The sequence below is a fragment of the Paraburkholderia sp. RL17-347-BIC-D genome (assembly GCF_046027915.1).
Taxonomy (GTDB): domain Bacteria; phylum Pseudomonadota; class Gammaproteobacteria; order Burkholderiales; family Burkholderiaceae; genus Paraburkholderia.
On sequence record NZ_JARESS010000001.1, the window covers coordinates 168,543 to 226,213 of the forward strand.

The following is a 57,671-nucleotide window of genomic DNA, read 5'->3' on the forward strand; positions in this document are numbered from 1 at the left end:
TACTCAGAGAATACTTACAAAGTCACTTCATTGACAGCCTGGTCGAGAAACGGTCTTTCAGCTGCCGATCGTCAGTTGCCACAACAATGCGCCGTTGAGCATGATGATGAACGCGGCGGACAGCCACGCGAGCACGAGCGGCGCGCCGCGCACGCGCCAGCCGCGCATTAGCTCCGCGTCCGACGTGAAGCGGATCAACGGCACGACCGCGAGCGGCAATTGCAGGCTCAGCACCACCTGGCTTGCCACCAGCAACTGATTGGAACCGTGCTGGCCGAATAGCGCGACCGCGAAGAGCGCCGGTCCGATCGCCAGCCCGCGGGTCAGCAGGGCGCGCTTCCAGCGCGGCAGCCGGATGCGCAGAAAGCCTTCCATGACTGCCTGGCCGGCCAGCGTGCCGGTGACGGTCGCGCTCAGTCCGCAGGCGAGCAGCGCCGCCGCGAACAGGATGCCGGCCCAATGCGTGCCGACGAGCGGCGCGATCAGGCGATGGGCATCCGCGAGATCGGTCACGTCACGATGGCCGCTCACATAGAACACGGCGGCGGCCACGATCAGCAGCGCCGCGTTGATCACGAAAGCAAACGAAAGCGAGCCGAAGGTATCCAGATTGACGACGTGCAGCGCGACCTTGATCTGCGCGTCGCTGCCGTCCGGCGCGTGATGCTTGACGAGCGCCGAGTGCAGATAGAGGTTGTGCGGCATCACCGTCGCGCCGACGATGCCCGCCGCGAGCCACACCATGCCCGCATTGCGCAGCAACTCGACGCTCGGCACGCTGCCGGCGAGCGCCGCGTGCCAGTCCGGGCGCGCCAGTGCAAGCTGGACCACGAAGCACAGGCCGACGAAGCCGATCAGCGCCGCGATCACCGCTTCCAGTTTGCGGCCGCCTTTCTGCTGGAGCGCGAGCAGCGCGAAGGTGCAGACCGCCGACATCAGCACCCCGACCGTGAGCGACACGCCAAGTAGCATTTGCAATGCGACGGCGCTACCGACCACCTCGGCGACATCGCACGCGATGATCGCAACCTCGCTGGTCAGCCACAGGAAAAGGGTGCCGCGTCGGCCCGTGCGTTCGCGGCAGACCTGCGCGAGATCGCGCCCGGTCACGACGCCCAGGCGCGACGACAGCCATTGCAGCAGCATTGCCATCAGGCTCGACAGCAGCACCATTCCGAGCAGGCGATAGCCGTAGCCGGCGCCGGCGCCGAGCGCGGTCGCCCAGTTGCCCGGATCGATATAGCCGACCGCGATCAACGCGCCCGCGCCGACGAACGAGAACCAGTGCGGCGGACGTGCCGGCCGATCGCCCGGCAGACGCCGGCGGCGGTTGGGACGCAATGCGAACGGATTCGTGTTCATCGATGCCTGAGGTTCAAGACTGCATCCTCTTGCAAGCCACGTGCCCGCTGCGTGTGCGGCGGGCGGCGCGTCGAGGCCAGGAAGCGATAACGCGATTTGCGGCGCGCTGTCGTTCGGCCTTCGAGAGCCTTCGAGAGCTATTGTGCACTGTCGAACGCTTCGCGGCTTGAGTGCGCTTCGACCTTAGCCGTCCGGCATAAAAGTCACGCCATGCGGCCATCGGTCACCACCGTTTGCGCGAGCGAGGCACACCCTACATGGCGTCAACTTGACAACAAGATAACAGCGCGGCCGTTACGGGTGTTTTTTTCGGGTAGACACGCGCGCATAACCCGCTAAAATTGCGGCCAATTTTCCAGCGGTGCGGCTTGCGCTGTACCGTTTGCGCGACAGCCTGGCAATTTTTTTGGAGCGCGCAATAATTGATGGTACTTTTCGGGTTTTTCAGGGGAGCCGCGGGCGCAGTGCCGCGGCGTAGGTGGGGACGGTCGGCAACGGGCCGGTCAGGATTGGAGAACGGAATGAAAAGACGGGTAGTGGGGCAGGTGGCGGCGCTGGTCTTGTGCGCGACGCCGTGGTTGACGGCTGCTGCGAAAGACACGCAGCTCAACGTGTATAACTGGTCCGATTACATCGCCAAGGACACCATCCCGAACTTCACCAGGCAGACCGGCGTCCAGGTCAAATACGACAACTACGACAGCGACGACACGCTGCAAGCCAAGCTCCTCACCGGCAATTCCGGCTACGACATCGTCGTGCCGACCAGCAACTATGCCGGCAAGCAGATTGCCGCCGGCATCTTCGCGCCGCTCGACAAATCTAAGCTGCCGAACCTGAAGTACCTCGATCCTTCGCTGATGGCGCTCGTCGCCGGCGCCGATCCGGGCAACAAGTTCACGGTGCCCTGGGCATACGGCACCACCGGCCTTGGCTACAACGTCACCAAGGCGCAGCAGATTCTCGGCAAGAACGTGCCGCTCGATAGCTGGGACGTCCTCTTCAAGCCGGAAAACATTTCGAAGCTGAAGGCTTGCGGCGTCTCCGTGCTCGACGCGCCGGACCAGATGTTCGCCGCCGCGCTGCACTACATCGGCAAGGATCCGATGAGCACGAACCCGGCCGACTACCGCGCCGCGCTCGAGATGATGAAGAAGATCCGCCCGTACATCACGCAGTTCAACTCGTCGGGCTATATCAACGACCTGGTCGGCGGCGACGTGTGTTTCGCGTACGGCTGGTCGGGCGACGTCGTGATCGCCAAGCATCGCGCGGTCGAAGCGAAGAAGTCTTACAAGGTCGAGTATTACATTCCGAAGGGCGGCGCGCCGGTGTGGTTCGACGTGATGGCGATTCCGAAGGACGCGAAGAACAAGGAAGCCGCGCTCGAGTGGATCAACTACATCGAAACGCCGCAGGTTCACGCCGCGATCACCAACGCCGTCTACTACCCGAGCGCCAACCTCGAAGCGCGCAAGTACGTGGACAAGGACGTGGCGAACGATCCGGCCGTGTATCCGCCGCCTGACGTCATCAAGACCCTGTTCCTGCTCAAGCCGTTGCCGCCGGAAATCCAGCGGCTGCAAACGCGGCTGTGGACTGAATTCAAGTCCGGCCGCTGACCCGCGGCCAGTGTGAACGGGTAAGCATCATCATGAAGCCCTCGGTGTTCACCGGGGGCTTTGTTCGTCAAACGCCGGAGTAAAGCATTGTGATGAGTAGTGACCAGTCGGGCGCGCTGGCCGGGGCCGTCGCGCCGTCCCCGAGCCTGAACGCCGTTACAGACGACGCCACGGAGAACTTCGTCCAGGTCGTCGATGTCGTGAAGAAGTTCGGCGAGACCGTGGCGGTCAAAGGGGTCAATCTGTCGGTGAAGAAGGGCGAGCTGTTCGCGCTGCTCGGCAGTTCCGGCTGCGGCAAGTCCACTTTGTTGCGCATGATGGCCGGACTCGAAAGCGTGACCTCGGGCAAGATCTTGATCGACGGTGAAGACCTCGCGCAATTGCCGCCGTACCGCCGGCCGGTCAACATGATGTTCCAGTCGTACGCGCTGTTTCCGCACATGACGGTGGAGGGAAATGTCGCCTTTGGTCTGAAGCAGGAAGGTGTGCCGAAGGCCGAACTGAAGGATCGCGTGCAGACCGTGCTCGAACTCGTGCAGATGGGCCGCTTCGCGAAGCGTAAGCCGAATCAGCTCTCGGGCGGCCAGCAGCAGCGCGTGGCGCTCGCGCGTTCGCTGGTCAAGCGGCCCAAGCTGCTGCTGCTCGACGAGCCGATGTCCGCGCTCGACAAGCAGATCCGTCAGCGCACCCAGATCGAACTGGTCAACATTCTCGACAAGGTCGGCGTGACCTGCATGATGGTGACGCACGATCAGGAAGAGGCGATGACGATGGCGAACCGCCTTGCCGTGATGAGCGAAGGCGAGATCGTTCAGCTCGGCACGCCGCACGAAGTGTACGAGTATCCGAATAGCCGTTTCTCGGCCGAGTTCATCGGCTCGACGAATCTGTTCGAAGGCCATACCGTCGAAGACGAGCCCGATCATGTGTTCATCGAAACGCCCGACCTGCCGTGCCGTTTGTATGTGAGCCACGGCATCACCGGTCCGCTCGGCATGCCGGTGACGATTTCGGTGCGCCCCGAGCGTATCGCGCTCACGCGCAAACCGCCTGAAGGCGCGTACAACTGGGGCAAGGGCGTTGTCACGAATATCGCGTACATGGGCGGCTATTCGCTCTATCACGTGAAACTCGACGCCGGCAAAACCGTGATCGCCAACGTCACGAGCCTCGCGCTGACCGAGATCGATCCGCCTACGTGGGGCGATGAAGTGTACGTGCGCTGGAGCGCATCGGCCGGCGTGGTGCTGACGTCATGAAGCGCTCGTTCAATTCTTTCGCCACGTGGCCGGTGCGGCGTTTCAATCTGACCGGCCGCACCGCGGTGGTGGCCGGTCCGTTCATCTGGCTGCTGCTGTTCTTCCTCGTGCCGTTCCTGCTGGTCGTCAAGATCAGCTTTGCCGATTTGCAGCTCGGCATTCCGCCCTACACGGAGCTGACCAAATTCGCGGACGGCGCGATTCACATCACGCTCGACCTGTCGCATTACGCGTTTCTGCTGACCGACAGCCTCTATTTCGCGACCTACGTGAATTCCGTGGTGGTCGCCGCGATCTCGACGCTGTTTTGTTTGCTGATCGGCTATCCGATGGCGTATTACATCGCGCGATCGAATCCGGCCAGCCGCAATCTGCTGATGATGGCCGTGATGCTGCCGTTCTGGACGTCGTTTCTGATTCGCGTGTATGCGTGGATCGGGATTCTGAAGAACAACGGCTTGCTGAATAACTTCCTGATGTCGATCGGGCTGATTCACACGCCGATCGAGCTGTATCACACGAATACCGCCGTCTATATCGGCATGGTCTATTCGTATCTGCCATTCCTCGTCATGCCGTTGTACGCGCATCTGGTGAAGATGGACATGACGCTGCTGGAAGCCGCCTACGATCTCGGCGCGAAACCGTGGAAGGCGTTCTGGCAGATCACCTTGCCGCTCTCGAAGAACGGCATTATCGCCGGTTGTTTGCTGGTGTTCATTCCGGCGGTGGGCGAGTACGTGATTCCCGAATTGCTGGGTGGCGCGAACACGTTGATGATCGGCCGCGTGATGTGGAATGAGTTCTTCGACAATGCCGATTGGCCGATGGCGTCCGCCGTGACGTGCGCAATGGTGTTGTTGTTATTGGTGCCGATGGCGTTTTTCCAGTACGCGCAGGCGAAGGCGATGGAGGAAAGGCGCTGATGAAGCCGAACCGGATTTTGCAGTTGATTGCCCTGGGGATCGGGTTTCTGTTTCTTTATATACCGATCGTCAGTCTGATTGTGTATTCGTTCAACGAATCGCAACTGGTCACGGTGTGGACGCGGTTTTCTACGCGCTGGTATGCGGCGTTGTTGCAGGATGACGAGCTGATCGCGGCGGCGTGGTTGTCGTTGCGGGTGGCGCTGTTGACGGCGTTTGCGTCGGTGATCATCGGCACGTGGGCCGGCTTCGTGCTCGCGCGGATGGGGCGGTTTCGCGGCTTCACGTTGTATACGGGGATGATCAATGCGCCGTTGGTGATTCCCGAGGTGATTCAGGGGATTTCGCTGCTGCTGCTGTTCATCGAAATGGCCAAGTGGTTGGGGTGGCCCGCCGGGCGTGGCATTTTCACGATCTGGATCGGGCATGTGATGCTGTGTATTTCTTATGTGGCGATCATCGTGCAGTCGCGGGTGAAGGAGTTGCATCCTTCGCTTGAAGAGGCGGCGCTGGATCTTGGGGCCACGCCGTTGCGGGTGTTTTTCTTTATTACGTTGCCGTTGATTTCTCAAGCGCTCGTTTCCGGGTGGTTGCTGTCGTTTACTCTGTCGATCGATGATCTGGTGTTGTCGGCGTTCTTGTCGGGGCCTGGGTCGACTACTTTGCCGCTGGTGGTTTTTTCCCGCGTGCGGTTGGGGTTGAATCCGGAGATGAATGCTTTGGCTACTTTGTTTATTGCGGTGGTCACAGTTGGGGTTGTGGTCGCTAACTATTTTATGCAGCGGGCGGAGAGGAAGCGGGCGGTGATGGCGGTTTGAATTTTTTGGTTTTTTATTGGGGTTGGTCTTGTGGTGTTGGCCTTCCTTCAATTCATGTCGGTCTATTAGCGTTGCCCCGCACGGGGGCAACGTTGGGGGAAACCCTCCTTTTTTCTAACCTGCGATTCGTGCGATTCGTGCGATTCGACAACCTCGCGCAAAGCATCTGGTCAGAAAACTCTCACCCCTGCCTTAGACGGTTCCCCATGCTTATGTTTTCGATCAATCATTCGCCTGGTTATGCGAAATACCTATCTATTTAATCGGTTTGACCAATTTTTACGGTGATCCTATATACGCCTAACGAAAGTCAATTTGATAATGGAAACGTCAAATTTGAGCAAGGTAAAGCGTATGAGGGCATGCGAAGGCCTATTGGTGCAAGTCAGTCCAGGGAGGGGCCGTGTATAACCCCAGCCAGTCACGCACCCTGAGCGTGTCGTGCGAGGCGTTCCCGGTTGATCGCGGTGTGCCGGTCCTGTCTCCCGTGCGGCTACGGGGTACGGAGGCGCTTGGCAAGCTGTACAGGTACACGCTGGACATGGCGACAACGTACACGCCGGGGCTTTCCCAGTACAACACCAGGTTTCAGATCGTCCCCGCCAGGCTGGTCGGCAAGGACATCACCATCTCGATCGAGTTCGACGGGAAGGGAACATTCATTCCGGGGATGCCCGGCGATAGCGGCGCCGGTAATGTCGGAGCGGGCGTCAGGACGATTTCCGGGATCATCGCCAGAGTCGAGATGACCGGTGTCGATGATCGCCACACGTACTACCGCCTTGTCGTGCGTCCCGCCCTGTGGCTGACCACAAAGACCTCGCGCAGTCGCATATTCCAGAACAGGAGCGTGCTGGATATCACGCGGGACGTGCTGCGCGAGCACCCGGTCCTGTTTGATGTGAAGGTGTCGGCCCACGGACTGGAGAAAGGCTACCCGCAACGCGACTTCGTCCGGCAGATGTGGGAATCTGACTTCCATTTCCTGACCAGGCTATGGCGCGAATGGGGGATTTACTACTTTCAGGATAACAACAGGCTGGTGTTATGCGACGGACCCGGTGTCCACGAGCCGCACAGGAATGCCTATGACTCGATCCGCTATCACGCGCGCGAGGGTGGGCGCATCGATGAGGAAACCATCTACAGACTGAAGGCGTCGCGCAGGGTCACGGCGGCCAGAGTGACCGTAGTCGATTACGACTATACGCGTGGAGCGCAGAAGTTCGTCGAGGAACATGATGCGTTCGGGGAACTGCACAAGGCCGAGGAACGCCACTGGGGCGACTACTCGCAGCCCCTTGCCGGCGCAACGGGTCTGTCGGGCCAGCCGAACGACTATCAGGAGGAAGCGTACTATCTCGCGGGCGTGCGCGCGCATGCGCTTTACTCGCGCAACGAACGTCTCAGGGGGCGGGGCAACCTGCTCGGCCTGAAAACCGGCAGGACATTCTTTCTCACGGATCACCCGGAGTCAGATGTCAATGCCGAGTACCTGGTGGTGTCGACCACGCTCGATATCCGCAACGTGAGCGAGACGACGATATCGGGTAAGACACCAGGTGCGGGCCAGTACCAGTGCGTGACTGACTTCGTGCTGCAGTCGCCGAACCGGTTCTTCAGGAACAGGCCGAAGAAGAAGCCCCGCTGTTACGCCGAAACGGCCGTGGTGGTCGGTCCCAAGGACCAGACGACCTGGGTCGATGCGTACGGCCGGGTCAAGATCTGCTACCTGTGGGACGTGGACAGGCCGAAGGACGAGAACGCGAGCTGCTGGGTACGCGTGTCCTCGCCGTGGCAGGGCAATTCGTTCGGCTCGATCTACGTGCCCCGTATTGGCCAGGAAGTGACGATCAATTACCACGAAGGCGACCCTGACAAGCCCTATATTGCCGACCGGATGGTCAACCGGTTCAGGCAGCCACCGTGGTTACTGCCAGCCAACTACGCACTGAGCGGCACGCGGACGCAGGACCTGAAAGGGTTCCAGGCCAACCAGATCGTCGCAGACGACACGCCCGGCAAACTTCAGGTACAGGTCAGCAGCGATTACGCGCAGTCACGGCTGATCGTCGGCTACAACACGCGCATCGACGGCAACAAGGGGCGCACGGAAGCGCGGGGTGAAGGCTGGGAACTGGCGACGGACGCATGGGGCGTGCTGCGCGCCAACAAGGGCTTGCTGGTTACCACCGAGACGCGATCAGGTGCCACCGCTCCGGTAAAGGACATGGGCGAGACGGTGCAACGGCTCACGCAGGCGCGCGAACAGCATGAGGACCTGGCGCAACTTGCGCGGCAGCACAAGGCGCAGGATGCTCGGGCGAGCCAGCGCGATGCAACGCAAACCATCAAGACGCAGAACGATGCAGTCAGGGGCGGCGCGCAAACCCATGACAATCCGTCGCCTGAAATGACCCGCCCGGACCTGCTGCTAGCGAGCGCAGCAGGGCTGGCGACAACAGCGGCGGACAGCACGCACCAAGCCAGCATGAACGATCACGCAATCACGGCAGGCCGCGACTACAGCCTGTCGGCGGGGCGGTCGTATCACGCCTCGGTGCGAGGCTCGATCTCGCTGTTCGCCTACCAGGACGGCATGAAGTTCATGTCGGCTAGAGGCCGGATTGACATGCAGGCACAGGGTGACGAGATGGGGCTCGCTGCGCTGAAAGACCTCACCATCACCAGCACCGACGGGAAGATCGTTATCTCGGCATCGAAGGAAGTGTGGATCGGCGCGGGTGGTTCGTATATCCAGATCAACGGCAGCGGCATCGTCAACGGCTCACCGGGGCCAATCCTGGAGAAAGGCGCGTCGTGGGACGTACCGGGACCCGATGCGAAGCGGGTGCCAATGCCATTTTTGCCTTCTTCTGATGAAGAAGTTATCGAACAAAGCTTTAGTTTACTGCGCGACGGGGTTACGCCCGTAGATGGATACCACTACGACCTTTACAGCGATGGGGATGATCTCCATATGCGCAAAGGGAAATATTCTGATGGCGAATCGGTGAAATTTTTAGGGCAATCGTCCCTGAAACTTGTTACATGGATTGCGCGAGACTCAGCGAGGAAAGATGCATGACCGATTCCAATCCTTTGAGTACACCACAACCGGCAAGTGGAGCGACACCCCCAAGTGCGCCAGCTGCGGCACAACCAATCGATGCCCAGACTAGGCAACTTGCAGCGATGGCTTATGGAGAGGCATCTTTGCAGGACAACGCCGATGAAATGATGGCTATTGCTAGCGTGCTTAAACGACAACGCGACGCCCGTGGTTATTCCGACATGGCTACGTTTGTAAATAACGAACCGTCGTTTTCGTTCGTGGTCAGTGATGGTAATGCACGATACAACGGGCTGATGAAGGCGACGAATGACAAAATAGCCAGCAATCCAGCGATGCAGGCCGCGATCGCTGCGGCACGCAATGCGCTAGCCGGGGGCCCGGATAAATCGAATGGTGCTTATTTTTGGGACGGTGCCGATATCAGAACAAATTATTCCCATCATTTCAAGGTAAGGCAGGGGATCAAGATTACTGACCCCAGTCATAACATCTACGACATCAAAGATTCGACCCACCTCGTAATTCTGTATAAGACCACGAAGATAAAGAACAAGAAAACACACAAAGTGACAATTAAGAAAGAAGAAATAGGACGCTACGATCACGTCTACGACTCGACGGCTGGCGTGGGCGGCACGATCTTCTGGAAATTTGATCGGCAATACATAGACACTACGGGCGCGAAGGAATACAAATGAACAGAGTCGCCTTTGCTGCGCTGATGAGTCTCATCGTGTCTGGCGTGAGCTGCGCTGCTCAGCCAGATAAAAATATAGTGAAAAGTTGTCTTCGGGCGCAGGCTATCGTTCCCTCTGTCACTATCGAAAGGCTCAACACTGAAGAGATTATGAGAGAGGAAAAATACGCCAATGGCTTCGATGCACTCTATATGTTCGAATATCGTGGTTCCGATGTTGGTTACGCGGAGAATAAAGACGACCAAGCATTGATCTACTTGGACAAACTCTACCGACTATCCAAGGCGATACCGTTGGGCGATAATCATGACATCAAACCTGGCGCATTCAATCCAGCGTTGGCGCAATGGATTATTGCAAAGGGTAAGAATAAAAAATATTTATGCGTAAGTTTTAATTTTGATGGCCTGGGGCGGAGCGGAGGTTTTCAAAATGTCCACGGCGGGTATTTATTGGATACGACGACGAAATTTTTGTATTTCGTCGTGAGAGATATCCGAAAGTGATATATCAATCTGGTTCCAATAAGCATTAATTGATGACCGATCTTATCCGACTCGGTGACACCAGCAACCACGGCGGCGAAGTCGTCACCGCCTCTCAAACTATGCGTTATGCCGGGCGGTGCGTGGCCCGCGAGGGGGACCTCGTCAAGTGTGGACACTTTCGTGTTTTCAGACGGCCCTATTACCCAACCGAGCTGCAGCGTAACGAATTCCTCGATTGCCGTAACGCTACCTTCGGCGGACGCCGCTTCGCTCTCTGCCCAAGGCGCAACGACGGGAGCCACGCCATTCAATATCGCACTAAACAATTGCGACCAAGGCACCGCCGTCAGCGTAACGCTCACCGATGCGTCCAATATCTCGAATCGTTCCACGACGCTGAGCCTTGCGCCAGACTCTACCGCGGCGGGCGTCGGCCTGCAGCTGCTGAATGGATCAACGACTATCGCCTATGGCCCAGACTCCGCGTCGGCGGGCAATCAGAATCGATGGTTTGCCGGCACTGCGTCAGGCAGTTCGATGACGATTCCGCTGACCGTTCAGTACGTCCGTACGGACAAGGCGCTGACCCCCAGCACGGTGCGAGGTCTGGCGACTTTCACGATGGCGTACGAGTAGGATCACCAGGCATCATCAAGCAGACCTTCCGCTCGATGTCACTCTCCGATACGTGTGAGGTCAGTTGCAGGTCGCGTTGTTTGATGCGGAATGCGAACAGTGCAACTTTGTCCGAAGGCCAACACAATAAGAAACAAACCAGAACAAGAACCAAAAAAACTCAAACCTTATACCCAACCCGAACCCCACCCCAATGCCGCCCGTTAACAAAAACAGGCGCCGACGCATCCTTCATCAACACAAACTCCCCACCGCCCATATCCCGCCGATATGTCTGCAGCAAAAACCGCTTGGTATGTGAAGCCGCAGCAATCCCGGTCCGGTCATCGAACATCCGCCGGTTCCGGCAATTCGCCGTATTCCAGACCACATCACCATCACGCTGTGGCAAAGAGAACTTCAGATTATGCGTCGGCAAATAACCCCGCAAATCGATCGCCGCACAAAATGCGACTCGGGGATCGAGATCAAGCAACGGCTCCTGAATTGCCGGCAACACCCGGTCGGTCAACGCAGTAAACCGCGTCAGAAACTGCGGGGGGTTACTTCCAGCCACCGGCACATAGTGCTGATCGAACAGATCCTCAAGCGACACTTCACGACGCGCCACGGCCGTTTCGAATGCCTTGCTCACGGCGGCTGCCGCGTGCTGCACGGCCTCGATGAAACGCGTATCCGCCGTTTCCACACCGGTCGCGGCGGTCAGTTCGATCAGGGTTTCGGACACACCGAGCAGATTCCCCAAACGGTCTTTCGCCTGCACGAAGTTTTCGCTCGAATCCTCGACGCCGCTCGCCATTTCCAGCACCTGCGCCTCGAGTCCGCCGCACTGCGATTCGATCTCGCCGGTCAGCACGGCGATCTGTCCCGCCTCGTCGTTCAGATGCGCGATCGCATCGCCAGTTGCATGCACGACGTCGCCGATCTTGCGCGTGCCTTCGCGCACCCGGTGCGCCCGCGCGGTGTTCACGGAACCTTCGCTGATCAACTGCTCGGTCTGTCGCGTGAGCTGCGCCAGCGTCGTCTCGATCTGCCCGGTGGCTTGCGCGGTCTTCGCGGAGAGGTTCTTCACCTCGGCCGCGACCACCGCGAAACTCTTGCCGGAGTCGCCGGCGCGCGCGGCTTCGATCGCGGCATTCAACGCCAGCAGATGAGTCTGACGCGCGATCAGCGAGATCTCCTCGGAGACGCGGCTCACGTGCGCCAACGCGCTGCGCAGCGCGCCGATCTGGCTTTCGATGACCGTCACGCCTTCCACGAGTCCGTGGATGTCGGCAAGCGACGCTTCGAGCGTCTGCTGCGATTCCTGCACGCCGGTCGCGGCTTCAGTGGATACGTGGCTCATTTTCCGCGCGGCAGCGGCAATGCGATGATTGCCGGCGAGCGTCTGCGCAGCCGATTCGCGCAGCGCGCGGCATACTTGCGCCTGACGTTGCACGCGCGCGGCCACTTCCTCGACGTGTCCCGATACGTCGCAGATCTCGATACCCAGTTTGCCGGCTTGCGCGGCAATATCGCCGACGACCGTGTGCGAACGGGCCGCCCGGCGAAAGCTGAAACGCGTCATGGTGGTCTCCATTGTCGACCAGAGTTGGCGCTTTAGCACTTACTCCGGTCCCATGCAACAGTTAGCTGATAGCGCGCTCGGCGCATTCAGTTGGCGCAACCACCCTGAACGGATGCAGCGTCTTCTCGATGCGTTTACGGCGGACTTTCAAGCGACTTGATACGGGGTATCCCGCAGTCGTTATGATGTGCGGTCAAACTGTGATCCACAGCCTTACCCGTAGACCTTTCCGTTTCTTACCGGCAACCGATGATCGACTCCTTCGCGCGCGTTTCGGGCTGGCAACAGCTCTATCACCTGTGGCAGCTGATCGTCATGCTCTGCAAATTTCTCTGGGGACTGTTGCGTTTGCTGGGCGGCGGCTGAGCGCGTCGACGCGGCGCGAGGGAAGGGCATGCGAGATCCGCGCGCGACGTGCACGCGCGAAGCATCGATCGAATGATTGGAACAACAGGAAGAAAGCAGCCAGGTCAGGCAGGCGCGCGACGGGTGCCTTCGTCAACTGAAACATCCGCGCCGCGCGTGCCGAGAAACGCGCGCAGATCGGCCATCACGCGCTCGGGCGCTTCTTCCATCGGAATATGGCCGAGCCCCGGATACATGACCGACTTCGCACCCGGAATGCGGCTTGCAAATTCGGCTGCGTGCGCAGTCGGAATCCAGCGATCCTTCGCACCCCACAGCACCAGCGCCGGCACATCGAGTGTCTTCAGCACGTCGGTGTCGACGTCCTTGAAGTCGAGCGTGGGCACCATCTTGCCGATCGCGGTGCGCGTGTCTTCACCGTGGAAGAACTCGACGTAACGCCGCAGCGTCACCGCGTCGATCTTGCGCGGATCGCCATAGACGTTGCGCACCGCGCTCTTGACGATGACTTCAGGCAGCAACCACGACGAACTGACCCGCACCAGCGCGCTGTTGAACAGGGCGATGTAAATCGGCAGTTTCATCGGAAAGCCGGCCGAGTCGATCAGCACGAGCCGTTCAACGGCTTCGCGATGACGCACCGCATAGTCCCACGCAATCAGCCCGCCGAGCGAATTGCCGATGAAGGTCGCGCGCGAGATGCCGAGTGCCTGCAGGAACGTGTCGATGAAACGCCGATAGGTGGGCAGATTCATCGTTTCGATTTCGCCGCTGCCGGAGCGCAGCGGTCCTGTCACGCCGAACGGCGGCAGGTCGAGGCGGATCACGCGATACTCGCGCCTGAGTTCGTCGGCGACGCGATTCCACGTGTGCAACGAAGACGCGAAGCCGTGAATCATCACGATGAGTTCGCCGCTGCCTTCGTCGACGTAATGCACGTCGGCGCCCATGATCTTCACGAATCTGGAGCCGCTTTGCGTGTAGCGCCGGCGCAATTCGTCGCGCGGCACGCTGGTGATGCCGAGGCGCGCGGCGAGCGAGCGCGGCGGCAGCGGGGATGTCGAGGCGGGCGTGCCGGAGTCGATACTTGCCATGTTTTGTTGTCTCCCGTGCAGTTCGATTTTGTGGTTCGCCTGGCCGCGAATCGGATTGCATTGGCGGCGTCTCGCTCTCTCAGTCCATCAGCCGCAGCGCATGGCCTCAGGGCGCGAAGCGATAGTCGTGCGGACGCACACGCCGCGTCCGTTTGCGAAAGCTGAAGGTGAAGCCGGGCCACAAGGCGGTGACCTTGCCGCTGCGGGTCTGATACCAGCTACGACATCCGCTCGCCCACACGGAGTGCTGCATATCCTTCTGCAAACGCGCGTTGAATTCGCGTTGCACGTCGGGCCGCAGATTCATCGTGCGTGCGTTGCGGCGACGCAGTACGCGCAGGCAATCGGCGATGTACTGCACCTGCGACTCGATCATGTAGAGCAGCGAGTTGTGGCCGAGCCCGGTATTCGGGCCGACGAGCATGAAGAAGTTCGGGAAGTTCGCCACGCTGACGCCGAGGTAGGCTTCCGGCCCATCGCGCAGCCACAGGGCGCTGAGATCCGCGCCGTCGACGCCGGTCACGTCGAACGGCGCGCCGACGTCGTTGACCTGAAAGCCCGTGCCGCAAATGATCGCGTCGGCGGGGTGATGCACGCCGTCTTCGGTCACGATGCCGTCGGCGACGATCTCGCGGATGCCGCTCGTCACCACGTCGACGTTGGGCTGGCTAAGCGCGGGATAGTAGTCGCTCGAGAGCAGCACGCGCTTGCAGCCGAACCGGTAGTTCGGCGTGAGCTTGGCGCGCAGGGCAGGGTCCTTGACGCGTCGTTCGAGATAACTCAGGCCGAACTTCATCGGCACCTTCATCAGTTTCGGATTGACCACGAACGCGATGGCGCGCGATTCGAGCTGCCAGTAGATCGCGCTGCGCACGAAGCGCTGCGTGAACGGCAGATGGTGGAACAGCCAGCGGGCACGCGCGTCGATCGGCTTGTCGGGCTTGGGCATGACCCAAGGCGCGGTGCGCTGGAACAGATCGAGTTGCGCGACGCGCGGCTGGATTTGCGGCACGAACTGGACCGCGCTCGCGCCGGTGCCGATCACCGCGACGCGTTTGCCTTCGAGCGCATACGCATGGTCCCAGCGCGCCGAATGAAACAGCTTGCCTTCGAAGCGTTCGAGCCCGGCAATCCGCGGCATCGCCGGACGGGACAGCGGACCGCTTGCGGCGATCACCACATCGGCCTCGATGGTTTCGTGCACGCCGTTCACGTCGATCTCGACGTGCCAAACCTGGCGCGCTTCGTCGAAACGCGCCGCAGCCACGCGCGCGTTGCAGCGCACGTAACGCTCCACGCCATATTTGCGGACGCAGTGCTTCAGATAGGCGAAGATTTCCGCCTGGCCGCCGAACGCGCGCGACCACGCGGGATTCGGCTCGAACGAAAACGAATAGAGATGCGAGGGCACGTCGCAGGTCGCGCCGGGATAGGTGTTGTCGCGCCAGGTGCCGCCGATATCGCCAGCCGCCTCGTAAATCGTGAACGACGTGATGCCCATTCGCAGCAGACGAATCGCCATGCCGATGCCGGCAAAGCCGCTGCCGATAATCGCGATGCGTGGCGCGGCAGGTGGGGCGGATGAGGCAGGCGTCACGGCGGTCTCCGGCAGGGGGCGAGTTTCAGGCGTCTACATGTGTCTACTGCAGCACAACGCGCAGGGTAGACAACTGTGCACCTGACGTCAAGATCGTTTAGAGTACTGCTATTAAACGCGCCAGGCGCGCATCGATTGAAAACACATGACATCCGTACCGGAAGCGGCAGCCGCCGCGGAGCACGGCGCTGCCGCGGGCCAGGAATTGCCGGCCGGCAAGCGCAAACTGATCGAAGCCGCGTTGCGTCTGACCGCCGGCGGCCGCAGTTTTACGAGCCTGGGTTTGCGCGAACTGGCGCGCGAGGCCGGGCTCAATCCCAATACGTTCTATCGTCATTTCGACACGCTCGACGATCTGGCGCGCGAAGCCGTCGAATCCGTGAGCCGCCGTTTGCGGCCGATGCTGCGGCGTGAGCGCTGGCTCGCCGCGCACGACGAACCGCATAGCGTGCCGCGTCGCGCCTGCGTCGCGTTCTTTGCGTTCGCGCTGGAAAACCGCGAGGCGTTTCTGAGCGCGCTGGCCGAATATCATGGTACATCGCGGGCATTGCGCGAGGCGGTGCGCGCGAACCTGCACGAGGTGTCAGCGGAAATGGCCGACGACGTGGTGCAACTGGAGTTGATGCCGACGCTTACGCGTGAAACCGTCGACGAAGTCTGCACGCAGATCGTGCTGCAACTCTTTCATTTGTCGGCTGACTATATCGACGCGGACGACGCGCGCCGCGATGCGCTGATCGCGTATGCGGAGCGCTTCATCGTCAGGCTGTTCGCGGGGGCGGTGTTGATGGCGCAGCATGAGCCGGAAAGGGCGTTGGCGCCGATACGCGTGTGAAGCTTTAAACGAATCGCCAAAACGAAACAGGCTCCGTAATGAAGCCTGTTTTCGTGACGCATGCTTTTCCGGCTGATTCGATTTCAGCCGCGCAGCGCAACTCAGGTGTTGTCGTTCCAGCTGCCGGAGTCGTCGCTGCTGCCCAGGTCGACACCGCCGCCGTTGTCGTTCCAGTCGTTCGAACCCTGGCCGAAGTCGAGGCCGCCGCCATTGCCGCCATCGTTGCCACGGCGGCGCGCTTCGTCGTCGACGACCACGTCGCGCTCCACCACGCGCTCACGCCCGGAGTTCAGCGCTTCGCCGAGCAGCACACCGGTCAGCAGACCACCCATGCCGCCGCCGAAACCACCGCCGCCTTGCTGCACGATAACCGGCGGCTGTTGCTGATACGGTCCTTGCTGCGGATAGGGCGCTTGCGGCGGATTGCCGAAACGTTCGGCTTCCTGCGCATACGGCGACTGCTGCTGCGAGCTGGCGGCCGGCGCGGCATACGGATCGGGCCGGCCTTCGAGGCGCGCGCGCATGCTGCCGAGGCGTTGCTCGAGTTCGTCGAGCTGATACGGCGGCAGCGGATTCTTGCTGCCCGACAGTGTTTCGACGAGGCCGCGCAACTGGTCTTCAGTCGCTTCGACTTCCTTCTCCAGCGCCTCATGACCTTGCACGGTGGAGAGCTTCACATCGAGCTTGAGCGAACGGACGGTGTTGAGCATCTCCGTGGCGCGCTTGAGTTGCACGCGACGCTCGTCGTCGGCGCGCGTATCGCCTTGCGTGCGGGCGCGGCGCAAGGTCCAGCGCAGCACCAGCGCGATCACGCCGACGAGGACCAGAATGCCGATCCACATACCCATGCCCGGACCATGCCGTTGCGGCGCTTGCGGGACCATCGCCGACTGTTGCTGCACGGACGGCGCCGTCTGCTGCTGCGCGAACGGGTTGGGCGCGCGGCTGGTCGTGTTGCCGCCCGCGGCGCCTGCGCGTTCCGCGTCCTTGCGAATACGCGCTTCGGTTTGCGCGAAGCGGGTCGGGTCCGTGAAGCGGATTTGCGGGTCGAGTGTCTTGGCCTGCTGTACCTGGGCGAGCGCGTCGGCGGAACGGCCTTCGCGATCGAGCACCTGGGCGTACAGATAGTGGGCGCGCGCATTGTTCGGATGCGCCTGCAGCACTTCGCTCAGACCGGCGTCGGCCTGTTGCCAGTTGCCTTGCGACATGGCCGATTCGATTTGCTGAACGGTGGGCACAGCGAACGCCGCCACCGACACGAACAGCAGTGAGGCAAACGCGGTTGCGAGAAATTTTTTCATTTACGGACCGGGCGCATTGCGCCCGTCTCCTTCAGTCGATTCCGGCGGCTCACACGAAGGCCGCCGGTATGTACTGCTGCCGACGCAATTACTGGGCCGGCGTATTGATCTGCTTCTTCAATGCTTCGAGACGATCTTCGACGGACGGACCGCGGTTCAGATCCGCGAGCTTGTCCTCGAGCGCCTTGCCGCTCTTCACGTCAGCCGAATTCAGGCGTGCGTCCGAACGGGCATTCGACAACGCGACCTTGTCTTCGAGCTTCTGGAAATCTTCGGACAGATTCTTGCCGCCGATGCCGCCCAATGCCGTAGCTGCCACGTCTTTCGCCTGCGCGATCTGCTGCTTGGCTTGCAGAATGTTCGAGCGTGCGTTCAGGTCGTTGCGACGCGTGCGCATGTCTTCGATCTGACTCTTGAGCTGCGCCACCGACGGCTCCAGCGTAGTCAGCTCCTTCGCGAGCGCATCGCGTTCGGCTTCGGCCGTGGCTTGCGCGCCGAGGGCTTCGCGGGCGAGCGCTTCGTCGCCGGATTGCAGCGCGCGTTTCGCGCCGTCTTCGTATTTCTTCGCCTTGTCCGCGGCAACATCGCGCTTGCTTTGCTGCGTGGCCACTTGCGCCTGGATCTCGATCAGCGAGTTCTCGGCTTTGGCGATGCTCTCGTCGAGTTCGCGCACGATCTGGCGCGAGTCGCGCGACGGATCCTGCACGGAATCGGCTGCGTCGTTCAGGAGACCTTTAAGCGTGCGCGAAATGCTGTCAAAAAGCGACATGAAAACCTCCAAAGAATGTAAACGGCGCTGAATAATCCCGCGCGCTTAACTGCATTCAACTGCTACTTTACGCCGCTGCGCGCGAAGCTGCGCAACGTTCGGACCGGAGTTCGGGGCGTGCGCGCCGATTGCAATAGCGGCGACGTAAATTGTTCGATTCGAATATCGAGTGACAAACAGCTCAAAGGTTAAATCGCGCGGCGCGTCATTCAGCCGCTCGCGGATATTACACCACGCGCTCTCTTAAAACCGACTTAAAGGGCGCGATGACAAGTTGGCCAACTTTGCGCGCGGCAAGTGTCGCTGGCGTGAATGGACGCGGTGCGTGTGCGCCGTGTTTGCGTCCGTTGTCACCGCAAGCGAGTCGGGCTGAATACGTCCAGTAGCCGTGCATTCAACGACACTAAAGACGCCTATGCCGACGGTATTTTCAATGCGCAACAGCCGCTGCCAATCGCTCGGTGAATGCCAAGCTTGCAATGCCGAAAGCTCGCGCATTTTGAATGACGCCGATGTAACGATATGCAACGCGTCGCCACACGTCGTGCGATATGCGGCGCACGTGCCCACTACGCGAAACGGCCGCCTTTTGTGCTCGGATCGCCGAGCGGATCGTCGTCGTCGCGTGGGGTGTCGAGGCGCGGGCGTTTGAGCACGCCGCGCAATTGCGCTTCCGGATCGGTTTGCTGGGGCGTGGATCCTTCCGCCGAAGCTGCTTCGGCCGCTGCCATGCGCGCGACGGCTTCGGCGGTTGCCGCGGCTTCCTCGTCGATGCCGGCGGCGAGGGCAGCGGCCAGACCTGCCGGCAACAACGGCGCGAGTTCAGCCTCTGCTTGCCGTGCTGGCGCACCCGGCAACACGTTCGCAGCCGGCGCCGGCGCATTGGAACCCGCCGCGCTATCCGCGGACGCCCCTGTCGCGCCGTCGCCGCGCGTTTGTAAAGCCGGCGGCAATGCGGCGCGCGCATGCCGCGTGCCGCGCGCGACCCGTTGCAGCGCGGCGTCGAGCGCGTCCGGCGCGCGGGGCGCACGCAACCGGTCGACGATGCTCGCCGCTTTCACCTGCTCGCTGGTTGCGCCGAAGCTCAACACCGCGCGCCGCATCAGCTCGCTGACGCTAATCCCCAGATTCTCGGCGGTGGAAGTGATCGCGCGTTTCTGCGCGGTTGTGACGAATACGACGATGCGTTCGCTGGGCTTGTTCATAGTCGGCTCGCATACTTGTTGGCATGGGCGGTTCAAAGCGTGCATTTGGCGGACGCCGTGGCGCGAGCGGGTGTTGGCGCGCGCCGAGTCCATCATATGACGAGTTGCCCCGATGCGGAACGGGCGCGACATGAAAATCCCGTGACATCAATGAGTTGTAGCGTTTGCGGGCGGCTTGTCCACAGGCCTTTCAACATTTTCTGTGTATAACTCCGGCCACGCGGGAAAACGCTCGTAAGACGGCCTGGAACTACAGACTCCTTTCGCGCGAAGGGAATTCTTACAAAAAAACTAACTTGGACCGCGCGTGATTTCTTTTAAAATGCGCTGTTACGTTGCGCCGGGCCCGGTCCAGGCGCGCCGTGCGGCCGGCCGGGGGCAAAGGGCCGTGCGGTGGTTTGCGCCTCAGGCTACGATGCTCGATCACGATCCATGTGTGCGCCAGGAGCGCATGCAGAAAGGCGTTCAGTCATGCGCCCACTATTCCAGTCATGCCAATCATCAAACGACCGCATTCATCCAATTCTCCGTCTGGTGAAGACCGGGATTCCTACCAACGCACTCCAGGACGCAATGCAGCTTCGCGCGATGCCGAGGCCGGCCGCCGGTCCATCGGCGCGACCATTGCCATCTGGTTCGCGAGCCTGCTTGCGACCATCGCGGTGGTGGGCGCGCTGATCGTCGGCTATGCGCTGGTGGTGATGGGGCCGCAACTGCCGTCGCTCGACGCGCTGACCGACTATCGTCCGAAGGTGCCGCTGCGGGTCTATACCGCCGACCATGTGCTGATCGGCGAATTCGGCGAGGAGCGGCGCAGTCTCGTGCGCTTCCAGGACATTCCCGATCAGATGAAAAAAGCGGTGCTCGCGATCGAAGACTATCGCTTCTACGAGCACGGCGGCGTCGACTTCCTGGGCATTTTGCGCGCCGGTTTTGCCGACCTCGCGCACGGCGGCGCGTCGCAGGGCGCGAGCACGATCACCATGCAGGTGGCGCGCAACTTCTTCCTTTCGAGCGAGAAGACCTACACGCGCAAGATCTACGAAATGCTGCTCGCGTACAAGATCGAACGCGCGCTGACCAAGGATCAGATTCTCGAGCTGTACATGAACCAGATTTATCTGGGCGAACGCGCCTACGGTTTCGCGGCGGCCGCGCGCGTGTATTTCGGCAAGGATCTGAAAGACATCACGCTGGCGGAATCGGCGATGCTGGCCGGCTTGCCGAAGGCGCCGTCCGCGTATAACCCGGTGGTCAATCCGAAGCGCGCGAAGATCCGTCAGGAGTACATTCTGCGGCGCATGCTCGAGCTGAGATACATCAGCCAGGATCAGTACGATCAGGCCGTGAAGGAAGAGATTCACACCAAGAATCCGGGCAACGAATATAGCGTGCATGCCGAGTACATCGCCGAAATGGTCCGGCAGATGATGTACGCGCAGTACAAGGACGAAACCTATACGCGCGGCCTGAACGTCACCACCACGATCGACTCCGCCGATCAGGACGCCGCCTATCGCGCGGTGCGCAAGGGCGTGATGGATTACGAGCGGCGCCACGGCTATCGCGGGCCGGAAGGTTTCGTGCAACTGCCCGCGCCGGGCGACGACCGCGATCAGACCATCGACGACGCGCTCACCGATCACCCCGACAACGGCGAGATCATCGCCGCCGTGGTGACGGACGCGAGTCCGAAGCAGGTCAGGGCGCAACTGGTGGACGGCACGCAGGTGACGATCAGCGGCGACGGTCTGCGCTTCGTGGCGGGCGGGTTGAGCGCGCGCGCCACGGCGGCCACGAAGATCAAGCCAGGCTCGATCGTGCGTCTGGTTGCCGACGACAAGGGCAACTGGCAGATCACGCAATTGCCGCAGGTGGAAGGCGCGCTGGTGTCGCTCACGCCGCAGGACGGCGCGATTCGCGCGCTAGTGGGCGGCTTCGACTTCAACAAGAACAAGTTCAACCACGTCACGCAGGCGTGGCGTCAGCCGGGTTCCAGTTTCAAGCCGTTCATCTATTCGGCCGCGCTCGACAAGGGTCTCGGACCGGCCACGATCATCAACGACGCGCCGCTGTATTTCCCGTCAAGCACGCCGGGCGGCGACGCGTGGGAACCGAAGGACGACGACCAGCCGGACGGTCCGATGCCGCTGCGTCTCGCGTTGCAGAAGTCGAAGAACCTCGTGTCGATCCGTATTCTGTCGTTCATCGGCACCAAGTACGCGCAAGACTTCGTCACGCAGCGTTTCGGTTTCGACGCCGACAAGACCCCGCCGTATCTGCCGATGGCGCTCGGTGCGGGCCTCGTCACGCCGTTGCAGTCGGCGGGTGCGTATTCGGTGTTCGCAAACGGCGGCTTCCGGATCAATCCGTATCTGATCAACGAGGTGACCGACGCGCGCGGCGAACCGCTCTCCAAAGCGCAGCCGCTGACCGCTGGACGCGATGCGCCGCGTACACTCGAACCGCGTAACGCGTACATCATGAACAGCCTGCTGCATTCGGTGGCGACGGCCGGCACGGGCGCGGGCACCAACGCGCTGCATCGTTCGGACTTGCAGGGCAAGACGGGTACGACCAACGACGCGAAGGACGGCTGGTTCGCTGGCTATCAGCAGTCGCTCGTGGCAGTGGCCTGGATGGGTTATGACCAGCCGAAGAGCCTCGGCAGCCGCGAATTCGGCGCGCAGCTGGCGTTGCCGATCTGGGTGGAATACATGCAGCGCGCGTTGCGCGGAGTGCCGCAAGGCGAACCGGCGCAGCCGGACAGCGTGACCTCGGTCGACGGCGAGCTGTTCTATACCGACATGACGCCGGGCAATGGTTTCGTGGCCAGCATCGGTCTGGATTCCGCGAATCCGACCGCCGGTGTGAGCGATGCGGTCGGCGGCGTGGGCCCGGCGGGCATGACGCCGCCGGCGGTGCCGCCGCCGAGTGTCTCGTCGAACGAGAAGAAGCAGATCATGGATCTGTTCGAATCGAACAAGCCGTGATGTTCTCCAGGGGATACCCTTGGAAAGCAACGGAGATTTGCGGGCCGTGTGAGTCTTGCGGCCCTGCCCACGCAAGGTTTTGAAAGAGCAGGAAAGCGCCGCCCGGTGCGGTTTTCGCGCCGCTTCTCGGGTCGGCCGCCCAGCAGATTGTGTGCCCGGCATGCGCGGTGTGTTCTAATCACACTGGCGGTGCTTTTATCAAGGGTCCTGAAGGACGCCTGATCCCTAACCGGTTTCGGTCTCCAGCACCACTGCATCTCGCCTCGAGCGAGACGTCCATTCTCGAACCCCCGCGCCGCGCGAGACCCGGTATGACGCGCGCGCACGTCACTTCGTCCGCTGGCAATGTTGAGGTTGCCGCGGCCGACGTGTTTGCCATCCAGCATCCACCGGGTCCCGCCTTGTGAAAAGTCGAATCCTGATCTGTCTGATGACAGGTCTGCTGCGCGCATTTGCCTTTCTGCCGTATAGCGTTGTCGCGCGAATCGGCAGCGGTATCGGCGCGTTGCTGTACCGCATTCCCAGCACGCGCCGGCGTGTCGTGCATACCAATCTGAAGCTGTGTTTCCCGGACATGAGCGACGAGGCGCGCGAACGTCTGGCGCGCGCGCACTTTTGTCACGTGATCCGCAGTTATGTCGAGCGCGGGCCGCAATGGTTCGGCAATGCGCAGGCGCTGGCACGCCTCGTCGAAGTGGAGAGCGCGATCGATCTGTCCGACATGGCGGGTCAGCCGACAATTTTCGTCGGCTTCCATTTCGTCGGTATCGAGGCGGGCTGCATGATGTACTCGACGCGGCATCCGGTCGCTTCGCTCTATACGCCGATGTCGAATCTCCTGCTCGACGCGATGGCCAAGCGGCAGCGCGGCCGTTTCGGCACGGAGATGATTCCGCGCAGCGATAGCGTGCGGCGAGCGTTGCGCGTGCTGCGCGACGGCAAGCCGGTGATGCTGGCCGCGGACATGGATTTCGGCTTGCGGGATTCGGTGTTCGTGCCGTTCTTCGGCGTGCCGGCCTGCACGCTGACCTCCGTCTCGCGGATGGCGCGCGCGGCGAATGCGCGGGTAGTGCCGTTCGTGACAGAAGTGCTGCCGGACTATCGCGGGTACAAGCTGAGCATCTTCGAAGCGCTAAGCGATTTCCCGTCCGACGACGTGGCCGTCGACGCGCGGCGCATCACCGAATTTCTCGAGACGCAGGTGCGACGGATTCCTGATCAATATTATTGGGTGCACAAGCGGTTCAAGAATCGGCCGGCGGGTGAGGCGGGCGTTTATTGAGGCGGGTCGGCGTCAAATGCGTCTGGTGGTGAATGTGGTGCGGGGTCAAGTACTTAGGCGGGGTCTCCTGGTGTTATCAACAGGTCTGTCAACACAAACTGTGGATAAGTTTGTCTCGCGACGCACTGCAAACGAAGACTTTAGGCTGCAAGGATGTCCGGCAGCGGAGCGACACGCAGTACAAGGTCGAACGCGAGCGATCCCCACGCGGACTTGTCTCGCGCCGCCCGTGAGATAGGTTCATCCATGGCATTCACCGAGTGGTCAGGCGGAAGGACCGGCCAGCGGATGAAATCCCGCATCCGTGATCTCGTAGCCATCCTGCAGTGTCATGTTCGATTCACGCGGCAGTCCCAGCATGTTAAAAGCGGACAGCCTTGGGTAAAGGTTCTCAGTTCTGCACCGGAAGTTCTCCGGGTTGAACAGCGGGCTGATATGCCACCACAGCCTGTATCCCTGCTTCCACAGATATTCGATGAGCGCAGGCGAGTGGGCAACCTTGTCATTCTCGACGTACAGCACCGGACGATCACGGGCGAGAATCTGCTGCGCGCCTTGCAGTACCTGCAATTCGAATCCCTCAACGTCAATCTTCATGAGCCGCACGCCCCGTGCACCAGTCATGTCGTCCAACCGGACGCAGGGTACTTCGACACCTTCCGGTATTTCCTCTGCCTGTACGGAGATACCACCGAAGTTGTTCGAGCGGCTATAGTCCAGATGAGGGAGCCATACGGACCCTTCCTCTGCAGCACAGGCGAAAGGCCAGGCGGCTACATTGCTGATTCCATTCAATGCCAGATTCGCGCACAGATTCTGGAATACGAACGGTTGCGGCTCAAATGCCATGACGACGGCACCGACTGTTTTGGCAGTCTTTGCCAGAGCGATGGTCTGACTGCCGACATTCGCTCCGACTTCCAATATCGTACCTGGCCGGTTGATGAACTGCAGCAGAAATTGGGTTTCCAATTCGCAGTATTCGCCGTATTCGATCAGTGCGTGGCCAATGTAGACATCGTATCGATTGGCCAGCATCGTCCCGTGTCTCGTAGTCACGAGATCATACGGGTCAGCGATCTGCATCGTGTGGATAGTCTCATTCGTCACAGTCTGTTACCTCTTTCATTGCCATCGGATGGCGCGAATATATCACTGTGCTCATGGCGATCTCCGGAGCTCAATCGGGAAGCACCGGACTGCAACCCGCACGATCTGCTGCACGCCCCCCATCTTCTTGCTCATCTAGTCTCGTGTCAGTGCGCCCTAAACGTGCTGGGACGGGCAATGTGCCTTTTGCAGGCTGACGTCAGATGGATGACAGGCGTCGGGTTATTTTCCTACATCACATGTGGGCGTGGACGACGGCAAACATGTTCATGTGCAAGCCAGGCGTAATTTTAGGAATATTCGGATTTTCTGTTCATTGCAGTCCCGATAGGATGCTCTGGCTCGAGCCAAGTACCACCAATCAGGATAACTATGAAAAGAAACAGAAGCAAAGAAACTGCAACTGGAATGGCGGCCCGCCTGCTGGCAGCATTCATGTTGCTCCTGGTGGCGTTCGGCGCCAATGCCGAGAGTGGAGACGGAGTTTGCGCCCCACTATATGTCAGGTCCGGAGCGATACAAGGAACCTCGACCTGTTTCGCAAATGCATGGGGAAACACACCCATCAATCTGTCCAACCACTATTGCGTCAACGAGCCGGCGCGAATCACGCGGTGGTGTGGGACGCCGCCGGACGACACGAGTGCAGATAATAGTTGTCCGGTGGCTGACCCGGTTTATGCAGCTTCAGGTGCAACGACGATCAGGGAAGTTGATTTTCATAGCGGCGACGACCGGCCTTTTATTTTCAGCCGCACTTACCGCGCTCGTCCGGTTGCGCGACCAGATTCCGGCTTTGGGTCTCTTTGGGTTCACAACTGGCAGCGCCAGTTAAATCTTGCGAACGTAAATGGTGTTCCGTCGCGGGTCACTGCTTACCGTGAAGATGGGAACCCGGTTGTATTTAATAAAGCTTCCGGCGGATGGCGGTCCGCGGACGGAAAACCGCTAACGTTGACGCAAAGCGCTTCATCGTGGACGCTTGATGACTTGACCAATGGCAACCGAGAAGCCTATTCCGCACAGGGAATACTGCTGTCTGTTACCCAACACGATGGTCGGGTGGCTACGCTGACATACAGCGATGCGAGTACCCCCGTCTCCGTGGCACCGGCAGTGGGCCTGCTTGTCGCGGTTACCGAACACGCAGCCGGAACAAATTCCTACTACGATCTGACCATCCGTCTGACTTACGATGCGAAGTACCGTATTACTCAGTTCGCGGATTCGACCGGGAATGTAACGCAGTACGGTTATGACGGATTTAGCAACCTTGTTTCTGTTACCTGGGCAGATGGGAGCGTCCGCCGTTACGCCTATGAGGACACGCGCTTCACCAGTGCCCTAACTGGCGTGATTGACGAGACAGGCACTCGTGTTGCGACCTGGGCATACGATGCGATGGGCCGTGCCACGTCGGTAACCCATCCGAACGCGCAGCAGAATGTGTCATTTGCCTACGGTGCAAACACATCCACGGTGACCAACAACCAGCGCGCGACGACCGTGAACTTCTCCTCGATCGGGGGAATGTCGCGCGCGACAGGAAGTGACGCTGGCTACAGCATGGGTTGGGACACTGGAGGCAAACTGACCAGTGACATCACACCATTTGGGAAGAATGTCCAATACAAATATGACGAGGCTGATCGTCCCATCCAGGCGACTTCGATCAGTAATTCAGGCGGTATAGCGATTACAACGGTGCGCTACGCTGATTCCGTGAGTCTGCGTCCCTATATGGTCGCAAAACCAGGATGGCTCCGCACATATGTATATGACGCGAACGGCAATGCGACGGGCGTCAGTGAGCGACGGACCACGGATGCAACAGGGGCGGATGGTTTGGCCGCGGCCTTGGCTGACGGCCCGACCCGTACCTACGGAATGGTGTATGACTCGTCGAACCGTTTGACGTTTGCCCAGATGTACGACGACGGGCAGTTGACGGGTGAATGGGGGATAACGCAAGACGCGACCGGCAACCTGCGATCGGTTAGCGACAGGAAGACTGGAAACATACTTATAGTTTCCCAGCGAGATTCAGCGCACCGGGCGATCAAGTTCAACAGCCCAGGCTTCACTGCGAATCCCTATTACGACGCACGTGGACGGCTGATCGGTTTCCAATACTTCGAAGATGCAAGTCCGCTAAACGGAAATGTTCAACGCGCCCTCAAAGTCAACTACACGTACGCTGCGGATGGAACTCTGGTGGCGCGTGCAGGTACTGTGTCGACAAATCTCGGCCCCGACTTTTCCATCAGTGATGATGAGATTGACAAGTGGCTTGAGAATGTCGAGTCTGGAGTCTTGCCCGCAGGGCCATCGCTTAATCTGCTCGGTATGGTTAGGGGGCTGCAGTTCGTGCAGGAGCCGGGACTGGAGCCGGTGTGTCCTGAGTGCGCAATCGCTGCAGGCGCTCGTTTTGCCTGGCTTGTATTCCAGCTTGCCAAAGACCCGATGTGGGCCAGCAAGCAAGGCATTCAGCAGGCGACGGAAGCGAAGCAGTGCAAGCCAACGGGCGTGAATAGTGCCGGAGACCTTACTTTCAAGACGGGTCACTATGCCTCCCGTTTGGAAGCGGAGGGTGTAAATGTCGCAAACGCAGAGGGCCAGGTTGCAGATGCTGTGACCGGTATGATGCCGGACATGCTTCCCAATACAAGCGCGGTTGGCAGAATGACCGTTGACGGCGTCCTGGTTGAGTTCCGGGTGCGTATCCTGCCGAATGGCACAGCGAGTGTGGGAACTATTTTTCCTGTGAAAGGATACTGATGTGATTCGCGCACTTACCGACGACGAAAAATACTTCATCCGTGGCGTAGCATCACGGCTTGACAGTGAAGCGCGCAACAGGCTGATGAATGACCTGGCAATCGCACAGGTAGAGGCCGAACTGGCGGACGGAGAATTGATCCAAATCTGCCTTGAAGGATATCAGCATCCACATGGTGGCGGCCAGAGCCTATACCCGGTTGAGGGAGAAGTGAGCGACGAGGATGGCTCGTTGATATCCCTGCTTTTGTTCGCCGATCCGGCCGACCGTTTGTATGAGCTTGAATATTTGCGGTGGGGCGATGGACCATTGCAACAACCAAATTGGTCGACACTTAGGTTTATACCTGATGTGTCTCCTGCCGATCACAGCGCCGAGTAACGAGGATGCGAGCAACGAGGATCGACTTATCAGGACGTCTTCGCTCGCGCGCCAAAGCTGTTTGACGCACGCATCAAAATTGAGTCGCCTACTGACTACCCCTGAACAGGGCAAAATCGCCGCACGATATGCACCGGCCCGGCACGGGGGCACGAACTGGACTGTCTGGATTTTAGACAAGTCACGTGCTTTGTTGGTCGCCATTGAAGGACAGCGTTGGCTTGAATGGCAAACGAGACACAAGTCGCGGCGCCCAACGCCGCTGCATCCACCGGCACCTCAAGCAACAAACCCCTTCGGCTCGAGCACTTAAGCGTGTAGCCCCGGAGTTATCAACAACCCTGTCAACCCAAACTGGGGATAACGTCGAGGTATCCCAGGTTCTTCGTTCCGTGAAAAAGCTACCGCTCCGGGCCTGCTGGTTCATTCCGTACCGCCTGCACAATTCCCCATGCGTTCAAGGTGTTAGCCTGCTTGTCAGATAGTTTTCAACAGGCTCATCAACAAAAAGTGGGGATAAGTCCGCGGCGATCAGTACGGAATCCCAGGTTTGGCTAGTCGGCGATGCCCGCGTTCGCTGCCCGAATCGCCGAGGCCGAGGCCGAGGCCGAAGTCGAAGCGGACGCGGATGACGCAGCCGGCTCCATCGGCGGATTCCCCATCGCCTGGAACAACGCCGCCGTATCCGTCAAACGCGCGCTCGTATAGCGAATCTCATCGAGTTGCGCGTTGCGAAACTGCTGCTCACTCGAACGCGCTGACGCGATAGGCAACGCGCCCAATCGATAGCGCCCCGAGGTTTCGTCGAAGATGCCTTGCGCCGAACGCGCGGCAACGTTCGCGGCGTCCAGCGCCTGCGAGTCGTGCTCCAGCGCGGCGAGCGTGTCGGCGACATTCTGGAATGCGGCGAGTACCGTCTGTTTGTACTGCGAGACCGTCGCATCGTACGTATCGACCGCTGCGCGCCGTTGCGCGAACAGGGCGCCGCCGTGAAACAGCGGCTGTGACAGCGACGCGCCGATGCTCCAGATCGCGCCCGCGCCGGACAGCGCCACCGGCCAGCTAAAGCCGCCTTGTCCCATCGACGCGCTCAACGACAGGCTCGGGAACATCTGCGCCGTGGCGACGCCGACATCGGCCGCCGCGGCCTTCAAGGCGGCGTCGGCGGCCTGAATGTCGGGACGCGCGCGCAGCAGTTCCGACGGCACCACCACGGGCACCTGTTCAGGCACATGCAACTGGGCGAGTTCGAGATCGTCCGGCGCGGCATCCGGTGTGCGGCCCAGCAGCACCGCGAGCGCGTGACGCGTGCTCAGCCATTGCTGCTTCAGCCCCGGCAAGCTCGCCGACAGACTCGCCGCGCTCTGTTGCGCGCTCAACTGGTCGGCATGCGAAACGGCGCCCAATGCATAGCGCCGCTGCGTGTCGCGAGCCTGATCGTTGGCGATCGTCACGAGCCGTTCGGTCGTTTCGATCTGCGCACGCAGCGCGGCGCTCGTGATCGCGGCGCTCACGATATTGGCGGCCAGCGCCCGGCGCGCGGCGTCGAACTGATACGCCTGCACGTTGACGCGCGCCGCGAGCGCCGCGTCGGCCAGACGCGCGGCGCCGAACAGATCGAACGTATAGTGCGCCTGCAATTGACCGACGAAGATGTTGTACAGAAACGTGTTCGGTCCGATCTCGGGGATCGCCAATGCGCGGTTGCGCGTCGCCTGGCCGCCGAGATCGACGGTCGGCAGCATCGAGCTGCCGATCTGCGCACGCAACTGCTCACGCGCGGCGGCAAGACTCTTGTCCGTCGCGGCGAGCGTCGGACTATTACGCAGGCCTTCGTCGACGAGCGCGTTCAGCGCGTCCGACTGATACAGCTTCCACCATTCGGGCACCGGCTTCGCGCCGACCACGAACTGCTGCGTGACGCCTTGCGCGGGCACGGTTTGCGTCGGCTGTGCTTCGGCGCCGTAGTGTGCCGGTTGCGGCATCGCGGGCGGCTCGCCGCTCGGCCCGAACGAGCAGGCGGCGAGCGCGCATGCCATGCCGGTGAGCGCGGCGCGGCCCGCGTGTCGGAGCAACGAGAGATTAGCCATGCTCAATTCCCCGTATGCGTCGTGCCGGACGCGGACGGCGCTTGCGGCTCGCGTTCGTCGGCACGCACGCGGAACGACGCGGCATACAGCGCGGGCAGATAGAACAGCGTGAGGATGGTGGCGCTCGTAATGCCGCCCATCAGCGCGGTGGCCATCGGCCCGAAAAAGTTCGAGCGCAACAGCGGAATCAGCGCGAGCACGGCGGCCGCCGCGGTCAGCGTGATAGGCCGGAACCGCCGCACGGTCGCCCCGACGATCGCATCGAAGCGCTTATGCCCCGCGGCAATGTCCTGCTCGATCTGATCGACCAGAATCACCGAGTTGCGCATGATGATGCCGAACATCGCGATCACGCCGAGCATCGCGACAAAGCCGAACGGCTGGCCGAACAGCAGCAGCGTGAGCACCACGCCGATCAGCCCGAGCGGCGCGGTCAGCACGACCATCAGCACGCGCGCGAAGCTTTGCAACTGGACCATCAACAGCGTGAGCACGGCGATGATCATGATCGGCATCTGCGCATTGATCGACGTCTGGCCTTTGCCGCTTTCCTCGACCGAGCCGCCGATTTCGATCCGGTAGCCGACCGGCAGAGTAGCGCGAATCTGGCTCAGCGCTTTGTCCACCGCATGCGTGACGTCGATGCCTTGCGCGCCGGGCGCGACGTCGGACTGCACGGTGATGGTCGGCTGACGGTCGCGTTCCCAGATCACGCCGTATTCGAGGTCGTTGCGCAAATGGCCGAGCGTACCGAGCGGCACGGGACCATTCGGCGTTGGCATGGCCAGCGTGACGAGCTGCGCGGGGTCGACGCGTTCGGCCTTCGGCGCGCGCAGATCGACGCTGATCAGTTTGTCGCGTTCGCGGTACTGCGTGACGGTGTAGCCGGAGAGCGTCATCGCAAGGAAGCTCGAAATGTCGTCGGAGCTTACGCCGAGTTCGCGCGCTTTTTTCTGATCGACTTCGAAACGCACCGAGCGCTCGGCGGGTTCGTCCCAATCGAACTGGACGTTGCTGGTGCCGCGGTCCGCACGCATGGTCGCGGCTACGCGATCGGCGATCGACCGCACGGTCGCGATATCGTCGCCGCTCACGCGGAACTGCACTGGATAGCCAACCGGCGGCCCGTTCTCGAGGCGCGACAGACGCGTGCGAATCGCCGGGAAGTGGTTGCGCAATTCAGGTCCGAGCCATTGCGCGAGTTTTTCGCGATCCTTCACCGACTTCGCTGTGATCACGAACTGCGCGAAATTCGGCTGCGGCAATTGTTGATCGAGCGGCAGATAGAAACGCGGTGCGCCGGTGCCCACGAAGTCGACCGTATGATCGATTTCCGGGCGGCCCACCAGTGCTTTTTCGAGCCGCGTGGCCTCACGCAAGGTAGCTTCGAACGACGCGCCTTCGGGCAGCCGCACATCCACCAGCAACTCGGGACGGTCCGAACTCGGGAAGAACTGCTGCGGCACCAGCGTGAAGCCCGCCATGGCCAGCACGAACAGCACGACAGTGATCGCCAGCACGACGAAGCGCCGCTCGATGCACCAGCCGACCCAGCCGCGTAGGCGCCGGTAAAAACGCGTGTCGTAAATGTCGTGCTCGTGATCGTCGGGCAGATGCGCTTCGTGCGCCTCGCGTTTGCGCTCGGGCAGCAGGTGATAGCCGAGCAGCGGAATCAGCACCACCGCGGCGAGCCACGAGGCGATCAGCGCGATCGCCGACACTTCGAAAATCGAGCGCGTGTATTCGCCGGTGCTCGACTTGGCCAACGCGATTGGCAGAAAGCCGGAGACGGTGACGAGCGTGCCGGTCAGCATTGGAAACGCGGTGCTGGTGTACGCATAGGCCGCCGCGCGCGTGCGGTTCCAGCCTTGCTCCAGCTTCACCGACATCATCTCGACCGCGATGATCGCGTCGTCGACGAGCAGTCCCAAGGCGAGCACCAGCGTGCCGAGCGACACCTTGTGCAGGCCGATATCGAACAGATACATGCACAGCGCGGTGACGGCGAGCACCACCGGGATCGAAATCACGACCACCATGCCGGTGCGCACGCCGAGCGAAACCAGGCTCACCACCAGTACGATCGCGACCGCTTCGGCGACGGCTTCAAGAAAGTCGTCGACCGAATGCGCGACCGCGTCCGGCATGCTCGACACTTCGACCAGTTGCAAGCCGGCGGGCAGTGCGCGGCGCAACTGCACCATCTGTTGATCGAGCGCCTTGCCGAGGCGGATCACGTCGCCGCCCGGCTGCATTGTCACGCCGATGCCGAGCACGGCCTTGCCGCCGGCGCGCATTTGCGTGGCGACGGGGTCGTCGTAGCCGCGTTTGATCGTGGCGATGTCGCCGAGACGGAACGAGCGGTTGTTGATGCGGATCAGCGTGTCGGCGAGCGCGTTGACGTCCTTGAACTGGCCGGTGGGGCGCACGAACACGCGGTCGTCCGTGGTGGTCAGCGTGCCGGCCTGCGACACGCTGTTCTGCGAATTGATGGCCTGGCCGAGCTGCTGCGGCGAGATCCCGAGGCGCGTGAGTTGCGTGTTGGCGATCTCGATGTAGATGTGCTGATCCGGGTCGCCGAAATAATCGACCTTGCCGACGCCCGGCACGCGCAGCAGCACCGTGCGCAACTGGTCCGCGTAGTCGTGCAGTTGCGCGGGAGAAAAGCCGTCGCCTTCGAGCGTGTAGATGTTGGTGTAGACGTCGCCGAATTCGTCGTTGAAGAACGGGCCTTGAATACCTTGCGGCAGCGTCGCCGCAATGTCGCCGACTTTCTTGCGCACCTGGTACCACGTCTCGGGCACGTCCTTGACCGGCGCCGAGTCCTTCATGGAGAAGAACATCAGCGATTCGCCGGGGCGCGAGTAGCTGCGCACGAAATCGATGGCGGGCGTCTCCTGCAATTTGCGGCCGATGCGGTCCGTGACCTGTTCCTGCATCTGGCGCGCGGTGGCGCCGGGCCAGAAGGTGCGGATCACCATCACGCGGAACGTGAAGGGCGGGTCTTCGGATTGCGCGAGCCGCGTATAGGCGAGGATGCCGAAGGCGGTCGCGAGCGCGATCAGGAAAACGACCAGCGCCTGGTGGCGCAGCGCCCATGCGGACAGGTTGAAGCGTCCTTCTTCATGCGTGGTGCTCATGAAGCGAAGTCCTCGGGATGCAGCGGTGCGATCGCGCGGACTTTTTCGCCGGCGCTCACCGTATGCACGCCTTGCAGCACGACGCGTTCGCCGTCCTTGAGGCCTTGGCCGATCACGATGGTGCGTTCGTTGTAACGCGTGACGGTCACGCGGCGCAGTTCCAGCGCGTTATCCGCGGCGCGCACGATCCACACGGCGGGTTGCGTGCCGTCGTGGAACAGCGCGGTGGCGGGCACCGTGAACGAGCCGTGCTGAGTAGCCGAGGCGTTAGCTTGCGCGGCGAGTTCGATATCCGCGGTCATGCCGAGGCGCACGTCCGGGCCGGGATTCTCGAGCGTGAGTTTGGCGCGATAGGTGCGGCTTTGCGGGTCGGCGGCGGGCGACAGTTCGCGCACGCGCGCGCTGAACTTGCGTCCCGGCAGCGCGGCGAGCGTGACGTTGGCGGTTTGCCCGACCGAGAGCGCGGCGAGCGCGCTTTCCGGCACGTCGCACACCACGTCGATGTCGCCGCTCCACGCGAGGTTGTAGACGGCCTGGCCCGCGGAGACGTTCTGGCCGGTGTCGGCCTGTTCGGCGGTAATCACGCCGGCGTGATCGGCGGCGAGCGTGGTGTATTGCAACTGGTCTTTCGACAACGCCGCCTGCTGCGCGCCCTGATCGCGCTGCGCGACGGCGGATGCGTACGCATTGGTGGTCTGCTCGAGTTGCGCGGGCGCGATCAGGTTTTCTTTGGCCTGTGCCTGATCGCGATCGAGTTGCTGCTTCGCATACACGAGAGCATGTTGCGCGGCGGCGAGCTGCGCCTGCGCGCTCGCGGCATTCTTCTGCGCGTCCGCCGGATCGAGCCGGGCGACGATCTGTCCGTTCTTCACGACATCGCCGAGACGCACGCGACGCTCGACGATCTTGCCGCCGACGCGAAACGACAGCGGCGTCGAATAGCGCGCCTGCACCTCGCCGGGCAAGGACGCCGCCTGCGTGGCGCTGCCGTCCGCATGCACGGCGACGGCCACCACCGGACGCGGCTCGGGCGCCGCGGCTTCTTTCTTCGAACACGCGGCCAGCGTGACGACGCCGGCCAGAACCAGCACGAATACGGCGCGGCGCAGGCGCGCGCGATGACGATACCGATGGGACTGCGGACGCAGCGCGAACGATGCGGGAAGACCGGGACGCTTCACAATTACCCCAACTGGAGACGGCGAACGAACAGGGCAAGCCGCAGCGGCCCGCCAGCGAAGACGCGCTGGCCGTTCATGCAATTGGCATACGCGACTGATTCAGAATGACGATGTGCATTCTAATACACACCTGTATTTGAATGTTGAGGTGAATTGGAATTCTTTTCAGTGCTAGACTTGCGCCCATGAAACGGCAACGACTGACACGCGAGCAGAGCAAGGACCAGACGCGCGAGCGTCTGCTCGACGCTGCGCAAGCGATTTTTATGAAGAAAGGCTTTGTCGCGGCGAGTGTCGAGGACATCGCCGGGGCGGCGGGCTATACGCGTGGCGCGTTCTATTCGAACTTCCGCAGCAAGAGCGAGTTGTTTCTCGAACTACTGCGGCGCGACCACGAGATCATGCAGGCGGGGCTGCAGGCCATTTTCGCGAGCGCGGCATCGCGTGAGGAAGCGGAGGAGCGCGTGCTGCGCTACTACAGCAACCTGCATCGCGAGAACAAGTGTTTCCTGCTGTGGGTGGAGGCGAAGCTGCTCGCGGTGCGCGACGGCCGCTTCCGGATCCGCTTTAACGCATTCGTGCACGAGAAGCTCGAGCAAATGAGCGCGTATATTCGCGAGTTTTCGGCGCGAGTCGGCACGCCGATGCTGATGCCGCCGGAGACGCTGGCGATCGGCTTGATGGGGTTGTGCGACGGCGTGCAGTTCTTCTACACGGTCGACCCGCAGAACGTCCCGGCGGAGATGGCTGAAACGGTGCTGGCGGGATTTTTCGCGCGCGTGGTGTTCGGGCGCAACGCGTAAGCGCGTTGAAACGCGCGATCAGTTGGTCGGCAACTGGGTGCAGGCGTCGGCAACCGGCGTCGCGCACACGTACGAATACTGACCGCTGTAGCGCAGCACTTCTTTGCCCACGTGCAGGACCACCTTGATGTCCGGGCAGCGTTCATAAGCGATGAAGGCCGAACAGGCCGCGGCGGACCAGCAGACCAGCGAGAACGCGATTTTTTCGAAAAGCTGAAAACGGTGTGTCATAGCGATAGCGATTGATTACCTTCGGGCGCTATGTTACCAGAATACTAGGGTTTATACCTAGTCAAAATTCGCAATAATGCTCGCAACAAAGCCCGACATTAGTCCACGAAGGTGACGGGAACGCCTCGGAAACCTGTCCGGATTGTCATGTTCAGGTCAGGGTTGGGACATGATCGGGTCGATACAATCGGATCGTTGGGCAAACCCGCGCGCGCCTTGCCGCACGGGTCGACACAGGCGCGAGGGGTGCGCCGGCCCGGCTTTACCGAGGCAGGAGTCGTCCAATGAACCAATTGCAGTCGATGCGCGTATTCGTCAAAGTGGCCGACCTCGGCAGTTTCGTTGGCGCGGCCGGCGCGCTGGACCTTTCCACCGCGGTCGTCACACGCCATGTCGCCGATCTGGAAGCGCGCCTCGGCACGCGCCTGCTCAATCGCACCACGCGCCGCCTGTCGCTCACGGAGTCCGGCACGACGTATCTGGAGCGCGTGCGCCACATTCTCGATGACCTCGAAGGCGTGGAGCAGATGGTGGTGGCGCGCAATCACGAGCCGGTCGGCACTTTGCGTATCGTCGCGCCGGTGGTGTTCGGGCTGCACAGCCTCGCGCCCGTGGTGCAGTCTTATGCCGCGCGTTATCCGGATGTCGTGCCCGATGTCACGCTCGCGGATCGCCATGTCGATCTGGTGGAAGAGGGCTTCGACGTCGGCATTCTGGTGGCGCGGCACATGCGCAGCGCGAGCATCGTCACACGGCGGCTGACCACCGGTTACTTGACGGTTTGCGCGACGCCTGCCTACCTGGCGCAGCACGGCACGCCGACCCGGCCCGAGCATCTGCTCTCGCATCCGTGCCTGAGCCGGCCGGCCGAACAGGGCGGCGAGGAGCGTGTGTTCACCGGACCGAACGGCGAAGTCCGCGTGCGCCCCACGAATGCGATCGTCGCGAACAATACCGAGATGCTCAGGCAGTTCGCGCTGCTGGGCATGGGCGTGGCGATCCTGCCGAGCTATCTGATCGGCCGTGACCTGGCGTCCGGGCGACTCGTGCCGCTGCTGCGCGACTACCGTTTGCCGCAGATCGAAATCACGATCGCCTATCCGAGCCGCCTGCATTTGCCGGCGAAGGTGCGCACTTTCATCGATCACCTCGTCGAGTATTTCCAGCAGCCGGGCCGGCAGGCGCGCGATCCGCGTACCGTGGCGCCGGCGCGTTCCGTGACCGAGTCGGCAAAGGTTGTTGCGGACATGGACGACCTGTCGCTGCCGGAATTGGCCGCCGACGCGGCGCGTCCTTCGCACAAGTCCGCGCGCTCGCGGATCGCGGCGTCGTCGCCGTTTTGATTTGGCGCGCGAGGGGCGTTGGCGTGTGAGGTGCGGCGTTAGGGTTTTCGGCTGAGACGTGCGCGACTGGGTTATCTTCTTCGATTCGAGGCTCGTGCAGCCGCACGAGTTCGATAACGATAAGACTACCCAGAGAGCCGAACCGCATGAACCTGAGTTTCGCCGGCACGACGTTCGCCGACGTCGACACGCTCGTGCACATCCGCATCGCGGCGATGCGCGAAAGCCTGGAGCGTGTCGGCCGCTTCGATCCGGTGCGCGCTCGTGAGCGCTTCGTTGCATCGTTCGATCCGGCGTTTTGCCGGTTCATTCTGATCGACGGCGCGCAAGCCGGATTCGTGCTGTTCAGGTCCCTGGCCGATCACCTCGTGCTGGACCATCTCTACATCGTCCCCACGCAGCAAGGCAGGGGAATCGGGCAAGCGGTACTAGCCGAGCTGTTCGCGCAGGCGGATTCGAAATCGCTGCCGATCAAAGTAGGCGCGCTGCGCGACAGCGACTCGAACCGTTTTTATCGCCGCCACGGCTTCGTCAAAACCGGCGAAAGCGAATGGGACATTTATTACGTGCGCGAGCCGCGCGGACGAATCTCGTAGATGAGCCACGTGCCGGCCGACGCCGCGGCGAACTGCGAGATTGATTGCCTAAATCCACACGTCGTTCGCCGCCGTCCGTTCGCTGACTTCCTCGCCGGTATTCTTCACACCGCGCGGCTCGATCAGCATCAGCTTCACCTCGCGTTCGGCGTACGGTTTGTGCTCGGTGCCCTTCGGCACCACGAACATTTCTCCCGCCGAAATCAGCACGAAACCATCGCGCAGGTCGATGCGCAATTGCCCGTCGAGCACGATGAAGGTTTCATCGGTATCGGCGTGCTCGTGCCAGATGAAATCCCCTTCGATTCGCACCAGCTTGAACTGATAGTCGTTCATTTCGGCGACCACGCGTGCTTGCCACTGGTCGTTGAAGAGCCGCAGTTTTTCGGCGAAGTTGATGGCCTGATACGGCCGTTGAGTGATCTGTGCGTCGGACATCGCAGTGCTCCTCCTGAGCGGTTGTGTCAGGCAGGAGCGTACGGCGCAAGCCGGAGCCGGGTCTTGAACGTTTGTGCGCGCTTGTGCGGCGCGGTACGATCCGGCGCGCCTTCGCTCAGCGCGCGCCGGGCGCCGGCGAGCCGAGCATCTTCAGCCACTGCGCCGGCGCGACGCCCCAGGCGTGCTTGAAGTGCCGCGTCATGTGGCTCTGATCGGCAAAGCCGCTTGCCGCCGAGGCGTCGGCGAGCGACACACCCTTGAGCACCAGTTGCCGCACGAGATCGAGACGCCGCATGGTCAGATAGCGATGCGGACTGGTGCCGAACAGCGCGCGAAAATCGCGCGACAGACTCCAGCGGTCGCGGCCCGCGGCGGCGGCGAGTTCGTCGAGCGTGACGGCGCGATCGAGCGACGCAAGCAGGTAGTCGCGCGCCAGGGTCGCCGCGCGGTAATCCACCGGACGCGGTGTATCCGGCGCGCCCGCCACGGTGTCGAGTGCGACGGCCAGATCGTAGAGCGCGCTGTCCTGTTCGAGCGGGTCGATGGCGCTGTCCATCGCGCGCAGCAGGCTCTCGGTGGCGGCGAACAGGCGCGGATCGTTCGACAGGCCGCCTTCCAGGAACGGCAGCGGCTTGCCGCCGAGCGCCTGCTGGAACAGCGCCGGATCGACATAGATCATGCGGTAGTGAAAACCGTCGCCGGTGCCGGCCTGGCCGTCGTGCGGTTCGTCGGGATGCAGCACCATCGTGCCGCCCGGTAAGCTGTTGCGGGTGCTGCCGCGATAGCGAAAGCTCTGCACCCCGGCCAGCGTGCGGCCGATCGCATAGGTATCGTGCCGGTGCATCGCGTAGCCGGCCTGTTGAAAGAAAGCCTCGATCCGTTCGATTCCGCTCGCGCCGGCCGTCTGCGGCGAGCGATAAATCCAGTCGGAACCGCGCTTCTGCCCTGACGAAAGCGAAAGCGGAAGGGACGGCGGGCGCGAACCAGTCGGCGATGAAGCCGGTTCCTCGCTCATGCACCGAGCCCCGGACCGTAATTGCCGCTGATGAGGCGCGTCACCGAAGCCACGTCGGCGTAATCCTGTTCCGGCAAGCCGTCGAGCATCGACAGCACTTCGTTGCTCGCGCCGGCTTCGCGCGCGGCGTCGACCAGCGCGTCCTTGTAGGTCGGAAACTGGACTTCGCTCAGAAGGTCGGTGATCTGCAGGTCAATCGATTCGCCGGGAATAGCCGATGCGGTCATGCAAGCGCTCCTGTTGATACGGTTGGACGTGATGGGGACTGGGGACGTGAGTGTTGCCGCGAATGAGGAGCCACAGCCTGCGCGACCCGTTACTTATCGCTTTAAAAAGTGCACAGCCGCGCTCGCCATCGTCGCCGTTTCAGGGCCACGAAGTCTCACGCATACAACCGGCGCGTACATCTGCACATGCCGGCGTCAGGTCTGCAAATGCTCGTTCTGTCCGGTAAAGCTTCGATCGAGATGCCGCGATTTGGGCAGCGCGATATGTTGCCATTGTTGCGGACGATTATCGTCCGTGGCGGCGACGTCCGGCGCCGCGGGGGCGACGGGTGCTGCGTTGGCGCGTTCGGCAAGACTATTGGCGTTCGTGCCGTCCGGCGCGGTGTGAACCGGCGCGGCAAAACACGAGGCTGACAGCGTCACCATGGTCAACAGTGTCGAGGTTTTCATCGCCCGACCTCCTAAGCTCATGCGGCGCTGACAGTTGAGCAAGCGCTGTGCCGTCCCCGCGTCGAAAGGACGGCGCATGCTACACGCGGTGTTGCCGAGGTGTCGCAGTCGGCGGCTAACGCGCATCTTCCATCTTAGATGCGCAAAATCTGTAGGGCGCGCACATTTGCGGCAAAACGGTATTGTAGATTTCAGATAATGGCAGAAACCCGGCAACAACGCAGCAGCGCCGTCGCGAACGGTCGTACTACGGCATGTTGCAGTGCGGCCGACGCCGTTCTAACGCAGTATGTCGAAGCGCGTCCACGGCCACGACGGCCGGTCGCGCATATAACCGTTCAGCCAGTTCCACTGCGGATGCCGCTTCATGAACGCTTGCGCGTCGAACGGCCGCCCGCACGGATGTCCCCAGCGCGCGCTGAACGCCATCTCGCGCGCCATTTCGCTGTCGACCACTTTGCCGTCGTTGGCGCCCCACGGATTGAACGGTCCGTGATCGGTGCCGCCAAAGCGCGCGTCGTCCAGTTCCAGATGCCCGCAGATGGTGCGCGAGCAGGGGTTGTCGTTACGGTCGAGGTAGACGTCGTGATGATCGGCGATCATCTCCTTGGCCAGTTCCACGTCGATCTTGCCGTGATGCATTTCTTCGAGCTGCATGAAGCGCAGGCGCCGCGCGCCGTTCTTGCGCACGTCCGTATAGTCCTCGCCTTCGCCGAGGCATTCCTGATTGCGGATCTTCAGGTCGGTCGCGGTGTTATAGCCGCTGTAGAAACCGTCCTTGGTGCTCTCGAATCCGGAGAAGTGCAGGCCCAGTTCGTAGCGCGCGATCTCGCCGGTCTTGGCGTCGCCAAGCAGCCAGCTATTCGCATAGCCGCCGTTATTGGCGATGGCGAACATTTCGCACCATTCGCCGATGCTGTTCGCGTACTGCGACGCGCGCCGCGAACGATAGAACTCGGGCGCGCCGGCCGCGTTGTAGCCGACGAAGTTGGAGATGGTGGTTTCCGTCACCATCAGCCCGGCGGCAGTGACCCAGAAATCAGTAAGGCTGGAAATGCAGCCGGGCAAGCCTTGCATGAGGATGCGATTGCCCTGGTCCGGCACGATGTCGAAGACTACGTTGAACGCGTCGCCGGCGGCGTAGCGGTCCCACGAGTTATGCGCCATCACGATGCGGCCGTCGCGGGTCGCGCGGCCGGTGGCGATGAACGCGCTGCAATGATGCCCGCGCCGTCCGCGCCACGGCTTCACGCCGAGGTTCGGCTGCTTCTGCGACGCGTGGGTCGGCCACCAGCTTTGCAGCAGATCCATGTAGCCGTTCCACGCCAGCACTTCGGCGAACGGCAGTTGTGCGCCGTCAGCGATGCCCTGGATTTCGTCGGCGAATTCGGTGTCGAGTTTGTTGGCGAACTGGGAGACGGCGGCGTTGACGAAGGTCTCGAATTCTTCGCCGGTGTCCCACTTCGCGAGATAGCGGGCGGTGTGGATCGCGTTGCGGATTTCGCCGGCGAGCAACTGGCCGTGTTGCTCGCCGCGATCGTACGGCTCGCCTTCAAGGTGCAGGAAAATCCAGCCCGCCTGATCACGGCGCACGGCATCGGGGGACGGTTCGCTCATCTTCGCTCCGATCGAAGGACGGGCGTCTCGGTGCGCCCGTTTTGGCGTAACGCGCGCTGTCGGCGTTCGCCGCAGCGGTCTGTCCATTGTAGAAAATTTGGCGCGCTTTGCACGCGCCCCAAAGGCGGGGCGGGCGCGGCGTGAAGGCGAATTGTGTGTGGCGCCTAACGCGTCGGATTCATGCGGAAATACGCGTCGAGCAGCGAGGTTTTATAGACTACGCCGGCGAGCGTCGGATGCGCGGCGCTTTCGATCACCGGCAGGCGTTCGCCCTGAAACGCGAGGAAGTGCTGCAACGCCACGCCGAGCGGCATGTCCGGCGTGAGCACGTCGAAATGCGGCTGTAGATAATCCGCCGAGGTCTTCGCCGACGTGTCGCTGCCGTCGAGCAGATCGGAGGTGATGTCCTTGAGCGCGACCACACCGAGAAACGCGCCGGACTCGTTGGCCACGTAGAGATATTTCACCGGATATTCGAGAAACACGCGCGTCATGTCCTGCACGGTCGCGTTGGGCGGCACGACGGTTTCGGCGGGACGGATCAGCTCGCGCATCTGCGTGGCGCGCAGGCGCGAGCGCTCCTGTTCCTCGTGATTGCGGCGCAAGGTGATTTCATACATGGAGGTCTTGCCGATCGCGCGCGAGACGAAATAGGCGACCACGCAGGAGAGCATCAGCGGCAGGACGACCTGATAGCTGAGCGTCATCTCGAAGATCATCAGGATCGCCATAAGCGGCGCCTGGGTGGCGCCTGCCAGAAACGCGCCCATGCCGACCATCGCATAGGCGAACGGCGCCGACGTGCCGTGCGGCCACAGCGCGTGCATGCCCTGGCCGAACAGCGAGCCGACCACCGCGCCGACGAACAGCGTCGGCGTGAACACCCCGCCGACCGCGCCGGAGCCCGCCGTGGCCGCCGTGGCGACGAGCTTGAACACCAGCACGAGGACGAGCGCGGTCCACGTCCACGGCGAATGCAGAACCGAGTTGACGACGCTGTAGCCGTTGCCCCACACCTCGGGTGTCCAGACCGACAGAATGCCGACCACGAGACCGCCGAGCGCGAGCCTCACGGGCAGCGGCACCGGCAGCTTGCGAAAGCTTTTCTTCGACACGTCGAGCAGCCGCAGAAACTGCGGAGCCGCCGCGCCGCACAGCACGCCGAGCGCGACGAACAGCAGCACTTCGACGCCGGCCACCGGCGGAAACACCGGCATTTCGTACGGCGGTTTGTAGCCAGCGAATTCACGCATCGTGATGTTGGCGACCACCGCCGAGACCACCACGGGCCCGAAGCTTTCCATTGCGATCGAGCCGAGCACGATCTCGGTGACGAAAAACGCGCCCGCGATCGGCGCGCTGTACGCGGAAGTGATCCCGGCCGCCGCGCCGCACGCCACCAGCAAACGCAGCCGCGACGGATCGAAATGCACCCAGCGTCCGATCAGCGACGCGGCGAGCGCCGCCAGTTGCACCATCGGACCTTCACGGCCGATCGACCCGCCGCTCGAGATGGTGAACAGCGACGACACGCTGCGCCACAAGCTCAGCTTCACCGGCACCACGCCGTCGCCGATCGCGACCGCTTCCATGTAGTCGACGTGATTGCATTTGTCCGCGTGACGCTGCGCGATCAGCAGAAAGAAGCCGGCGATCAGGCCCCCCGCCGCGGGCAGCCAGATCCGCACGGTCCACGGCAAACCGCGCGCCATTTCGACGAAGCTGCCGGACTTGCCGACCACCGCGAATTGCAGGAGCGCAATGCCCTCGCGAAAGGCGATCGTCGCGAAGGCGCCCGCGACGCCGACCACGACCGACCAGATCAGCATCGTGTGGGCTTCGGACAGACGGAACAGATCTTGGGCGCGGGTGCGCAGCTTCAGCAGGAATGAAAGCACGTCGTCGGTACGGGGCGTGAAAGCGGGTGGATAAGCGCGCACGGCAACAGCATCGCGCCCGCTTTGGACGGCGGGCGCGAGACGGTGAGTGAGCGAGGGAAGAAGGCGTGGCTCAAGTCGCCGCCTTGTCGAGTTCAGGGTAGTGCCGGAAGATGCAGGCCTCGTTGTGTTCGATGCGCCGCTCGGACTGCAGATACGCGGCGATGTTCGGCCGCTCGATCACCGCGTCGTGCAAGGCGGCGAGCCGCGGGTAGTGTTCGCCGAAACGCTTGAGCGCGAGCGGAAACGCGTACAGCAAGCCGTCGATCAGCTGGAACATCGACAGGTCGACGTAAGTGAGCGCGTCGCCCACCATGAACTGATCGCCGGCCGGATTCTGTTTGAGCACGCGCTCGAAGTACGACATGAATTTCGGAATACGGTTGTCGATGAAGTCGCGCGCGCGCACTTTGGCGGCGTCTTTCTGGTCTTCGTAGTAAAGCGCGCTCGCGAGCGGATGGTGCGTGTCGTGCGCTTCGGTGACCATGTCGGCGATGGTCAGCTGCAGGCCGTTGGCTACGTAGCGCAGGCTCTCCACCGTGGGCGCAAGGTTCAGCCGCGGACCGAGGTAGAACAGGATGTTGGCGGTCTGCGCGATCACCAGGTCGCCGTCTTTCAGAAACGGCGGCGCGAACGGCGGATACGGCTCGTCCTTGCTCTTCATCACCGACATCATCGCGTTCGTGCCGAGACCCTCCGACCGTTCGCCGCGCGCCACTTCCACGTAGTCGGCGCCGGCTTCCTCCAGGGCGAGCCGCACGAATTCGCCGCGGCCTTGCAGGCCATCCCAATAGTAAAGTTCCAGGCTCATCGATCGATCCTCATTCCGGTTGCATTGACACAGACGCAAAGACGGCGCGCAGAAGCGGGCCGCGCAAGCATGCTGCATGAGCTGACGACGCCAGCAACCAGTATGCCGCGCGAGCGCGCCGGATGGGTCTCCAGAATGCGCAAAACCCCGCACGCGGCGGGGTGGGTGTGAAGGCGAGGGCGGCTTAGCCGAACAGGTGCTGGACGGTCCATGTAATACCCAGTCCGCCGGCAATCAGCCACACATACAGGATGAAGCCCGTGGTCAGTGCGCGAGGGCCGGCCTGACGGATTTGCGAAATGCGTGTTTCGATGCCGAGCGCGGTCATGGCCATGGTCAGCGCGAAGGTGTCCAGCATGTTGAGCGTGCTGGTCGCGCTTTCCGGCAGCACATGCAGCGAGTTGATCACGACGAAGGCGAGGAAGCCGAGCGCGAACCAGGGAATCGCCAGCATGCGCGGCGCGTTGCCGTGGGCGCCGTCCAAGCCGCACGCAGCCGAATCGCGGCGCGCCGAGCGGTTCACCCACATGCCGACCACCAGCAGCACCGGCACCAGCAACATCACGCGGGTCATCTTGACGATGGTGGCGATATGGGTCGCTTCCGGGCTCACGTTGCTGGCCGCACCGACCACCTGCGCCACTTCATGGATCGTGCCGCCGAAAAAGAGGCCCGCGCCGACCGTGTCCAGATGCAGCCAGCCTGCCTTGAACAGAACCGGGTAAAGGAACATCGAGAGCGTGCCGAACAGCACCACGCTGCCCACGGCCATCGCGCTTTTGTGCGGCTTCGATTGCAGCGTCGACTCGAAGGCGAGCACGGCGGCGGCACCGCAGATCGCGCTGCCCGCGGCGGTCAGCAAGGCGGTGTCGCGGTCGAGCTTCATGATTTTCATGCCGGCCCACGTACCGATCACGAGGGTGCTGACCACGATCAGGACGGATTCCGCGAGGCCGGGCACGCCGACCTGAGCGATTTCCTGCAGGCTCACGCGCAGCCCGAAAAAGGCCACGGCGATGCGCAACAGCTTGCGCGCCGAAAAATTGACGCCGGCAGCCCAACTGGCGGGCATGCCGTCGCGCAGCGCGTTGCCGTAAATGGCGCCGGCCACGATGCCGACGATCAGCGGGCTCAAGCCCAATCCGGCAATGGCGGGAATCGCGGCGATGCGCGTGACGGCAGCGGCAAACAGCGCGACGAACAGAATGCCGTTGAGCTGCCCGCGGGTGGAAAACCCGGCGGGCGTCGTACTGGCGGCGGTGAGATGAGCGGTGGACATGGAACAGCCCTTTTCTGTGACTGACTAAGATTCGATGGGCTAATCCTAAATTAGATATATCGATATGAAAAATCATGATTTAGAATGTAAGGTATCGCCTGAGCTGATACTTTGACCGTCATGACCCCAGACCAACTTATAACGTTCGCTGCAGTCGCCGAGCATCGCAATATCAGCCGGGCGGCTGTGGCGCTGCATTTGTCGCAGCCCGCCGTGTCCGGCCAGTTGCGGCAGTTGCAGGACGAATTCGGCGAGCCGCTGTATCAGCGCGACGGCCGTGGCGTGCGCCTCACGCCTGCCGGCGAGCAACTCGCCAGCTACGCCACGCGGCTGCGCGACACCTGGCGGCAGGCGCATGCGTACCGCGACGCCTTGCGCGGCCTGGAGCAGGGCACCTTGCGGATCGGCGCGAGCACCACGCCCGCAAGCTATTTGCTGCCGTATCTGATCGCCGACTTCCATCGCCGCTATCCGGACGTGACGCTGCATACCGCTGACGGCAACACCACGGAGATCGTCGGTGCGCTGGATTCGGTGGACATCGCGATGATCGAGGGGCCGGTCGGCTTGGATCTGCCGCCAGACACGGCGGTGCATGCGTGGCGCGAAGACGAGATCGTCGCGATCATGCCGCGCTCGCATCCGTTGGCGCAGTTGGGCGACGGCGGCCCCGCAGACCTGGCGGCCTTCGGCGAGCATCCACTGGTGTTGCGCGAGGCGGGCTCGGGCGTGCGGCAGATCGTCGAGCGGGCGTTTGCGCGGGCGGGCGTGCCGATGCGCGTGGCGCTGGAGATTGCCGGCGTCGAAGGCGTGAAGGAAGCGGTGCGGGCGGGTATGGGCATCGGCTTCGTGTCGGCGATGTCGATGCGGCACGAGGACCGCGCGCTGTGCCTGCTGTCGCTCAGCCCGGAGCCGCTCACGCGGCGGCTGTCGATCCTGGTGCCGCATGCGAGCGCGCCATCGCGGGTGGTGGAGCGGTTTCTTGCACTGTGTCTAGCCGAGGGACCTTGAGGTCCGAGCGCCGTGCCACCCGCGCCTGGGGATTTCCACTATGGTGCATGTCGGCGACCTCGGCGACTATTCGGGCATCGCAAGCGCCTCGGCGCTTTTTTTCGAAGTGTGTTTGGAACCGGTTCCAAATGCTGATCAAGAAACAGATTTGAGTAAATTCGACATGGCTGACGCAGTGGACGTGGTGATCGTCGCAAGCGCATTCGGGATGGAAGCGGTCCGCACGGACGGTCATCTGAAGTGGGCGCGAGCGAGCAAGCAGGCCGGCGCGGCGGGTTTCGAAGTGCGCCGCGAACTGTTCGCCGACGAAACCGACGCCGCTCCGCACAACCTGCGCGCGCTCGGCAAGCAGATCGCGGAACTGGGCTTGTGGTCCGTGTACTCCACGCCGGCTGCGCTGTACACGGCGCAGGGCAAGCTCGATGCGGACGCGTTGCGCCTCTCGATCGAAGAGGCGCTTGCGCTCGGCGCGCGCTTCGTCAAGTTGCAGCTCGGCGGTTTCGCCGCCGACGCCAATGCCACTGTGATCGCCGATCACATGCGCTGCGCGCAATTGCGGCTCGTCGTCGAAAACGGGCAATTGGCCGAGGGCGGTTCGCTCGCGCAGTTCACCGGCCTGTTCGACGCGTTGGCGCGCGAAGGTCACGCCGACGTGCTCGGCATGACCTTCGACATCGGCAACTGGGCCTGGCGCGAGGTCGCGCCGCTCGAGGCCGCCGCGCCGCTGGCGGCGCATGTGGAATACATCCATTGCAAGACGACGGTGGGCGAGGGCGCACGACGCTTTCCCGCCGCCCCGGCCGCCGACGATACGCAGTTCGCCGCGGTGCTCGACAAGCTGCCGCGTCATGTGCCGCGCGGCATCGAGTTTCCGTTCGATACGAGCCGTGTCGACACGGACGCGGCGCATTACGTCGCGTGGCTGGCCGCCGCGTGAGCGGCAGCAGGACCTGAGAGAAGGCAGCGACACCGGAGACAGCACGCGGCAAGCAGCACGCGGCGAACGGTAAGCGGCAAGCATCCACGCAAAACTCGCAAAACACGCAGCAAGAGAGATCACGCAGGAGCGAAGCATGAGCAAGACAAGCGCAGCACTCGATGTCATCACCTATGGCGAAGCGATGGCCATGTTCGTGGCCGCCGAAACCGGCCCGCTCGCGGGTGTCGGGCAGTTCACGAAGCGCGTCGCCGGCGCCGATCTGAACGTGGCGATCGGTCTGTCGCGCCTCGGCTTCAAAGTGGGCTGGATGAGCCGCGTCGGCAACGATTCGTTCGGCCAGTACGTACGCGACACGTTGACGAAAGAGGGCATCGACCAGGGCTGCGTGACGACCGACGAGCGCTATCCGACCGGCTTCCAGCTCAAGTCGAAGAACGACGACGGCAGCGACCCGGCGATCGAGTATTTCCGCAAGGGTTCGGCGGCGAGCCATCTGTCGCTGGCCGACTACGCGGCGGACTACGTGCTGCCGGCGCGTCATCTGCATCTGACCGGCGTGGCGCCCGCGATTTCGGCGACCTCGCGCGAACTCGCATTCCATCTGGCGCGCGAAATGCGCGCCGCCGGTAAGACGATTTCCTTCGACCCGAACCTGCGTCCGACGCTGTGGCCGTCGCGCGCCGCGATGGTCGAAGGCCTGAACGCGCTCGCCGCGCTGGCCGACTGGGTGCTGCCCGGCATCGGCGAAGGCGAGATTCTGACCGGCTACACGCAGCCGGAGGACATCGCGAAGTTCTATCTGGATCAAGGTGCGCGCGGCGTGATCATCAAGCTCGGCGCGCAGGGCGCGTACTTCCGCACCGCCGACGATGCCGCCGTGATCGCCGGCCAGCCGGTTGCGAAAGTCGTGGACACGGTCGGCGCGGGCGATGGTTTCGCGGTCGGCGTGGTGAGCGCGCTGCTGGAAGGCAAGTCGCTGCCGCAAGCCGTGGCGCGCGGCAACCGCATCGGCGCGCTGGCGATTCAGGTGATCGGCGATTCGGAAGGACTGCCGAGCCGTGCCGAACTCGACGCGCTGGAAGCGGCCGGTGCGCCGTCCGTCGCGGCTGCGGCCTGAAGATCCGCGAGCGAGGTCCGCAACCGGCCGCGTTCCGTCAAGCTGCCTCGATAACAGCAAGAGCGCTCGAACAGAGCGCCCCATGACCGTTCATCATTGTTTCGGGAAGCCGTCCAAGGAGACACCCCATGACCTCATCGCTTGCGATTCGCCGTTGGTGGACGATCATGCCGATCGTATTCATCACCTACAGCCTCGCTTATCTGGACCGCGCGAACTTCGGTTTCGCGTCGGCCGCCGGCATCAACCAGGACCTCGGCATCAGCAAGGGACTGTCGTCGCTGATCGGCGCGCTGTTCTTCCTCGGATACTTTTTCTTCCAGATTCCCGGCGCGATCTACGCGGAACGCCGCAGCGTCAAGAAGCTCGTGTTCTGGAGTCTGATTCTGTGGGGCGGTTGCGCGTCGCTCACCGGCATGGTCAGCAATATCCCGTCGCTGATGGTGATCCGCTTCGTGCTCGGCGTGGTTGAAGCCGCGGTGATGCCGGCCATGCTGATTTTCATCAGCAACTGGTTTACCAAGAGCGAGCGTTCGCGCGCCAACACCTTCCTGATTCTCGGCAATCCGGTGACGGTGCTGTGGATGTCGGTGGTGTCGGGCTATCTGGTGCACTCGTTCGGCTGGCGGCATATGTTCATCGCCGAAGGCGCGCCCGCGATTCTCTGGGCCGTGTGCTGGTGGTTCATCGTGCAGGACAAGCCGCAGCAGGTGTCGTGGCTCACGCAGCAGCAAAAGGACGACCTCGCCGAAACGCTGCGCGCCGAGCAGGCCGCGATCAAACCCGTGCGCAACTATAGCGACGCGTTCAAAACGCCCGCGGTGATCAAGCTGTGCGCGCAGTATTTCTGCTGGAGCATCGGCGTGTATGGTTTCGTGCTGTGGCTGCCGTCGATTCTGAAGAACGGTTCGACGCTCGGCATGGTCGAAACCGGCTGGCTCTCGGCGCTGCCTTACCTCGCCGCGACCATCGCGATGCTTGCAGCTTCGTGGGCATCGGATAAACTCAATCGCCGTAAAGTATTCGTGTGGCCGTTCCTGCTGGTCGGCGCGGTGGCGTTCGCGGCTTCGTACGCGCTCGGCTCCACGCATTTCTGGCTCTCGTACGCATTGCTGGTGATCGCCGGCGCCGCGATGTACGCGCCGTATGGCCCGTTCTTCGCGATCGTGCCGGAACTGCTGCCAAAGAACGTCGCGGGCGGCGCGATGGCGCTGATCAACAGCATGGGCGCGCTCGGTTCGTTCGTCGGCTCGTATGTGGTCGGCTATCTGAACGGCGCGACCGGTTCGCCCGCGGCGTCGTATGCTTTCATGAGCGTGGCGCTGATCGCCGCCGTGATTCTGACGCTGATCGTCAAACCGCAGCCGCAAGTGCAGAACAATGCGCCCGCCGCTCGTCACCCCGTTGCTAGGAAAATAAGCTGATGAAGAAGATCGTCGCCTGGAAGTCGCTGCCCGAAGATGTGCTCGCGTATCTGCAACAGCATGCGCAAGTCGTGCAGGTCGATGCCACGCAGCACGACACGTTCGTGGCCGCGTTGAAAGATGCGGACGGCGGCATCGGTTCGAGCGTGAAAATCACGCCGGCGATGCTCGAAGGCGCGACGCGGCTCAAGGCGCTCTCGACCATCTCCGTTGGCTTCGACCAGTTCGACGTGGCCGACCTCACGCGCCGCGGCATCGTGCTCGCGCACACACCGGACGTGCTGACCGAGTCCACCGCGGACACGGTGTTCTCGCTGATCCTCGCGTCGGCACGGCGCGTGGTCGAGCTCGCCGAGTGGGTGAAGGCGGGGCATTGGCAGCACAGCATCGGCCCGGCTCGGTTCGGCGTCGACGTGCAGGGCAAGACGCTCGGTATCGTCGGGCTCGGGCGGATCGGCGGCGCGGTGGCGCGGCGCGCGGCGCTCGGCTTCAACATGAAGGTGCTGTACACCAATCGCAGCGCGAACCCGCAGGCCGAAGAGATGTACGGCGCGCGGCGCGTCGAGTTGGCGGAACTGCTCGCCGTGTCTGACTTCGTTTGCCTGCAAGTGCCTTTGACGCCGGAGACAAAGCACATGATCGGCGCGGCTGAGTTGAAGTCGATGAAGAAGAGCGCGATCCTGATCAATGCCTCGCGCGGCGCGACCGTCGACGAAAAGGCGCTGATCGAAGCGCTGCGGAACGGCACGATCCACGGCGCCGGTCTCGACGTGTTCGAGACCGAACCGCTGCCGGCCGACTCGCCGCTGCTGAAGCTCGCGAATGTGGTCGCGTTGCCGCATATCGGTTCGGCGACGCTTGAAACCCGTCACGCGATGGCGCGCAATGCGGCGGAGAACCTGGTCGCCGCGCTCGACGGCACGCTGACCAGCAATATCGTCAACCGCGACGTTCTCGCCAAGTGAGGCGCTCAGTGAGCCGATTGATGAGCCGATTGATGAGCCAATCCACGAGCAGCCGATGAGCACGACGCCGCAGGCCACGCCGCGCCGCGCGACCATCACCGATGTCGCGCGCGAAGCCGGCACGGGCAAGACCAGCATCTCGCGCTATCTGAACGGCGAGATGAGCGTGCTGTCGCCTGAACTGCGCGCGCGTATCGAGGCCGCGATCGCGCGCCTCGACTATCAGCCCAACCAGATGGCGCGCGGCCTCAAGCGTGGCCGCAACCGCCTGATCGGCATGCTGCTCGCCGACCTGACGAATCCCTACACGGTCGAAGTGCTGCAAGGCGTGGAAGCGGCATGCCACGCGCTCGGCCTGATGCCGCTGATCTGCCATGCGGCGAACGAAGTCGAGATGGAGCGGCGCTACCTGCAACTGCTCACCACGTACCGCGTGGAAGGCGTGATCGTCAACGCGCTCGGCGTGCGCGAGGAAACGCTGCGCCCGGTGGGCGGCGGCGGGATTCCGGCGGTGCTGGTGGACCGTTCGGTGGATGGACTCGTCGCGGATATGGTCGGTCTCGACAACCGGGCGGCGGCTGAACTCGGCACGCGGCATCTGCTGGACAATGGGTTCGACGATATCTGGTTCGTCGTTCAGCCTTTCGAGCAGGTCAGCTCGCGGCAATTGCGCGAAGCGGCTTTTCGTGAGGCGATGAGCGCTCAGAGCGATCCAGGTGGCAAGAACGCCGCGCGTGGTCACACGCTAGTGCTGAATCTCGCGGATGCCGTCGACGTCGAGCGCAGCCTCGCCGAACTGGACCGCGCGATCGACGCGGCCGCCCACACGCGCGCCGCCGCCGCCACGGGCAACGCCGCGCGCGTCGCCTTGTTCGCCGCCAACGCGCCCGTCGCGCTGTGTCTCGCCTTGCATCTGAAAGCGCGCTACGGCGCCGACTGGCAAGCCCGCGTCGCGCTGCTTTCCATCGACGACCCCGAATGGGCCGAATTGACCGGCGTCACCACGATCCGTCAGCCGACCTACGAGATCGGCTACCGCGCGGTCGAGTTCCTGCACGAACGCATCGAAGGCGTTCAGACCACCGCGCGCGACTGCCTTTTGCCGGGCGAATTGATCGTCCGCGCCTCCACTTTGCGCTGAATTCTCGGCGATCTGCGATCATTCGGGCTGCGGCGCGCAGCGGGTGCGCGCCGGACATCGCAAGGAAACTCATGGTTGTTGCACCACTTACCCTCTCGAGCCTCGCCGTCGCGACGCTGCTCGTCGCCGCATTACCCTTTCTGATCTACCGCCGTCTGCGCCATCCGCTCGCGCTCAAGCCGCGTGACGCCATCACCGGCATCGCCGTATTCGCGCTGTTCGCTATGGTGATCGAGCGCGCGCTGAACGACTACGTGCTGCATCGGAACGAAGCGACCGCGAGCTTCCTGTCGAATCCGCTCGCCTTCGTGGTGTACGGCGCGCTGGCCGCGGGTATTTGCGAGGAAGTGGGGCGGTTCATCGGCATGCGGCTGTTGCTCAAGCGCGCGGCGGCGAAGTCGGGCTCGACATCGCTCGCGGCGGGAACGAACGATGGCACCGCGCTGACCTACGGCCTCGGCCACGGTGGCGCCGAAGCGTGGCTCGTCGGCGTGCTGGTGCAGATTCAATGGATCCTGTTCGCGGTCTTCGAAAACCGCGGCGAACTGGACGGCTATCTCAGCAATCTGCCAACCGATGCGGTGATGCGCATCCACCTGATTCTCGCCAGCATGACGCCGCAGACCGCCGGCATTTTCGCGCTCGAACGCGTCGCCGCGCTGGTGTTCCAGATCGGCTTGTCGGTGTTGATGTGGCGCGGCTTGCGAGCCGGCTGGCGCGGCATCCTGCCGCTCGCGATTGCGCTGCATGCGCTGGTGGATGTGCCCGCCGCGTTGTTCCAGGCGCAACTCGTGCCGCTCGCCGCGGTGGACGCCGTGTATGCCGTGGGAGCGGTGATCGTGACGGGGTTGCTGTTCCGGGCGTTCAGGCGTCCCGCGGTGCCCGCATGACGGCCGCACTTGACGGCGCCGCATGATGCGCATGTCACTTTGAACTGTCGACCGTTCTCTACAATCGGCCTCTTTTCGAGGCCACCCTTTCGGCACACTTCAATGGAAGAAGCTTACCAATACGACTGCGCCAATCCCGAGTTCGAGGAGCTGGCGCGCGTCATCAGCGATCTGTTTCCCGAGCAGACGCAGTTCATCCAGCGCGCCGCGGAAGACGGCACGCCGACGCTGGCGATTCACTGGGTGGCGATGCGTTTCGGCGCGACCGCGCGCCGTATCGTGATGACCGTGGTGATCGCGCCGGCCGCGTTGGCGCGTTATCGCGCGCTGCCGGCGCGGCTGCGCGGCCGCAGTTTCGCGGTGTTGCGTGCGTATGTCGAAGCGAGCATCGGTTCGCTCGAGGAGCAGTATGCGAACGGCGAAGCGGTGCCGCGCGATGTCACCGTGGATCTCGGCGACGAGTTCGCTTAGTGCACAGGCGGATACGGCTCAATCGGCGAGCCGGTAGACCTTCGCGAAGCGGGCGGCTTGCACCACGCCGTAGTCGCCCGGCGCGTATTGCATGACCCAGTCGCCGGCGGCGCCGCGCAGCACGTCGCCGCCGTTTGCCGAGCGCGCGAGCGTGAACGCTTCATGCATCTGTTTGGCCAGCACGACGGCGGGGCGGTTGCGGTACGCGCCGGCTTCGCCGTGCGAGACGGCTGCGTCGGCGGGAACGTATTTGGCGTCGAAGCGTTCGCGCGAAACGACCCAGCGGTCGCCCGTCGAGCCCGTGATCAGCGCGTCGCCGCGGACATAGCGGTTCGGGCCTTCGAGGCTCATCAGTTCGCCTTCGGCGGCGGCGAATTCGACGCTGACCGTTTCATCTTTGACGACACGGCGGGCGTTGGCGTCTTGACTCAGGTCGAGATTTTTCAGTTCGGTCATGAAGCGGGCAGGTGTGGAGAGTTTTACGGCGGCGCCGGACTTCGAGTGTTCGGACCGCGTACGACTCGCATCATGCCAGATGCATCTGGCGACCGGTTTCTTTTGCGATGGACGGCGGCGCGGATCGTCTGTCGGCGACACGATCGACGCGCTCGGCGAACGCGGCCATATGCCGCCGCCCATGGCAAAAAAAACCGGCGCGCCGCGCGGCAAATCCGCGCTGCGCGCCGGCGGTTTCTTACGCTTACGGCTTTACCGTGGCGTCGCTTGCCGGGGCCGGCGCGGACTTGCCGCCTTTGCCCTTGCCTTTGCCATGATGACCGTGGCCTTCCACGCCGCCCGGCTGATGGAACGTCACGTCAGCCAGCTTCTTCTGTTCCGGCGAGAAGCTGTTGTACAGCGGATCGAACGCATCGACGAGCTTCTTCATGCCGTCCGCATGCGCTTGCGCGATCGTCGCGTATTGCTTCATGTCGTCTAGCGCCGACACGTTAGTGGCGGCCCGGCGTTGCTGGAACAACTGGCCCATCGTTTGACCGTTGCTGCGCATCACGTCGGCGAACGTGTTCCACTGCGATTCCTGCGCCGAGGTGATCTTCAGTTGCGAATGCAGGTAGGCGATGCGGTCTTCGACGTTGCGCTCGTGGCCGGCCTTGCCGGCGGGTGCGGAAGCGGCGCTCACCGGTGCCGACGCCGGCGCGGGTGTTTGTGCGAACGCGCCGCTCATGGCGACTGCGGTGGCCAGCATTACCAGTGCTTTTTTCATCGAAACTCCTGATGTCTATTCGAATTGGGACAAGGCTCGCGTGCGAGCGGCCCGTCATGCAGTGGTCATGCGCGGGTCATGATTATGCACGGCGGCCGGCTGCCCACTTTGCCGTCGCCGCTATTAGTATCACGATATCCCTACAATGCGGCTCTTATGCGACAAACGCTTACAACCGAAACGAACAGGAAATAGCGGGTGGATAAATTCGTCAGCATGGAGATCTTCGTCGCCGTGGTCGAGGCGGGCAGCCTGACGGCCGCGGCCGAGCGCTTCGACATATCGTCGGCGATGGTGGGCAAGCATATCCGTTCGCTCGAAACGCGGCTCGGCACGCGGCTGTTGACGCGTACCACACGTCGGCAAAGTCTGACGGAGATCGGCCGGCAGTATTACGAGCAATGCCGGCGCATCCTGGCCGACGTCAAGGATGCGGAGTCGCTCGCCGAGGCGATGGCCGCCGCGCCGCGCGGCGTGCTCAAGGTGACGGTGCCGCTCACCTATGGCGTCGAAGTCTTCGCCCCGGCGATGACCGAGTTCCTCACCGCTTGGCCCGACATCACGCTCGAACTCGATCTGTCGAACCGTATGATCGACCTGGTGGAAGAGGGCTTCGACGCGTCGGTGCGCATCGGCCAGTTGCCTGATTCGAGTTTCGTCGCGCGGCCGTTGAAGGCGTACCGGATGCGCGCGTGTGCGTCGCCGGCGTATCTGGCGCGCGCCGGTACGCCGCGCACGCCGGAAGATCTCGTGCAGCATGAATGCCTGGGCTTTCTGCATTGGGGCCGCGAAGGTTTGTGGCGCCTCGGTGGCGAGAGCGCGACCGAGTGTCAGTTGCGCGCCGGCCGCTTTCGCGCGAACAACGGCCAGGCGCTCAAGGTGGCCGCGTTGCACGGCTTCGGGCTGGTGTTGCAGCCGGAGGCGCTGCTTGCCAGGGAGATTGCCAGCGGCGAGTTGGTGTCGGTACTGGAAGATTATTTGCCCGAAGGCGCGCCGGTCCATCTGTTGTATCCGCGCGATCGGCGCGCCACGCCCAAGCTCACCAGCTTCATCGATTTCGTGATCGAGCGGTTCGGTGCATAAAAGCGGCGGCCCATGCGATGCTCCGTGACGCGCGCAACGCCCGCCATTTCGCTCATGATGATGTTCAAGGCGGTTGGGTTGGGTGACTTCTCCATTTGCCGCGGAAGACGCGCGATAATCCGCCTCATCTGAGCCACTTCCTTTTCTCTCGATGAGACCTCCGCGCCTCGACCAACTCGACGACCTCGACCGCAACCTCGTTGCGCTGCTGCAAACCAACGCTCGCGAGAGCGTTGCCAATCTCGCTCGTCAGCTCGGCGTGGCGCGCACCACGGTGATCGCGCGCATCGCACGGCTCGAACGCAGCAATGTGATCGCCGGATACAGCGTGCGGCTCGGCCAGGACGTGCTCGACTCGAGCATCGTGGCTTACGTCGGCATCATCATCGCGCCGAAGCATGGGCCGGCTGTGCAGAAGCGCCTCGGCAAGATGCCCGAGGTGCAGTTGCTGTGCGCGGTGAGCGGCGAGTTCGATTACGTCGCGTGGCTGCGTGCCGATTCGCCCGATCGCCTGAACGATCTGCTCGACCAGATCGGCGGCCTTGAAGGCGTGGAGAGGACCACGACTTCGATCATCCTCGCGCGCAAGATCGATCGCGGCATGGTGTGAGCGCCACTCCGCGTTTACGCCGTTTTGATAACTTTCAGACATATCGACTAAAAAGTTCGTCATAACGTCGAAGTTCATGGTCATAGCGCAGCATTTTGCGCGTATGAACTGTTTTTGCTTCTCCCTAAACTGTTGCTCAAGGGTTCAGCCCGCCGGGCGCCGCGCCACGAGCGCAGCGCACTTCCCAAGCTGGAGACAGCACACAAAATGGGACCGGAGTAAGCGCTAAAGCGCTGACATCGGTCGATAAAGGAGAAGCGCAATGAAAATAGCCATCGTTGGTGCAGGTTTGATCGGTCACACCATCGCTCACATGTTGCGCGAAACCGGCGACTACGACGTCGTCGCGTTCGACCGCGACCAGCACGCGCTCGACAAACTTGCCGCCCAGGGTATTCCGACCCGCCGTGTGGATTCCGCCGATGCCGCCGCGCTGCGCGCCGCCGTGCAAGGTTTCGACGCGCTCGTCAATGCGCTGCCGTACTACCTCGCGGTGAACGTGGCGTCGGCGGCCAAGGGCGCGGGCGTGCATTACTTCGATTTGACGGAAGACGTGCGCGCCACCCATGCGATCCGCGCGATCGCCGACGACGCCGATCACGCCTTCATGCCGCAGTGCGGTCTTGCGCCGGGCTTCATCGGCATCGCCGCGCATGAACTGGCGAACCGCTTCACGGAAATCCGCGACGTCAAGATGCGCGTGGGCGCGCTGCCGGAATTCCCGACCAACGCGTTGAAATACAACCTGACGTGGAGCGTCGACGGTCTGATCAACGAGTACTGCCAGCCGTGCGAAGCGATCCGCGACAGCCGCACGCAGTGGGTGCAGCCGCTCGAAGGCCTCGAACATTTCTCGCTCGACGGCACCGAATACGAAGCCTTCAACACCTCCGGCGGCCTCGGCACGCTGTGCGAAACGCTGTCGGGCCGGGTCGAGTCGCTCGACTACAAGTCGGTGCGCTATCCGGGCCACCGCAACCTGATGCAGTTCCTGCTCGAAGACCTGCGTCTTGCCAGCGACCGCGACACGCTCAAGAACATCATGCGCCGTTCGGTGCCGTCCACCGCGCAAGACGTGGTGCTGGTGTTCATCACGGTGAGCGGCATGCGCGACGGTCAACTGGTGCAGGAAGTGTTCACCCGCAAGATCTTCGCGAAGACGGTGTGCGGCGTGCCGATGAGTGCGATCCAGATCACCACGGCCGGCGCGATGTGCGCGGTGCTCGATCTGTTCCGTGAACAGAAGCTGCCGCAAAAGGGCTTCGTGCGCCAGGAGCAGGTGTCGCTGCGCGACTTCCTCGCGAACCGCTTCGGCCAGTTGTACGAAGGACAGTCGCTGGAGACGATGGCTACTGTCTGAAGGACCGGCATCGAGGGCCGTGCGACAAGGCGGCAGCAGGCATGAAACGTCTGCCGCGAGCAGCAAAGACGGCTCCGCAGAGAGCCGAGGAAACGCCCCGACATTCGGGGCGTTT

Annotated in this window: 49 protein-coding genes and 1 pseudogene; 28 read left to right on the plus strand and 22 right to left on the minus strand. The window is 62.5% G+C overall.

What is annotated here, in order from left to right:
- Window positions 1-57: 57 nt before the first annotated feature.
- Entirely contained in the window at window positions 58-1,362 is a 1,305-nt protein-coding gene (locus tag P0D96_RS00855) for an Nramp family divalent metal transporter (RefSeq protein ID WP_408310831.1), read from the minus strand.
- Window positions 1,363-1,883: 521 nt separating this feature from the next.
- Here P0D96_RS00855 and P0D96_RS00860 point away from each other — a divergent pair.
- The 9 genes and pseudogenes from P0D96_RS00860 to P0D96_RS00900 all read left to right on the plus strand — a co-directional run bounded on the left by P0D96_RS00860 (window position 1,884) and on the right by P0D96_RS00900 (window position 10,885).
- On the plus strand, window positions 1,884-2,984 hold the full coding sequence (locus tag P0D96_RS00860) for a polyamine ABC transporter substrate-binding protein (protein WP_132374191.1): 1,101 nt from the start codon (window positions 1,884-1,886) through the stop codon (window positions 2,982-2,984).
- Between the two features lie 92 nt (window positions 2,985-3,076).
- Complete coding sequence (locus P0D96_RS00865; RefSeq protein ID WP_165923829.1) at window positions 3,077-4,243, plus strand: ABC transporter ATP-binding protein; 1,167 nt, start codon at window positions 3,077-3,079, stop codon at window positions 4,241-4,243.
- Window positions 4,240-5,169 carry an ABC transporter permease subunit gene (locus tag P0D96_RS00870; protein WP_408176150.1) on the plus strand — a complete coding sequence of 310 codons (930 nt, stop codon included), beginning with the start codon at window positions 4,240-4,242 and terminating at the stop codon, window positions 5,167-5,169. The genes P0D96_RS00865 and P0D96_RS00870 overlap by 4 nt, the downstream gene beginning before the upstream one ends.
- Entirely contained in the window at window positions 5,169-5,987 is an 819-nt protein-coding gene (locus tag P0D96_RS00875) for an ABC transporter permease subunit (protein ID WP_132374193.1), read from the plus strand. Before P0D96_RS00870 ends, P0D96_RS00875 begins: the two co-directional genes overlap by 1 nt.
- 403 nt (window positions 5,988-6,390) lie before the next feature.
- Window positions 6,391-9,075: a type VI secretion system Vgr family protein gene (locus P0D96_RS00880; protein ID WP_408310834.1), complete on the plus strand. Its 2,685-nt coding sequence runs from the start codon at window positions 6,391-6,393 to the stop codon at window positions 9,073-9,075.
- A complete protein-coding gene (locus P0D96_RS00885; protein ID WP_408310836.1) occupies window positions 9,072-9,761 on the plus strand; it encodes a hypothetical protein in 690 nt (229 codons plus the stop codon). Before P0D96_RS00880 ends, P0D96_RS00885 begins: the two co-directional genes overlap by 4 nt.
- Window positions 9,758-10,267: a hypothetical protein gene (locus tag P0D96_RS00890; RefSeq protein ID WP_408310839.1), complete on the plus strand. Its 510-nt coding sequence runs from the start codon at window positions 9,758-9,760 to the stop codon at window positions 10,265-10,267. Before P0D96_RS00885 ends, P0D96_RS00890 begins: the two co-directional genes overlap by 4 nt.
- Window positions 10,268-10,299: 32 nt before the next feature.
- Window positions 10,300-10,410: pseudogene (locus P0D96_RS00895) on the plus strand (PAAR domain-containing protein); the annotation flags it as partial.
- 19 nt (window positions 10,411-10,429) lie between these two features.
- Window positions 10,430-10,885, plus strand: coding sequence for a fimbrial protein (locus P0D96_RS00900; RefSeq protein WP_408310842.1), 456 nt, complete (start codon window positions 10,430-10,432; stop codon window positions 10,883-10,885).
- Window positions 10,886-11,045: 160 nt separating this feature from the next.
- Here the strand turns inward: P0D96_RS00900 and P0D96_RS00905 are convergent, their stop codons facing one another.
- The 3 genes from P0D96_RS00905 to P0D96_RS00915 all read right to left on the minus strand — a co-directional run bounded on the left by P0D96_RS00905 (window position 11,046) and on the right by P0D96_RS00915 (window position 15,509).
- Window positions 11,046-12,452 carry a methyl-accepting chemotaxis protein gene (locus P0D96_RS00905; RefSeq protein WP_408310845.1) on the minus strand — a complete coding sequence of 469 codons (1,407 nt, stop codon included), beginning with the start codon at window positions 12,450-12,452 and terminating at the stop codon, window positions 11,046-11,048.
- A 470-nt stretch (window positions 12,453-12,922) separates the two neighbouring features.
- Entirely contained in the window at window positions 12,923-13,912 is a 990-nt protein-coding gene (locus P0D96_RS00910; protein WP_408310848.1) for an alpha/beta fold hydrolase, read from the minus strand.
- A gap of 106 nt (window positions 13,913-14,018) precedes the next feature.
- Window positions 14,019-15,509: a flavin-containing monooxygenase gene (locus P0D96_RS00915; protein WP_408287417.1), complete on the minus strand. Its 1,491-nt coding sequence runs from the start codon at window positions 15,507-15,509 to the stop codon at window positions 14,019-14,021.
- 145 nt (window positions 15,510-15,654) lie between these two features.
- Here P0D96_RS00915 and P0D96_RS00920 point away from each other — a divergent pair, with 145 nt between their 5' ends.
- Window positions 15,655-16,344: a TetR family transcriptional regulator gene (locus tag P0D96_RS00920; protein WP_408310851.1), complete on the plus strand. Its 690-nt coding sequence runs from the start codon at window positions 15,655-15,657 to the stop codon at window positions 16,342-16,344.
- 101 nt (window positions 16,345-16,445) lie between these two features.
- Here the strand turns inward: P0D96_RS00920 and P0D96_RS00925 are convergent, their stop codons facing one another.
- The 3 genes from P0D96_RS00925 to P0D96_RS00935 form a co-directional block, all read right to left on the minus strand.
- Window positions 16,446-17,645: a tetratricopeptide repeat protein gene (locus P0D96_RS00925; RefSeq protein ID WP_408310853.1), complete on the minus strand. Its 1,200-nt coding sequence runs from the start codon at window positions 17,643-17,645 to the stop codon at window positions 16,446-16,448.
- Between the two features lie 88 nt (window positions 17,646-17,733).
- Window positions 17,734-18,414 (minus strand): PspA/IM30 family protein, encoded by a 681-nt coding sequence (locus tag P0D96_RS00930; RefSeq protein WP_132374200.1) that lies wholly within the window; start codon window positions 18,412-18,414, stop codon window positions 17,734-17,736.
- 569 nt (window positions 18,415-18,983) lie between these two features.
- Complete coding sequence (locus tag P0D96_RS00935; RefSeq protein ID WP_408310856.1) at window positions 18,984-19,619, minus strand: hypothetical protein; 636 nt, start codon at window positions 19,617-19,619, stop codon at window positions 18,984-18,986.
- 491 nt (window positions 19,620-20,110) lie between these two features.
- Here P0D96_RS00935 and P0D96_RS00940 point away from each other — a divergent pair, with 491 nt between their 5' ends.
- Window positions 20,111-22,612, plus strand: coding sequence for a penicillin-binding protein 1A (locus tag P0D96_RS00940; RefSeq protein WP_408310859.1), 2,502 nt, complete (start codon window positions 20,111-20,113; stop codon window positions 22,610-22,612).
- A gap of 403 nt (window positions 22,613-23,015) precedes the next feature.
- The gene (locus P0D96_RS00945) at window positions 23,016-23,894 is read left to right on the plus strand and encodes a lipid A biosynthesis lauroyl acyltransferase (RefSeq protein WP_132374202.1); all 879 of its coding nucleotides are present in this window, start codon (window positions 23,016-23,018) and stop codon (window positions 23,892-23,894) included.
- 264 nt (window positions 23,895-24,158) lie between these two features.
- Here the strand turns inward: P0D96_RS00945 and P0D96_RS00950 are convergent, their stop codons facing one another.
- Window positions 24,159-24,980, minus strand: coding sequence for an FkbM family methyltransferase (locus P0D96_RS00950; RefSeq protein WP_207915625.1), 822 nt, complete (start codon window positions 24,978-24,980; stop codon window positions 24,159-24,161).
- Between the two features lie 396 nt (window positions 24,981-25,376).
- Between P0D96_RS00950 and P0D96_RS00955 the strand changes: the two genes are divergently transcribed.
- Both P0D96_RS00955 and P0D96_RS00960 read left to right on the plus strand, forming a co-directional pair.
- Window positions 25,377-27,782 carry a DUF6531 domain-containing protein gene (locus P0D96_RS00955; protein WP_408310863.1) on the plus strand — a complete coding sequence of 802 codons (2,406 nt, stop codon included), beginning with the start codon at window positions 25,377-25,379 and terminating at the stop codon, window positions 27,780-27,782.
- Between the two features lies 1 nt (window position 27,783).
- On the plus strand, window positions 27,784-28,164 hold the full coding sequence (locus P0D96_RS00960) for a DUF6984 family protein (RefSeq protein ID WP_132374205.1): 381 nt from the start codon (window positions 27,784-27,786) through the stop codon (window positions 28,162-28,164).
- Between the two features lie 554 nt (window positions 28,165-28,718).
- Here P0D96_RS00960 and P0D96_RS00965 read toward each other — a convergent pair.
- The 3 genes from P0D96_RS00965 to P0D96_RS00975 are packed head-to-tail and all read right to left on the minus strand — an operon-like array spanning window position 28,719 to window position 34,542.
- On the minus strand, window positions 28,719-30,254 hold the full coding sequence (locus P0D96_RS00965; protein ID WP_408310866.1) for an efflux transporter outer membrane subunit: 1,536 nt from the start codon (window positions 30,252-30,254) through the stop codon (window positions 28,719-28,721).
- A 2-nt stretch (window positions 30,255-30,256) separates the two neighbouring features.
- Window positions 30,257-33,394 carry an efflux RND transporter permease subunit gene (locus P0D96_RS00970; RefSeq protein ID WP_408310868.1) on the minus strand — a complete coding sequence of 1,046 codons (3,138 nt, stop codon included), beginning with the start codon at window positions 33,392-33,394 and terminating at the stop codon, window positions 30,257-30,259.
- Window positions 33,391-34,542: an efflux RND transporter periplasmic adaptor subunit gene (locus P0D96_RS00975; protein WP_408311649.1), complete on the minus strand. Its 1,152-nt coding sequence runs from the start codon at window positions 34,540-34,542 to the stop codon at window positions 33,391-33,393. The genes P0D96_RS00970 and P0D96_RS00975 overlap by 4 nt, the downstream gene beginning before the upstream one ends.
- A 218-nt stretch (window positions 34,543-34,760) precedes the next feature.
- On the opposite strand from P0D96_RS00975, the gene P0D96_RS00980 reads away from it, so the two are divergent.
- Window positions 34,761-35,378, plus strand: a complete 618-nt coding sequence (locus P0D96_RS00980; protein WP_408310870.1) for a TetR/AcrR family transcriptional regulator — start codon at window positions 34,761-34,763, stop codon at window positions 35,376-35,378.
- Between the two features lie 18 nt (window positions 35,379-35,396).
- Here P0D96_RS00980 and P0D96_RS00985 read toward each other — a convergent pair whose 3' ends face one another.
- On the minus strand, window positions 35,397-35,609 hold the full coding sequence (locus P0D96_RS00985) for a hypothetical protein (RefSeq protein WP_132374209.1): 213 nt from the start codon (window positions 35,607-35,609) through the stop codon (window positions 35,397-35,399).
- Window positions 35,610-35,893: 284 nt separating this feature from the next.
- Between P0D96_RS00985 and P0D96_RS00990 the strand changes: the two genes are divergently transcribed.
- Window positions 35,894-36,952 carry a LysR family transcriptional regulator gene (locus P0D96_RS00990; protein ID WP_408287384.1) on the plus strand — a complete coding sequence of 353 codons (1,059 nt, stop codon included), beginning with the start codon at window positions 35,894-35,896 and terminating at the stop codon, window positions 36,950-36,952.
- A 146-nt stretch (window positions 36,953-37,098) separates the two neighbouring features.
- Window positions 37,099-37,548: a GNAT family N-acetyltransferase gene (locus tag P0D96_RS00995; RefSeq protein ID WP_132374211.1), complete on the plus strand. Its 450-nt coding sequence runs from the start codon at window positions 37,099-37,101 to the stop codon at window positions 37,546-37,548.
- Between the two features lie 48 nt (window positions 37,549-37,596).
- Here the strand turns inward: P0D96_RS00995 and P0D96_RS01000 are convergent, their stop codons facing one another.
- The 8 genes from P0D96_RS01000 to P0D96_RS01035 form a co-directional block, all read right to left on the minus strand.
- Window positions 37,597-37,986: a cupin domain-containing protein gene (locus P0D96_RS01000; RefSeq protein ID WP_408310872.1), complete on the minus strand. Its 390-nt coding sequence runs from the start codon at window positions 37,984-37,986 to the stop codon at window positions 37,597-37,599.
- 115 nt (window positions 37,987-38,101) lie between these two features.
- Window positions 38,102-39,001 (minus strand): AraC family transcriptional regulator, encoded by a 900-nt coding sequence (locus P0D96_RS01005; RefSeq protein ID WP_408310875.1) that lies wholly within the window; start codon window positions 38,999-39,001, stop codon window positions 38,102-38,104.
- Entirely contained in the window at window positions 38,998-39,228 is a 231-nt protein-coding gene (locus P0D96_RS01010; RefSeq protein WP_132374213.1) for a DUF2795 domain-containing protein, read from the minus strand. The genes P0D96_RS01005 and P0D96_RS01010 overlap by 4 nt, the downstream gene beginning before the upstream one ends.
- A gap of 195 nt (window positions 39,229-39,423) precedes the next feature.
- Window positions 39,424-39,678 (minus strand): hypothetical protein, encoded by a 255-nt coding sequence (locus P0D96_RS01015; RefSeq protein ID WP_132374214.1) that lies wholly within the window; start codon window positions 39,676-39,678, stop codon window positions 39,424-39,426.
- A gap of 279 nt (window positions 39,679-39,957) precedes the next feature.
- On the minus strand, window positions 39,958-41,295 hold the full coding sequence (locus P0D96_RS01020; RefSeq protein WP_408310878.1) for a C45 family autoproteolytic acyltransferase/hydrolase: 1,338 nt from the start codon (window positions 41,293-41,295) through the stop codon (window positions 39,958-39,960).
- A gap of 164 nt (window positions 41,296-41,459) precedes the next feature.
- A complete protein-coding gene (locus P0D96_RS01025; RefSeq protein ID WP_408311652.1) occupies window positions 41,460-43,193 on the minus strand; it encodes a ClcB-like voltage-gated chloride channel protein in 1,734 nt (577 codons plus the stop codon).
- A gap of 112 nt (window positions 43,194-43,305) precedes the next feature.
- Window positions 43,306-44,043 (minus strand): glutathione S-transferase, encoded by a 738-nt coding sequence (locus tag P0D96_RS01030; protein WP_408310881.1) that lies wholly within the window; start codon window positions 44,041-44,043, stop codon window positions 43,306-43,308.
- A gap of 184 nt (window positions 44,044-44,227) precedes the next feature.
- Window positions 44,228-45,322 (minus strand): YeiH family protein, encoded by a 1,095-nt coding sequence (locus tag P0D96_RS01035; protein WP_408310884.1) that lies wholly within the window; start codon window positions 45,320-45,322, stop codon window positions 44,228-44,230.
- A 120-nt stretch (window positions 45,323-45,442) separates the two neighbouring features.
- On the opposite strand from P0D96_RS01035, the gene P0D96_RS01040 reads away from it, so the two are divergent.
- The 8 genes from P0D96_RS01040 (at window position 45,443) to P0D96_RS01075 (ending at window position 53,281) form a co-directional block, all read left to right on the plus strand.
- Window positions 45,443-46,333 carry a LysR family transcriptional regulator gene (locus P0D96_RS01040; RefSeq protein WP_408310886.1) on the plus strand — a complete coding sequence of 297 codons (891 nt, stop codon included), beginning with the start codon at window positions 45,443-45,445 and terminating at the stop codon, window positions 46,331-46,333.
- Window positions 46,334-46,496: 163 nt separating this feature from the next.
- Window positions 46,497-47,270, plus strand: coding sequence for an IolE/MocC family protein (locus tag P0D96_RS01045; protein ID WP_408310889.1), 774 nt, complete (start codon window positions 46,497-46,499; stop codon window positions 47,268-47,270).
- Between the two features lie 136 nt (window positions 47,271-47,406).
- Window positions 47,407-48,390, plus strand: coding sequence for a sugar kinase (locus P0D96_RS01050; protein WP_408310892.1), 984 nt, complete (start codon window positions 47,407-47,409; stop codon window positions 48,388-48,390).
- Between the two features lie 128 nt (window positions 48,391-48,518).
- Window positions 48,519-49,814: an MFS transporter gene (locus P0D96_RS01055; RefSeq protein WP_408310895.1), complete on the plus strand. Its 1,296-nt coding sequence runs from the start codon at window positions 48,519-48,521 to the stop codon at window positions 49,812-49,814.
- The gene (locus tag P0D96_RS01060; RefSeq protein ID WP_408310898.1) at window positions 49,814-50,779 is read left to right on the plus strand and encodes a 2-hydroxyacid dehydrogenase; all 966 of its coding nucleotides are present in this window, start codon (window positions 49,814-49,816) and stop codon (window positions 50,777-50,779) included. Before P0D96_RS01055 ends, P0D96_RS01060 begins: the two co-directional genes overlap by 1 nt.
- 55 nt (window positions 50,780-50,834) lie before the next feature.
- Complete coding sequence (locus tag P0D96_RS01065) at window positions 50,835-51,920, plus strand: LacI family DNA-binding transcriptional regulator (protein ID WP_408310900.1); 1,086 nt, start codon at window positions 50,835-50,837, stop codon at window positions 51,918-51,920.
- Between the two features lie 71 nt (window positions 51,921-51,991).
- Window positions 51,992-52,810, plus strand: a complete 819-nt coding sequence (locus tag P0D96_RS01070) for a YhfC family intramembrane metalloprotease (protein WP_408310902.1) — start codon at window positions 51,992-51,994, stop codon at window positions 52,808-52,810.
- A gap of 102 nt (window positions 52,811-52,912) precedes the next feature.
- Window positions 52,913-53,281, plus strand: coding sequence for a DUF3022 domain-containing protein (locus tag P0D96_RS01075; protein ID WP_408310904.1), 369 nt, complete (start codon window positions 52,913-52,915; stop codon window positions 53,279-53,281).
- Window positions 53,282-53,299: 18 nt separating this feature from the next.
- On the opposite strand, the gene P0D96_RS01080 is transcribed toward P0D96_RS01075, so the two are convergent.
- Entirely contained in the window at window positions 53,300-53,737 is a 438-nt protein-coding gene (locus P0D96_RS01080; RefSeq protein WP_408180762.1) for a PGDYG domain-containing protein, read from the minus strand.
- 244 nt (window positions 53,738-53,981) lie between these two features.
- The gene (locus tag P0D96_RS01085) at window positions 53,982-54,503 is read right to left on the minus strand and encodes a Spy/CpxP family protein refolding chaperone (protein WP_132374227.1); all 522 of its coding nucleotides are present in this window, start codon (window positions 54,501-54,503) and stop codon (window positions 53,982-53,984) included.
- A gap of 198 nt (window positions 54,504-54,701) precedes the next feature.
- On the opposite strand from P0D96_RS01085, the gene P0D96_RS01090 reads away from it, so the two are divergent.
- The 3 genes from P0D96_RS01090 to P0D96_RS01100 all read left to right on the plus strand — a co-directional run bounded on the left by P0D96_RS01090 (window position 54,702) and on the right by P0D96_RS01100 (window position 57,556).
- On the plus strand, window positions 54,702-55,586 hold the full coding sequence (locus P0D96_RS01090; RefSeq protein ID WP_408290031.1) for a LysR family transcriptional regulator: 885 nt from the start codon (window positions 54,702-54,704) through the stop codon (window positions 55,584-55,586).
- Window positions 55,587-55,737: 151 nt separating this feature from the next.
- Entirely contained in the window at window positions 55,738-56,196 is a 459-nt protein-coding gene (locus P0D96_RS01095) for an Lrp/AsnC family transcriptional regulator (RefSeq protein ID WP_132374229.1), read from the plus strand.
- A gap of 262 nt (window positions 56,197-56,458) precedes the next feature.
- Window positions 56,459-57,556: a saccharopine dehydrogenase family protein gene (locus tag P0D96_RS01100; RefSeq protein WP_132374230.1), complete on the plus strand. Its 1,098-nt coding sequence runs from the start codon at window positions 56,459-56,461 to the stop codon at window positions 57,554-57,556.
- The last annotated feature ends 115 nt before the right edge of the window (window positions 57,557-57,671 follow it).

Bases quoted from the DNA above. Each gene is read 5' to 3' on its own strand.
- P0D96_RS00855 (WP_408310831.1), bottom strand. From the start codon at position 1,362: ATGAACACGAATCCGTTCGCATTGCGTCCCAACCGCCGCCGGCGTCTG.
- P0D96_RS00860 (WP_132374191.1), top strand. From the start codon at position 1,884: ATGAAAAGACGGGTAGTGGGGCAGGTGGCGGCGCTGGTCTTGTGCGCG.
- P0D96_RS00865 (WP_165923829.1), top strand. From the start codon at position 3,077: ATGAGTAGTGACCAGTCGGGCGCGCTGGCCGGGGCCGTCGCGCCGTCC.
- P0D96_RS00870 (WP_408176150.1), top strand. From the start codon at position 4,240: ATGAAGCGCTCGTTCAATTCTTTCGCCACGTGGCCGGTGCGGCGTTTC.
- P0D96_RS00875 (WP_132374193.1), top strand. From the start codon at position 5,169: ATGAAGCCGAACCGGATTTTGCAGTTGATTGCCCTGGGGATCGGGTTT.
- P0D96_RS00885 (WP_408310836.1), top strand. From the start codon at position 9,072: ATGACCGATTCCAATCCTTTGAGTACACCACAACCGGCAAGTGGAGCG.
- P0D96_RS00890 (WP_408310839.1), top strand. From the start codon at position 9,758: ATGAACAGAGTCGCCTTTGCTGCGCTGATGAGTCTCATCGTGTCTGGC.
- P0D96_RS00905 (WP_408310845.1), bottom strand. From the start codon at position 12,452: ATGACGCGTTTCAGCTTTCGCCGGGCGGCCCGTTCGCACACGGTCGTC.
- P0D96_RS00910 (WP_408310848.1), bottom strand. From the start codon at position 13,912: ATGGCAAGTATCGACTCCGGCACGCCCGCCTCGACATCCCCGCTGCCG.
- P0D96_RS00920 (WP_408310851.1), top strand. From the start codon at position 15,655: ATGACATCCGTACCGGAAGCGGCAGCCGCCGCGGAGCACGGCGCTGCC.
- P0D96_RS00925 (WP_408310853.1), bottom strand. From the start codon at position 17,645: ATGAAAAAATTTCTCGCAACCGCGTTTGCCTCACTGCTGTTCGTGTCG.
- P0D96_RS00930 (WP_132374200.1), bottom strand. From the start codon at position 18,414: ATGTCGCTTTTTGACAGCATTTCGCGCACGCTTAAAGGTCTCCTGAAC.
- P0D96_RS00935 (WP_408310856.1), bottom strand. From the start codon at position 19,619: ATGAACAAGCCCAGCGAACGCATCGTCGTATTCGTCACAACCGCGCAG.
- P0D96_RS00940 (WP_408310859.1), top strand. From the start codon at position 20,111: ATGCCAATCATCAAACGACCGCATTCATCCAATTCTCCGTCTGGTGAA.
- P0D96_RS00950 (WP_207915625.1), bottom strand. From the start codon at position 24,980: ATGCAGATCGCTGACCCGTATGATCTCGTGACTACGAGACACGGGACG.
- P0D96_RS00955 (WP_408310863.1), top strand. From the start codon at position 25,377: ATGAAAAGAAACAGAAGCAAAGAAACTGCAACTGGAATGGCGGCCCGC.
- P0D96_RS00965 (WP_408310866.1), bottom strand. From the start codon at position 30,254: ATGGCTAATCTCTCGTTGCTCCGACACGCGGGCCGCGCCGCGCTCACC.
- P0D96_RS00970 (WP_408310868.1), bottom strand. From the start codon at position 33,394: ATGAGCACCACGCATGAAGAAGGACGCTTCAACCTGTCCGCATGGGCG.
- P0D96_RS00980 (WP_408310870.1), top strand. From the start codon at position 34,761: ATGAAACGGCAACGACTGACACGCGAGCAGAGCAAGGACCAGACGCGC.
- P0D96_RS00985 (WP_132374209.1), bottom strand. From the start codon at position 35,609: ATGACACACCGTTTTCAGCTTTTCGAAAAAATCGCGTTCTCGCTGGTC.
- P0D96_RS00990 (WP_408287384.1), top strand. From the start codon at position 35,894: ATGAACCAATTGCAGTCGATGCGCGTATTCGTCAAAGTGGCCGACCTC.
- P0D96_RS00995 (WP_132374211.1), top strand. From the start codon at position 37,099: ATGAACCTGAGTTTCGCCGGCACGACGTTCGCCGACGTCGACACGCTC.
- P0D96_RS01000 (WP_408310872.1), bottom strand. From the start codon at position 37,986: ATGTCCGACGCACAGATCACTCAACGGCCGTATCAGGCCATCAACTTC.
- P0D96_RS01005 (WP_408310875.1), bottom strand. From the start codon at position 39,001: ATGAGCGAGGAACCGGCTTCATCGCCGACTGGTTCGCGCCCGCCGTCC.
- P0D96_RS01010 (WP_132374213.1), bottom strand. From the start codon at position 39,228: ATGACCGCATCGGCTATTCCCGGCGAATCGATTGACCTGCAGATCACC.
- P0D96_RS01015 (WP_132374214.1), bottom strand. From the start codon at position 39,678: ATGAAAACCTCGACACTGTTGACCATGGTGACGCTGTCAGCCTCGTGT.
- P0D96_RS01020 (WP_408310878.1), bottom strand. From the start codon at position 41,295: ATGAGCGAACCGTCCCCCGATGCCGTGCGCCGTGATCAGGCGGGCTGG.
- P0D96_RS01030 (WP_408310881.1), bottom strand. From the start codon at position 44,043: ATGAGCCTGGAACTTTACTATTGGGATGGCCTGCAAGGCCGCGGCGAA.
- P0D96_RS01035 (WP_408310884.1), bottom strand. From the start codon at position 45,322: ATGTCCACCGCTCATCTCACCGCCGCCAGTACGACGCCCGCCGGGTTT.
- P0D96_RS01040 (WP_408310886.1), top strand. From the start codon at position 45,443: ATGACCCCAGACCAACTTATAACGTTCGCTGCAGTCGCCGAGCATCGC.
- P0D96_RS01045 (WP_408310889.1), top strand. From the start codon at position 46,497: ATGGCTGACGCAGTGGACGTGGTGATCGTCGCAAGCGCATTCGGGATG.
- P0D96_RS01050 (WP_408310892.1), top strand. From the start codon at position 47,407: ATGAGCAAGACAAGCGCAGCACTCGATGTCATCACCTATGGCGAAGCG.
- P0D96_RS01055 (WP_408310895.1), top strand. From the start codon at position 48,519: ATGACCTCATCGCTTGCGATTCGCCGTTGGTGGACGATCATGCCGATC.
- P0D96_RS01060 (WP_408310898.1), top strand. From the start codon at position 49,814: ATGAAGAAGATCGTCGCCTGGAAGTCGCTGCCCGAAGATGTGCTCGCG.
- P0D96_RS01065 (WP_408310900.1), top strand. From the start codon at position 50,835: ATGAGCACGACGCCGCAGGCCACGCCGCGCCGCGCGACCATCACCGAT.
- P0D96_RS01070 (WP_408310902.1), top strand. From the start codon at position 51,992: ATGGTTGTTGCACCACTTACCCTCTCGAGCCTCGCCGTCGCGACGCTG.
- P0D96_RS01075 (WP_408310904.1), top strand. From the start codon at position 52,913: ATGGAAGAAGCTTACCAATACGACTGCGCCAATCCCGAGTTCGAGGAG.
- P0D96_RS01080 (WP_408180762.1), bottom strand. From the start codon at position 53,737: ATGACCGAACTGAAAAATCTCGACCTGAGTCAAGACGCCAACGCCCGC.
- P0D96_RS01085 (WP_132374227.1), bottom strand. From the start codon at position 54,503: ATGAAAAAAGCACTGGTAATGCTGGCCACCGCAGTCGCCATGAGCGGC.
- P0D96_RS01095 (WP_132374229.1), top strand. From the start codon at position 55,738: ATGAGACCTCCGCGCCTCGACCAACTCGACGACCTCGACCGCAACCTC.
- P0D96_RS01100 (WP_132374230.1), top strand. From the start codon at position 56,459: ATGAAAATAGCCATCGTTGGTGCAGGTTTGATCGGTCACACCATCGCT.